The sequence below is a fragment of the Acidovorax sp. CCYZU-2555 genome, assembly GCF_018413525.1.
Lineage (GTDB): Bacteria > Pseudomonadota > Gammaproteobacteria > Burkholderiales > Burkholderiaceae_C > Comamonas.
On sequence record NZ_JAHCDD010000032.1, the window covers coordinates 1 to 56,107 of the forward strand.

The window sequence follows — 56,107 nt, forward strand, 5'->3', positions numbered from 1 at the left end:
GCAGCGTCGAAGCCTATGCGGCCGCCAAGGCGCGGATCTTCGGTGACGGCCTGATGATTCTCAACCGCGAAGACCCGGTCGTGATGCAGATGCTGCCCGCGCCCACGCGCGTCAAGCTGCAGCGCCCGCAGGAACGCGTGCACCTCACCTTTGGCGGCGACATGCCGCGCCGTCCGGGCGACTTCGGCATCGAAGTCGTCGCCGGCATGGCCTGGCTGGTGCGCGCGCTCGAAGCCGATGAAACCGGCAAGCGCGCCAAGGCGGCACAGGACGATCTGCATTTCCAGCGGCTGATGCCCGCCGATGCGCTGCGCATCCGCGGCCGGCACAACGCAATCAATGCGCTGTCGGCGCTGGCCCTGGCCTCGGCCGCGGGCTGCGCGCTGGGCCCCATGCTTTATGGCCTGCGTGAATACCGCGGCGAGCCGCACCGCGTCGAGCCCGTGGGCGTGGTCGGCGAAGTGGAATTCTTCGACGACAGCAAAGGCACGAACGTGGGCGCGACCGTGGCCGCGCTCACCGGCCTGGGCGCCGATCGCCGGCTGGTGGTGATCATGGGCGGCGAAGGCAAGGGCCAGGACTTCTCGCCGCTGGCGTCTCCCGTGGCGCGCTACGCGCGCGCCGTGGTGCTGATCGGCCGCGATGCGCCGCTGATCCGCGCCGCGCTGCAAGCCACGGGCGTGCCGCTGCTGGACGCCGAATCGATGCCGCAGGCCGTCGCGCTGGCCCATGCACAGGCGCGGCCCGGCGAAGCCGTGCTGATGTCGCCCGCGTGCGCGAGCTTCGACATGTTCAAGGACTATGAAGACCGCGCGCGCCAGTTCGTGCAGGCGGTGGAAGGCCTGGCGCATGACGCCGGCAATGACCTGGAGGGCTGGGTGTGAGCACCGCTTCCATCTCGCAGCGCATGGCCGCCTGGTTTGGCGGTATCTCGGAGAAGGCCGTCGATGTGCTGCCGGTGCGCGTGGGCGGGCCGCAGTATCGCCGCCCCACGGTCACGCCCGCGAGCGTGCTGGGTCTGGACCAGGCGCTGATCTGGATGGTGATAGGCCTGCTGGCCTGGAGCATCGTGATGGTCTATTCGGCGTCGATCGCGATGCCCGACAACCCGCGCTTCGGCAAGATCGCGCCCACCCATTTCCTGCTGCGCCACAGCATGTCGATAGGCATGGCATTCGTAGGCGCGCTGCTGGCGTTCCAGGTGTCGATGGTCACCTGGGAGCGCATGGCGCGCAAGCTGTTCCTGGTCTCGCTCATCTTGCTGGTCGCGGTGCTGATTCCGCATGTGGGCACCGTGGTCAACGGCGCACGCCGCTGGCTGTCGCTGGGCATCATGAATTTCCAGCCGTCCGAACTGGCGAAGTTCGCGGTGCTGATCTACGCGGCCGATTACATGGTGCGCAAGATGGCCGTGAAGGAGCGCTTCTTCCGCGCGGTGCTGCCCATGGGCGCGGCCGTGGTGGTGGTCGGCGTGCTGCTGCTGGCCGAGCCCGACATGGGCGCGTTCATGGTGATCGTGGTGATCGCCATGGGCATCCTGTTCCTGGGCGGCGTGAACGCGCGCATGTTCTTCCTGATCGCGTTCCTGGTGGTGCTGGCCTTCGTCATCATGATCGGTTTCTCCGAATGGCGGCGCGAGCGCATCTTCGCCTATCTCAACCCCTGGGACGAGAAACACGCGCTGGGCAAGGGCTACCAGCTGTCGCACGCGCTGATCGCGATCGGCCGCGGCGAGATCTTCGGCGTGGGCCTGGGCCGCAGCGTCGAGAAGCTGCACTGGCTGCCTGAAGCGCATACCGACTTTCTGCTCGCCGTGATCGGCGAGGAATTCGGCCTGGTCGGCGTGCTGACGCTGATCATCATGTTCCTCTGGATCACGCGCCGCATCATGCACATCGGCCGCCGCGCCGTGGCGCTGGACCGGGTGTTTTCCGGGCTGGTCGCGCAGGGCGTGGCCATTTGGGTGGGCTTTCAGGCCTTCATCAACATGGGTGTGAATCTGGGGGCGCTGCCGACCAAGGGGCTGACGCTGCCGTTCATGAGTTTCGGCGGGTCGGCGATCTTGATGAATTTAGTGGCGTTGGCCGTGGTGTTGCGCGTGGATTACGAAAACAAGGAACTCATGCGCGGAGGACATCCATGAGCAAGACCGCATTGATCATGGCCGGCGGTACCGGCGGCCACATTTTCCCGGGCCTGGCCGTGGCCCAGGCGCTGCGCGAGCGCGGCTGGCAGGTGCATTGGCTGGGCGCGCCGGGCAGCATGGAGTCGCGCCTCGTACCGGCCCAGGGCTTCACGCTCGAGACCATCGATTTTTCCGGCGTGCGCGGCAAGGGCCTGGTCACGCTCGCGCTGCTGCCGTTGCGCCTGCTCAAGGCCTTCTGGCAGGCGCTGGCCGTGGTGCGCCGCGTCAAGCCCGACGTGGTCGTGGGCCTGGGCGGCTACATCAGCTTCCCCGGCGGCATGATGGCCGTGCTGGCCGGCAAGCCGCTGGTGCTGCATGAACAGAATTCGGTGGCCGGCATGGCCAATCGCGTGCTGGCCGGTGTCGCCGACCGTGTGTTCACCGCGTTTCCCAAGGTCTTCGCCAAAGGCCAGTGGGTAGGCAACCCGCTGCGCCCGGCGTTCACGGCCCAGCCGCTGCCGGCCGCGCGCTTCGCGGGCCGCAGCGGTCCGCTGCGCCTGTTGGTCGTGGGCGGCAGCCTGGGAGCGCGTGCGCTCAACGATGTCGTGCCCCAGGCGCTGGCGCTGATTCCCGCCGCTTTGCGTCCGCAGGTGCTGCACCAGAGCGGCGCCAAGCAGATCGATGCGTTGCGCGCGAACTACGCGGCCGCGGGCGTGGAAGCCACGCTTACACCGTTCATCGACGACACCGCCCAGGCCTTCGCCGACGCCGATGTGATCGTCTGCCGCGCGGGTGCGAGCACCGTGACCGAGATCGCCGCCGTGGGCGCGGCCGCGGTCTATGTGCCATTTCCATCGGCCGTGGACGACCACCAGACCACCAATGCGCGCTTCATAGTTGACGCCGGCGGTGGATGGTTGCTGCCCCAGGGAGAACTGGGCGCGGAAATGTTGTCCAATATGCTACAAAATATGCAGCGCTCCACGCTTTTGGAGCGCGCAGAACAAGCGAAGAACATGCAAAAGATTGAGGCGACCACCGCGGTGGTGCGCGCGTGCGAGGAGTTGGCGAAATGAAACACGCCATCCACCACATCCATTTCGTTGGTCTCGGCGGCTCGGGCATGAGCGGTATCGCCGAAGTGCTGAAGAACCTCGGCTACCGTATTTCGGGCTCCGACCTGGTCGACAGCCCCAGCCTGCAGCGCCTCAAGGGCCTGGGCATCACCACCTGTGTCGGCCATGAGGCCAAGCACATCGAAGGCGCGGACGTCGTCGTCACCTCGACCGCGGTCCAGGCCGACAACCCCGAAGTGCTGGCCGCGCGCGCGAAGAAGATTCCCGTCGTGCCGCGCGCGCTGATGCTCGCCGAGCTGATGCGTTTCAAGCAGGGCATAGCGATTGCCGGCGCCCACGGCAAGACCACCACCACCAGTCTGGTGACTTGCGTGCTGGCCGAAGCCGGGCTGGACCCGACCTTCGTCATCGGCGGCAAGCTCAACAGCGCGGGCGCGAATGCGCAGCTGGGCCAGGGCGACTACATCGTCGTCGAAGCCGACGAGTCGGATGCCTCGTTCCTGAACCTGCTGCCCTGCATGGCCGTGGTCACGAACATCGACGCCGACCACATGGAAACCTACGGCCATGACTTCGGCCGGCTCAAGGGCGCGTTCGTCGAGTTCCTGCACCGCATGCCGTTCTACGGCCGCGCCATCCTGTGCATCGACAGCCCGGCAGTGCGCGACATCCTGACCAGCGTCGCGCGTCCGATGACCACCTATGGTTTCAGCGAAGACGCGCAGGTGCGCGCGATCAACGTGCAGGCGCGCGGCGGTGAAATGCATTTCACCGTGCGCCGCGAAGGCCAGCCGGGCAATGGCGGCTACCCCGATCTGGACGTGGTGCTGAGCCTGCCGGGCGAACACAACGTGCTCAACGCGCTCGCGGCCGTGGCCGTGGCGATGGAGCTCGAGATCGGCGACGACGCGCTGCTGCGCGCGCTGCTCAATTTCAAGGGCGTGGGCCGGCGCTTCCAGCGCTATGGCGAGCTGCCCAGCCGCGACGGCGGCCAGTTCAGCGTGATCGACGACTACGGCCACCACCCGGTCGAAATGGCGGCGACGCTGGCCGCGGCGCGCGGCGCGTTTCCCGGCCAGCGGCTGGTGCTGGCCTTCCAGCCCCACCGCTACAGCCGCACGCGCGACTGCTTCGAAGATTTCGTCAAGGTCATAGGCGGTGCCGACCTGGTGCTGCTGACCGAGGTGTATGCCGCGGGTGAAGCGCCCATCGTCGCCGCCGACGGCCGTTCGCTGGCGCGCGCGCTGCGCGTGGCCGGGCGCGTCGAGCCGGTGTTCGTGGAAAACGTCACCGATCTGCCCCAGGTGATCGTCGACAACGCGCGTGCCGGCGATGTCGTGCTGTGCATGGGCGCGGGCTCGATCGGCGCGGTGCCGGCCAAGGTCGTGCTGATGATGGACCAGATTGCCCAGGCAGTCGAAGAGAAAGTCGGGATATGAGCGGATTGGACGCGAAAGCGAATATGAATATCGATGTGGTCGCACTGGGCAAGGTCGCGGTGCTGATGGGCGGGCGCTCGTCCGAGCGCGAAGTCTCGCTGATGTCGGGCGGCGGCGTGCTCGCCGCGCTGCGCGCGCGCGGCGTCGACGCCCATGCGTTCGATCCCGCCGAGCGCGACCTGTCGGCGCTCAAGACCGAAGGCTTTGCGCGCTGCTTCATCGCGCTGCACGGCCGCTTCGGCGAAGACGGCACGGTGCAGGGCGCGCTCGAGTTGCTCGACATCCCCTACACCGGCCCCGGCGTGATGGCTTCGAGCATCGCCATGGACAAGATCATGACCAAGCGCATCTGGCGCTTCGAAGGTCTGCCCACGCCCGACTGGCGTCTGGTCGCCAGCGCCGAGGAAACCAGCCACGCCCTGGCCGTGCTGGGTGCGCCGATGATCGTCAAGCCCGCGCGCGAAGGCTCGACCATAGGCCTGACCAAGGTCACGAGCGCCGAGGAATGCGCGCAGGCCTATGCGCTGGCGTCGCAGTACGACCCCGAAGTGCTGTGCGAGCAGTTCATCGACGGCGACGAGACCACCTGCCCGGTGCTCGAAGCCGCGGGCCAGCCCGCCGATGCCGGCCGCGCCCAGGCGCTGCCCGTGATCCGCATCGTCGCGCCCGAAGGCAATTACGACTATCAGAACAAGTATTTCACCGACACCACGCAGTACCACTGCCCCAGCGGCCTGCCCCTGGCCGAGGAGCAGGAAATCCAGCGCCTGGTCGAGCGCGCGTTCCGCACGCTGGGCTGCCGCGGCTGGGCGCGGGCCGACATCATGATCCGCGCCAGCGACCGCCAGCCGTTCCTGCTCGAGATCAACACCTCGCCCGGCATGACCAGCCACTCGCTGGTGCCCATGGCCGCACGCGCTTCGGGCATCAGCTACGAAGACCTGTGCCTGCGCATTCTGGCCAGTGCCGCCCTGGATGGAGGCGCTGGCCGACCATGAAGCGCACGCTGCCCGCTCCGCTCGACGTCAAGCTCATGAACGTGACCGCCACGGTCCTGTTCCTGGGCTGCGCCGCGCTGTTGCTGGCGGCGGCGAGCTGGTGGGTCGTGCGCCATCCCGCGTTTTCGATCAGCCGCATCATCGTCGAAGGCGAGCTGGTGCATAACAACGCGGTGACGCTGCGCGCCAACGTGGCGCCCAGCCTCACGGGCAACTTCTTCACCATCGACCTGGGCGCGGCGCGCGAGACGTTCGAGGAAGTGCCCTGGGTGCGCGAAGCCCAGGTGCGGCGCGAATACCCGAACAGCCTGCGCGTCGAGCTGCACGAGCATGTGGCCGAAGCGTTCTGGGGCCCGGACACGGGCGCGGAAATGGTCAACAGCTTCGGCGAAGTGTTCGAGGCGAACATCGGCGAAGTCGAACGCGAAGGCATTCCGCGGCTGCAAGGCCCGGCCGGCACATCGCAGCAGGTGCTGCAGGTCTACCGCATGCTCGCGCCCGCGCTGGCGCCGCTGTCGCTGGAAATCGACGAGCTGACGCTCAACGACCGCGGCAGCTGGAAAGCCCGCCTGGAGCATGGCGCCCAGATAGAGCTCGGCGGGGGCACGGTGGAACAGATGCTGCAACGCGTGCAGCGCTTCACGCGCACGCTGGGCACGGTCACGGCGCAGTACCAGCGCAAGGCCGATGCACTCGAATATGTGGATTTGCGTTATGAAGACGGCTATGCGCTGCGGCTGCATGGCGTGAGCACAGTACAGGGCAAGCTGCCTCCCCCCCGTCCCAAACCCCAGCCCAAGCCGGCTGCGGCCCGGCGCTGAGGATGAAGGCATATGCAACAGAACGACAAGACGGGACCAACTGAGGGCGGACTCTGATATGGCAAGAGAATACAAAGATGTGGTCGTCGGGCTGGACATTGGCACCGCCAAGGTCATGGCCGTGGTGGCGGAAGTGCTGCCCAACGGGGAGCTCAAGCTCGCGGGCCTGGGCGTGGCTCCGAGCAATGGGCTCAAGCGCGGCGTGGTGGTCAACATCGACGCCACGGTGCAAAGCATTCAGCTCGCGCTCAAGGAAGCCGAGCTGATGGCCGACTGCAAGATTCAGCGCGTGTGCACCGGCATCACCGGCAGCCACATCCGCGGGCTCAACTCCAGCGGCATGGTTGCCGTGAAAGACAAGGAAGTCACGCCCACCGATGTGGCGCGCGTGGTCGAGACCGCGAAGGCGATCAATATTTCCTCCGACCAGCGGCTGCTGCTGGTCGAGCCGCAGGAATTCGTGATCGACGGCCAGGACGTGAAGGAGCCCATCGGCATGAGCGGCATACGCCTCGAAGCCAAGATCCACATCGTCACGGGCGCGCAGAGCGCGGCCGAGAACATCATCAAGTGCGTGCGCCGCTGCGGCCTCGAAGTCGAGCAGCTGCTGCTCAACCCGCTGGCCTCGAGCCAGGCGGTGCTGACCGACGATGAACGCGAACTGGGCGTGGCCGTGGTCGATATCGGCGCGGGCACGACCGACGTCGCGATCTTCACCGGCGGCGCGATCCGCCACACGGCCGTGATCCCGATCGCCGGCGACCTGATCACCAGCGACATCGCGATGGCGCTGCGCACCCCGACCAAGGACGCCGAAGACATCAAGGTCGAAAGCGGCTACGCCAAACAGCTGCTGGCCGATCCCGACAGCCAGGTCGAAGTGCCTGGCCTGGGCGACCGCAGCCCGCGCATGATCAGCAAGCAGGCGCTGGCCGGCGTGATCGAGCCGCGCGTCGAGGAGATCTTCTCGCTGGTGCAGCAGGTGATACGCGAATCGGGCTACGAGGAAGTGCTGTCGTCTGGCATCGTGATCACGGGCGGCAGCTCGGTCATGCCCGGCATGGTCGAACTCGCCGAGGACATTTTCCTCAAGCCCGTGCGCCGCGGAATTCCCAAGTATTCCAGCGCTTTGGCTGACATGGTGGCCCAGCCGCGGTCGGCTACAGTCATGGGTTTGCTTGACGAGGCACGCCTGGCGCGCCTGCGCGGTTTCAAGGTGGCACAAAAGAGTGGGTCGATGAAGACCGCTTTTGGTCGTTTCAAAGACTTCATTGTGGGAAACTTCTAGCCATGAGCGCCTATCGACTGCGCATCACCGGCCCGCCCACGGATGTCCGAATACGCGTGATTCCAGGATTTCCCTTTCAAACGGCCGTGACCCCAATTTTCAGAGTTTCAGGAGCAGCAACATGACCATCGAAATGATCGAAGCCGAAGAGTTCAACCAGGGCACACAGATCAAAGTGATCGGTGTCGGTGGCGGCGGCAGCAATGCCGTCGAGCACATGATTGCCCGCAATGTGCAGGGCGTGGAATTCGTCTGCGCGAACACCGATGCCCAGGCATTGATCCGCAGCGCCGCGCACCGCACCATCCAGCTCGGCCAAAGCGGCCTGGGCGCGGGCAGCAAGCCCGAAAAGGGCCGTGAAGCCGCCGAAGCCGCCGTGGAAGACATCCGCGCGGCCATCGACGGCGCGCACATGCTGTTCATCACCGCCGGCATGGGCGGCGGCACCGGCACCGGCGCCGCACCCGTGATCGCGCGCGTCGCCAAGGAAATGGGCATTCTCACGGTGGGCGTGGTGACCAAGCCTTTCGACTGGGAGGGCGGGCGCCGCATGACCAACGCCGACAACGGCCTCAACGAACTCGAAGCCAATGTCGACTCGCTGATCGTGGTGCTCAACGAGAAGCTGCTCGACGTGCTCGGCGACGACATCACGCAGGACGAAGCCTTCGCCCATGCGAATGACGTGCTGAAGAACGCCGTCGGCGGTATCGCTGAAATCATCAACGAATACGGCCAGGTCAACGTCGACTTCGAAGACGTGCGCACCGTGATGGGTGAACCCGGCAAGGCGATGATGGGCACGGCGACGGCTGCCGGCCCCGACCGCGCGCGCATCGCTGCGGAGCAGGCCATTGCCTGCCCGCTGCTCGAAGGCATCGACCTGTCGGGCGCCAAGGGCGTGCTGGTGCTGGTCACCGCGTCGAAGGGCAGCCTCAAGCTGTCCGAGTCGCGCCTGGCGATGAACACCATCAACGCCTACGCTTCGCCCGATGCGCACGTGATCTTCGGCGCCGCCTATGACGACAGCCTGGGCGACGAAATCCGCGTGACCGTGGTCGCGACCGGCCTGGCCCGCCAGAACGCGCGCCGCCAGAACATGGCCGTGCTGCAAGGCGGTCTGCGCACCGGTACCGACAACCTGAGCTACCAGCTGCCCACGGCCAACATGGGCAGCGCCCAGGGCGCGGGCGGTCTGGGCGGCACGGGCCACAGCACCGACTTCGGCAACATGGGCAACATGTCCGTGCCCAGCGTCTGGCGCACCAACCGCACCCAGGCCGCAGCGCGTGTCGACGCACTGGCCTCGGGCGGAATGGAAGACCTGGAAATTCCGGCCTTCCTGCGTAAACAAGCGGATTAACCCCCTGAGCCGCTTAAGCGGCTTCCCCCTTCCATCCTTCGGTGGAAGGGGGACGGCAGCCTCGGTGCGGGGCGGCCCTTCCTCGCTGCCCCCTTGCTGGGGCGCGCCAGTTTCATACGCTGTTACCCGTGTCAAAGGTTTATCGCCTATCGCGAAATTGATCGCGGTCATAGCCAAGTCTGTGTCCCGGCCACGGCCGGGACATGGCTGGCCCACTTAAAATCCAGGTATGTTGAAGCAACGCACCCTCAAGACAATCACCCGTGCTGTGGGCGTGGGCCTGCACAGCGGTCAGCGCGTGGAGTTGACGCTGCGCCCCGCGCCAGCCGACACGGGCATTGTTTTTCGGCGCGTTGACCTGCCCGAGCCCGTCGATATCCCGATTTCGGCCTATGCCATCACGGACACCCGCATGGCCTCGACCATCGGCGTGGGCGGTGCCAAGGTGCACACCGTGGAGCATCTGATGTCGGCCATCGCGGGCCTGGGGCTCGACAACCTGTTCATCGACATCACGGCCGAGGAAGTCCCGATTCTCGATGGCTCGTCGTCGTCGTTCGTGTTCCTGCTGCAAAGCGCGGGCATCGCGCTGCAGGACGCACCCAAGCGCTTCATCCGCGTCAAGCGGCCCGTAGAAGTGCGCGAAGGCGAAGGCAAGAACCTCAAATGGGCGCGCTTCGATCCCTATCACGGCTTCAAGCTGCGCTTTGAAATCGACTTCGCCCACCCGGCGGTCGATTCGACCGGTCAGTGCGTGGAGTTCGATCTGGGCGAAGACAACTATGTGCGCGACATCGCGCGCGCGCGCACTTTCGGCTTCACCAAGGACGTCGAAATGCTGCGTACCAACGGCCTGGCGCTGGGCGGCGGGCTCGACAACGCCATCGTCATGGACGACTACAAGGTGCTCAACAGCGATGGCCTGCGCTATGACGACGAGTTCGCCAAGCACAAGATCCTCGATGCGATCGGCGACCTGTTCGTCATCGGCAAACCGCTGCTTGCGGCCTACAGCGCGTTTCGATCGGGCCACGGCATGAACAACCAGCTGCTGCGCGCGCTGCTAGAGCAGACCGATGCCTGGGAGATCGTGACTTTCGAGAACGAACGCCTGGCCCCCAAGGGCTTTGCCGAACCGGTTCGCGCCTGGTGAGGGCTGTCCCATGCTGATCTTTCGCGCCCTCGTCGGTTTTCTGTTCGTCGCTGCCTTGCTGTGCTTTGCGTTCTACCTGGGCACGGGCCAGGCCGGCTACAAGCGCTGGGCCATGCTGATTCTCAAGTGGACGGTGATTGCCGCATTGGCTTTCTTTGGCGTGCTGATCCTGGGCCGGATTGCCTGAATCCGGCCGTAAATGTTTCATCTGGGAACGTTTGAGCGCCTGCAAATGTGTCGATTCGCTGCCCGTGTGAATCAACGCAAGCATTGCGCAAAACTTGTGTAAAGCGCCGCCGTCCGACCTCACAAGCCCCTGTGGATGGGCCATCATGCAGTCATACCAACCACTTCACAAAGGGGTGACATGACACACAATAAATCGATCCAAGCCGGCATCTGGGCCACCGCCGCCGGCATTGCCTTGACGGTTTTTGCGCCACTGGCTTCGGCCCAACCCCATTCGCAGGAGCCGCAGCGCGGCGGCCCGCAGATGCACCACTCCGAGCCAGGCCGTGGCGGCGCGCAGATGCAGCGCCCCGCGCCGCAGGTCCAGCATCATCCCGCGGCCAAGCCCGGCAAGGGTCCGAACCACGCGCAGGCCAATGGACCGCATCGCGGCGCCGGCCCCGATCGCAACCTGCACCGCGGCGGCAAGCTGCCGCCGAGCTATCGCAGCAAGCACTATGTGGTCGACGACTGGCGCGGCCACGGCCTGCAGCGGCCGGGACGCGGTCAGCATTGGGTGCAGGTCGGCTCCGACTACCTGCTGGTCGCTGCGGCCACCGGTTTGATCGCGCAGATCATCCTGCATTGAGCCACGCGCGCTATTCACGTTTTTGAAAGGGGATCATCATGACCCGTTGGACCACTTCCGTCATGGCCACAGCCGTCGCCCTGACCATGGGCCTGAGCGCCACACTGGCCCAGGCACAGCCCGACAACCGCCGCGGCCCTCCCGGCCATTCGCAAGGCCATGGCAACGGCCATGGAAAGGGACACGGCCATGCCGGACCCGATCGCCATGACCGCCATGATCGTTACGACCGCCGTGACGACCGCCGCCCCGGCCCGCCGCCGCATGCCTATGGCGGTCGCCATGGCGCCGGCCCGCAGCACAATTGGGTGCGCGGCTCGCGCATTCCACCGCAGTACCGCACGCGCCACTATGTCGTCAACGACTGGCGCGGCCACCGCCTGGCGCCGCCGCCGCGCGGCTACCACTGGGTGCAAAACGGTGGCGACTACCTGCTGGTGGCGATTGCCACGGGCGTGATCGCGCAGTTGATACTGAGCCATTGATCTTGCGCTGAACCGTGCGAGAAACCCGTCCTGCGCAAAGTGGGGCGGGTTTTTTTCTTGGGCTGCCGTTCATGGTTCGACAGGCTCACCACGAACGGGGGTGTGGGCGCGGCGCGAATGGCCGAGCACGGCTGGGCAGGCCTTCAGTAGGAGCGCCCGCCCTTGTACATCGCATGCTGGCGGCGCTGCAGCGGAGCGACTTCGGCGATGCGCGCCATGGCGGCGCCCACATGGGCGTGGGTGATGGCAATGCCCAGCGCGTCGGCGGCGTCGGGGCCGGGCAGGCCGGGCAGCTGCAGCAGTCGTTGCACCATTGCCTGGATCTGTTCCTTGCCCGCGCGGCCATGGCCGGCGACGGCTTTCTTCATCTGCAAGGCCGTGTATTCGGCCACGGGCAGCAGGCTGGTGACCAGCGCCGCGAGCGCCGCGCCGCGCGCCTGGCCCAGCAGCAGCGTCGATTGCGGGTTGGTGTTGACGAACACGATTTCCACGGCCGAACTGTCTGGCTGATAGCGTTGCGCGACTTCGGTGATGCCGTCGAACAGCAGCTTGAGCCGGCCGGGCAGGTCGCCGCGGTCCAGCGCCGTGGTGCGTATGGTGCCGCTGGCCACATACGTCAGGCGGTGGCCGTCCACGTCGACCACGCCAAAGCCCGTGGTCTGCAGGCCGGGGTCGATGCCAAGAATGCGCATTTATGCTCTTTTCCGCCGTCAGGGCAGTGCCGCATGGCCCATGCGACGCATGATGATGCGTGCGCGCTGGGCCAGGTAGGTGGATTTCGGTTGCAGCGCAAAGCGCTTGGGCTGTGGCAGCATCACCGCCAGGCGCGCGGCCTCGGCCGCGCTCAGGCGCGACGCGGGCTTGCCGAAATAATAGCCGGCAGCGGCCTCGGCGCCAAAAACGCCAGGACCCCATTCGACATGGTTCAGATAGATCTCGAGAATGCGTTGCTTGGTCAGGAACAGCTCGAGCAGCTTGGCCAGCACCAGTTCCTGGCCCTTGCGCGCGAACTGGCGCTCGCCCGAAAGCAGCAGATTCTTGGCCAGCTGCTGCGTGATGGTCGAGCCGCCATAGATTTTCGTCGGCGCCCGGCCCGCGGCCTGGGCGCGTTCCTCGGCGCGCTGGTTGCGCTCCCAGGCTTTCTCGATCGCATCCCATTCGACGCCGCTGTGGTCGACAAAGCCGTCGTCCTCGGACGCCACCACGGCGCGCTTGAGGTGGTCGGAGATCTGTGCGTAGTCGACCCACTGATGGCGCCAGCGCTGGATGTCGCCGCTGCGCAGCGCCTGCCAGGCTTCGGAGCGCTGTACCGTGGTCGATGCCGGGTCGAGCACGACCATGGCCGCGATGCGCACGACGAAGAACAGCTCCAGCAGCAGTGCCGCACACAGCAGCAGGGCCAGCCAGCGCCAGACAGGCTGCATGCGCATGGCTTATGCCCCGAGGCTGGCGCGCAGCTCGGCCAGCACGGGCGCGCCGGCTGGGCGCACTCCGCGCCATAGAGCGAACGCCTGCGCCGCCTGTTCGACCAGCATGCCCAGGCCGTCACGGCCGCGCGCGCCATGCTGCGCGGCCCAGTCGAGAAAGCCCTGGGCGGCCGGGCCGTACATCATGTCGTAGGCCAGGCAGCCCGGGCGCAGCACGCTTGCCGATACCGGCACGCCGGCGCCGCCGAGGCTGCTGGCCGAGGCGTTGATCACCAGATCGAAGTCCTGCGCGATCTCCAGGCCCTGGGCGCTGAGCTCCACGCCATGGCGCGCAGCCAGCGCCGCGTGGCGTTCGACCAGCGCCTGCGCCTTTTCCACGGTGCGGTTGACGATGACGATGCGCCGCGGCTGCTCGGCGAGCAAGGGGCCGAGCGCGCCGGCCGAAGCGCCGCCCGCGCCGATCAGCAGCACATCGCTGCCCGCGATCGGCTGGCCCGCATTGTCGCGGATATCGGCGACCAGGCCCAGTCCGTCGGTGTTGTCGGCATGGATGCGGCCGCCTTCGAGCACCAGCGTATTGGCCGCGCCCGCGAGCTGCACGCGCTCGCTGCGGCTGTCGGCCAGCTCCGCGGCCTGCAGCTTGAACGGCACGGTGACATTGCAGCCGCGCCCGCCGGCCGCGGCAAAGGCCTGCACGGCCGCGGCAAAGCCGTCGAGCGCGACCAGCTCACGCGTGTAGTGCAGGGATTGCGCGGTCAGTTCGGCAAAGCGTGCATGGATCCAGGGCGAGCGGCTGTGCTCGACGGGATTGCCCATGACGCAGTAGAGATCGACGGTGGATGGCATGGCAGTGTGAAAAAACAGGGGTGGACATCGACGCGGGACGTGACAGCGCCCTTCGGGAGGCTTGTGGCGAACGGCAGGCCGTCAGCGCACGCTGGTCTCCAGCGTCTGCTCGCGCGTGAACTTGAAGCGCGACACCACGGCGATCTGGTCGGCCTTGGCGCGCATGGCGGAGCCGAACTGGCCGAACGGTCCGGCGGCGCGCGCAATCGCCGCGGCGCGGCTGTCGAGCAGCGGATTGCCCGAACTTTGCACGATCTCGGTGTCCAGCACCTGGCCGTCGTGGTTGACGGTGACGATCATGGTCAGCTCGCCGTAGAGCTTCTTGCCGGACTGCTCGGGAAAGTTCTCCGTGCCCTTGTCTTCGACCTTGCGGCGCAGCGCGTCGTAATAGACCGCATACACCTCTTCGCGCGTCGCCGGGCTGATGTAGCGTTTCTTGGGCCGCGCATTCTCTTCGTTGATGCGCTTTTCGATTTCGGCGAGCAGCTTGACGAGCTGCTGGCGCTTTTGCTGCTCGCTGAGCTGCTGCGGGTTGGGAGCGGTCTCGCGCGGATCGAGCGGGGCCATGGTGGCCACGCGCTGGCGCAGCTGGGTCAGCAAAATGGCCTGCTGCTCCTGCATCGCGTCGAGCTTGCGCTGCGCTTCCTCGAAATCTTCGCCCACGGCCGTGAGCGCCGAGTAGGGCAGCGGGCTGGTCGCCCGGCCCTGGGCGGCTTCGCCGCCGCCGGCCAACGAAGCCTGGGCAATGGCCTGGGCCTTCTCGGGGCGTTCCTGGGATTTGGCGTTCACCAGAATGACTTCGAGCGGGGTGTCCTGGAACACGCGCTCGAAGGCCTGGGGATGAACGAAGCGAACCGAAAGCACGGCCGCGTGCAGCGCCAGCGAGATACCGAGCGCGAGCTGCAGGGTGGTCAAGGAGCGGAGCGCGGCGCGAACTTTCACGGTGCGGGAGGCGTCACGCTGTCGGTTTCGTTCATGTCGACCGCGATGGCGATGGGCCCGGCGACTGCGTCGTCTTCACCTTCGTCTTCGGCGGCCTCTTCGCCCGCACCCGTGGCCTGGGCCTCGGGGCTGTCGAGGCGCTCGATCAGCGTGCCGTTGACGTCGAGCGTGATCTCGTCGATCTCGCCCAGGCGCACCTTGAGGCGCGCGCCGCGCGGCAGGCCCTGGGCGCCGAGCACCGGAAGCACCAGCGGCAGGTCGTCGGCACGCACCAGGAAGCTGCCCCCCGGGCCTTCCTTGATGACGCTGGCCTCGATTTCGGTGATGCCGTTCTGCTCGAGGTACTTGAGCGTCCAGAAGCGTTCCATGCCGGCCTGGTAGCCGTTGTAGGCGCTGTAGGCGGTGTCGAAGCTGCTGATGATCGCGAACAGATCGGCGTCCTTGGGCTTGAACGGTGCGACCAGGGCCGCGGTCTTGCCGTTGCGCACGCAGGCGATGATCTGCCACTGGTTGACCAGATCGACATAGCGGCGCAGCGGCGAAGTCGCCCAGGCGTAGCTCTTGACGCCGATGCCGGCGTGCGGCAAGGCCTTGGTGCCCATGCGCACCTTGACGCCGGGCGCCAGGCTGGCCTGGCTGCGGTAGATGCCGGGTACGCCGTGCTCGGCCAGCAGATTGCCCCAGGTGCTGTTGGCGACGATCGCGGCTTCGGCGACGATCAGGTCGAGCGGCGCGCCGCGCTTGCGCGTGGTGATCTGCACGGTTTCGTTGCCCACGGGCTCGCCGCCGGCATTGCCCGTGAGGCGGAAGTTGTAGTCGGGGCGATTGAAGTTCTCGGGCTTGCCGCGCACGACTTCACGCTGCGCCTTGAGGTGCTTGGCCAGGCGGTGCAGGAACGTGAACTCGCTGCGCTTTTCCTGCAGCGCGGCGGGCGTGCCTTCGATTTCGATCGACGGGTCGTTGAGCCATTCCTCGGTCACGATGTGATCGAGCTGGTCGTGGCGGAAATTGGTCTGCACCGGCACGCGCTCCAGGCGCGTTTCGTTGCTGATGAACTCGAGCGTCTCTTCATTGATCTGTACGTACAGCGAGACCGCGGGGTTGGCCCGGCCTTCGTCGAGCGTGTAGACCTGCACCACTTCGTCGGGCAGCATGGTGATCTTGTAGCCGGGCATGTAGACCGTCGACAGACGGTTGCGGCCCAGCTGGTCGAGCGGCGTGCCGGGCACGATGGCCAGGCCCGGCGCGGCGATGTGCACGCCCAGCGTCACGACTCCCGTGCCCAGGCCCTGCACCGACAGCGCATCGTCGATTTCTGTCGTTTGCGAATCGTCGATCGAGTAGGCCTGCACATTGGCCAGCGGCAGCTCCTGCGGCGGCTGGGGTGCGGCCAGCGCGGGAAAGCCCGTGCCCTTGGGGAAGTTGTCGAACAGGAACCGCTTCCAGTGGAACTCGTAGGCCGAGTCGATCGCGCCCGCGCGCTGCAGCAGATCGAGCGGCGCGAGGTGCGTGGCGCGGCTGGCTTCGACCACGGCCTTGTATTCGGGGGCATTCTTGTCGGGGCGGAACAGGATCTTGTAGAGCTGCTCGCGCACCGGCGCCGGGCATTCGCCCTGGCCCAGCTGCGCCGCCCATTCGTCGATCTGCGCCAGCACCTGCTTTTTCTTCTCGATGGCGGCCAGTGCCTGCTGCAGGATTTCGGCCGAAGCCTTGCGAAAACGCCCCTTGCCCGCGCGGCGGAAGTAATGCGGCGCGTCGAACAGCGCGAGCAGCGTGCCCGCCTGCTGGGCCAGCGTGGCGTTTTCCGAGAAATAGTCGCGTGCGAGGTCGGCGAAGCCGAATTCGTCTTCGGGAGCGAATTCCCAGGCCAGGTCCAGCTCCATGCCGTCGGCCTGGGCTTGCGCCTGGGCCATCAGTTCGGCCGGCGACGGCTTGTCGAACTTGATCAGGATATGGGCGGCCTTGACCTTGACCCGCTTGCCAGTATCGAGCTCGATCTGGGCGGAAGTGTCGGTTTCGGACAGGATGCGACCGGCGAGGAATTTGCCGGCTTCTTCAAACAATGCGTGCATGGTTGCAATTGTCCCATGAGGTCCGGGGTGGTTGCAGGGCTTTTCCTTGCGCTGTTGCGGGCCGCCTGGGCCTCAGGCCAGCGCCAGAAAGCGGCTGATGCGGGGAATATGGGTGGCGAAGTCGCTGAGCGCATGCTCGCCGCCCTCCTGCAGCGCGATCTGCGCCTGCGGGTAGCGCGCGACCATTTCGCGCCAGTCGAGCACTTCGTCGCCCTTGGCGATGAACGCCAGCTCGGGCCCGGCCGCGGGCAGGGCGCGCGTGTCGAGCGCCTGCAGCTCGGCGATGTACTCGGGCCGGAAGAAGAACTGCACGTCGGCATCGTGCCAGGCAGTCTGCGCGCCGATATGCTTTTCGAGGTCGCGCGCCGGAAACACCGCGGGGTTGAGCAATACGCTGGCGCAGCCACGCTGCTGCGCGAACCAGCTCGCGTAGAAGCCGCCCAGCGACGAGCCCATCACGGCCGTAGCCGCGCGCGGCCAGTCGGCCGTGCCTTCCAGCAGCAGCTGCGCGGCTGCGCGTGGCGACGGCGGCAGCTGCGGGCACCACCAGTGCACGCCCGGGTGGTGGGCCGCGACATGCGCGGCCATCTGCTGCGCCTTGAGCGATTGGGGCGAAGAGCGAAAACCGTGCAGATAGAGCAGATGGGTCGTGGTCATGGGATCAGGGGATCAGCAGCAGTGCGACACACGCCATTGTGTCGCCTGCTGGCCCGCGGCAAACGCTGGATTTGCCGGGCAACGGATAATCGCGGCCATATGTCCGCAGCAGAATTCGACAAGCCTTCGCTTCTTCAACGCATCATGCCGCTGTTTCGCGGTTTTGACGGCCCCCTCGTGCTGCTGGTGCTGCTGTTGGTGAGCATCGGGCTGACCGCCATGTATTCCTCGGGCTATGACCACGGCTCGCGCTTCATCGACCATGGTCGCAACATGCTGATTGCCGCGGCGCTGCTGTTCGTCGTCGCCCAGGTGCCGCCGCAGCACATCATGAAAGTCGCCGTGCCGCTATATCTGCTGGGCGTGGCGCTGCTGATCGCGGTCGCGGTGTTCGGCATCACCAAGAAAGGCGCGCAGCGCTGGGTCAACGTGGGCGTGGTGATACAGCCCAGCGAGCTGCTCAAGATCGCGACGCCGCTGATGCTGGCCTGGTGGTTCCAGCGGCGCGAAGGGCAGATACGGCGCACCGACTTCGTGCTGGCGCTGGTGCTGTTGATGGTGCCCGTGGGTCTCATCATGAAACAGCCCGACCTGGGCACTTCGCTGTTGGTCATGGCTGCGGGCCTGTCGGTGATCTTCTTTGCGGGCCTGCCGTGGAAGCTGGTGCTGCCGCCGGTGGTGCTCGGGGCGATAGGCATCGTGCTGATCGTCTGGTTCGAGCCCCAGCTGTGCGCCGAAGGCGTGCGCTGGCCGGTGCTGCATGAATACCAGCAGACGCGCATCTGCACGCTGCTGGACCCCACGCGCGATCCGCTGGGCAAGGGCTTTCACATTCTCCAGGGCATGATTGCCATCGGCTCGGGCGGCGTCTGGGGCAAGGGCTTCATGGCCGGCACGCAGACCCATCTCGAGTTCATTCCCGAACGCACCACCGATTTCATTTTCGCGGCGTTCTCCGAAGAGTTCGGCCTGGTCGGCAATCTGCTGCTGATCACCGCCTTCTTGCTGCTGGTGTGGCGCGGCCTGGTGATCGCCACGCGCGCCCAGCAGCTGTTCGCGCGGCTGATGGCGTCGGCGGTGGCGATGATTTTCTTCACCTATGCGTTCGTCAACATGGGCATGGTCAGCGGCATCCTGCCCGTGGTGGGCGTGCCCTTGCCGTTCGTCAGCTATGGCGGCACGGCCATGGTCACGCTGGGGCTGGCGCTGGGCGTGCTGATGTCGGTCGCGCGCTCGCAGCGCCAGTTGCCGCAGGACGCGACGCTGGGCCGGGGCGCGCTGGCCAATGCGCGCCTGGGCTGAAGTCGGGCGAATTTCCGCCAGTGCAGGGAGAGGGCATGGGGTGGTGCCTACAATGTACCCATGATCTCCCGCGAACCCACCATCGAACGCCTGGCCACGGCCCGCAGCTTGCTGCTCGAGCCTTTCGGCCTGGATGAATCCCACCTCGCACGCGCCCTGGCCGAGATCCGCTCGCACCAGGTCGATGACGCCGACCTGTACTTCCAATACACCCGCGCCGAAGGCTGGAGCCTGGAGGAAGGCATCGTCAAGACCGGTTCCTTCAGCATCGACCAGGGCGTGGGCGTGCGCGCGGTCAGCGGCGAGAAGACCGCCTTCGCCTATTCCGACGACATTTCCGAAGCCTCGCTGCTGGACGCAGCGCGCACCGTGCGCAGCATTTCGAATGCCGCCAAGAGCCAGCGCGCGAAAGTCGTGCGCCCGAAGATCGCGGGCAGCCGCTCGCTCTATCCCGCGATCGACCCGATTGCCTCGCTCGACAGCACGGCCAAGGTCGAGCTGCTGGGCCGCGTCGAAAAACTCGGCCGCGCCAAGGACCCGCGCGTCAAGCAGGTCATGGCCGGCCTGGCCAGTGAATACGATGTGGTGCTGGTGGCGCGTGCCGACGGCACGCTGGCCGCCGACGTGCGCCCGCTGGTGCGGCTGTCGGTCACGGTGATCGCCGAGCACAAGGGCCGGCGCGAAGTCGGTTCGGCCGGCGGCGGTGGCCGCTTCGGCCTGGCCTATTTCAGCGATGAACAGATCAGCCAGTATGTCGACGAAGCCGTGCATGCGGCGCTGGTCAACCTCGATTCGCGCCCCGCGCCCGCCGGTGAGATGACCGTGGTGCTGGGCTCGGGCTGGCCCGGCATCCTGTTCCACGAAGCCGTGGGCCATGGCCTCGAAGGCGATTTCAACCGCAAGGGTTCGAGCGCGTTCAGCGGCCGCATAGGCCAGCGCGTCGCCGCCAAGGGCGTCAACGTGCTAGACGACGGCACCATCGCCGACCGCCGCGGCTCGCTCAACGTCGACGACGAAGGCTGCCCCAGCCAGCGCAACGTGCTGATCGAAGACGGCATCCTCAAGGGCTATATCCAGGACTCGATGAATGCGCGCCTGATGGGCGTCGCGCCCACGGGCAACGGCCGGCGCGAAAGCTATGCGCACATTCCCATGCCGCGGATGACCAACACCTATATGACGGGCGGCGATCTTGCGCCCGAGGAAATCGTCGCCAGCATCAAGAAGGGTCTGTACGCGACCAACTTCGGCGGCGGTCAGGTCGACATCACCAGCGGCAAGTTCGTGTTCTCCGCGAGCGAAGCCTACTGGGTCGAGAACGGCAAGATCCAGTACCCGGTCAAGGGCGCAACCATCGTCGGCAGCGGCCCCGAGTCGCTCAAGAAGATCAGCATGATAGGCAACGACATGCGCCTGGATCCCGGCGTCGGCACCTGCGGCAAGGAAGGCCAGAGCGTGCCCGTGGGCGTGGGTCAGCCCACGCTGCGCATCGACGGCCTCACGGTCGGCGGCACGGCCTGATCCGGCGCGCCGCCTGGCTTGCCAGGCAAAAGAGACAAAGAGGGCCCAGGCCCTCTTTTTTTCGTTTGCATGGCGCTCAACGGCATGCGCGGCACATGGATTTCGACGTTTTGCGTGCTTTTTTGTTTGCAAATTAACGCTGAATAAATGCAAAAAAATGATTTTTCACGCAGTTAAATTGCGTGTATGGCGTTTTTGAATGGCCTGTTGCAGGTTTATTGAATTGGGTGTTGCCTGTTGGCAACGTCGCCCGAGGGTGCGGGGCGGCAGGACTGTGCTACATTTTGTGCCTATGAATGCAGCACGCGCTTACTTTGCCTATTTTTGGTTCTCGGTCCCCGGCGGATGAGAGGCGAGCGCACAAGCACCCGAAACAAACTCTCTAAAAACCGCCGAAGCTGAAAAGCCCGGCGGTTTTTTTTTTGGTCCTTTATTTCCCACGCATTCCACGAAAGCAAACGATGACCGCTCCTACCGCATCCGCCAGCGATTCCTGGTATCGCAGCTCTGTCCACAAGACCGGCCAGACTGACGACGAACGTATCAAGGACATCACTGTGTTACCCCCTCCAGAGCATCTCATCCGTTTCTTCCCCATCTGCGGGACGCCCGTGGAGGCGCTGATCGGCAATACGCGCCACACGATCCACCGCATCATGGCGCGCGAAGACGACCGGCTGCTGATCATCATCGGCCCCTGCTCGATCCATGATCCGGCCGCGGCGCTGGAATACGCGCGCCGCCTGGCCGTGGTGCGCGAGCAGTACAAGGACACGCTGGAGATCGTGATGCGCGTGTACTTCGAGAAGCCGCGCACGACCGTGGGCTGGAAGGGCCTGATCAACGACCCCTACCTCGACCAGAGCTACCGCATCGACGAAGGCCTGCGCATCGCACGCCAGCTGCTGATCGACATCAACCGCCTGGGCGTGCCCGCGGCCAGCGAGTTCCTCGACGTGATCTCGCCCCAGTACATCGCCGACCTGATCAGCTGGGGCGCCATTGGCGCGCGCACCACCGAAAGCCAGGTGCACCGCGAGCTGGCCTCGGGCATCTCGGCGCCCATCGGCTTCAAGAACGGCACCGACGGCAACATCCGCATCGCCACCGACGCCATCCAGTCGGCCGGCCGCGGCCACCACTTCCTGTCGGTGCACAAGAACGGCCAGGTCGCCATCGTCAACACCACGGGCAATCAAGACTGCCACGTGATCCTGCGCGGCGGCAAGACCCCCAACTATGACGCCGAAAGCGTGGCCTCGGCCTGCGCCGACCTGCGCGCCGCGGGCCTGCCCGACACGCTGATGGTCGATTGCAGCCATGCCAACAGCTCCAAGCAGCACGAGCGCCAGAAGGACGTGGCGCGCGACATCGCGGGCCAGGTCGCCGGTGGTTCGGACTCGGTGTTCGGCCTGATGATCGAAAGCCACCTGCAAGGCGGCGCGCAGAAGTTCACGCCGGGCAAGGACGATGTCGCCGCGCTCAAGTACGGCCAGAGCATCACCGATGCCTGCATCGACTGGGACGATTCGCTGGCGACGCTGGCCGTGCTGTCGCAGGCCGTGCAGGCGCGCCGCGTGCGCCAGGAAACGCCGGCCGAAGCCGCGGCTCCCGCGCTGGCTTGAGGTTGAAGGCCGGCTTGCTGCCGGCCTGGCCGCTCAGTGCTGGCTGGTCGCGCCCGTGTTGAGCGCGTGGTCCAGCCGCTGCAGCACCGCCAGCAGGCGGCTGCAGTCGCGCGGCGCGAGCCGCGCGAACTCATGCTCGCCCAGTGCATGGGTGTGGCAATTGCCGGGCAGCTGGCCGCGCGCGTCGATCAAGGCGTTGAGCCGCGGCACCAGCACCCATTGCAGCCACTGGTGGAATTCGAGCGTGTCGTACATGAACGGCATGGTCGACGCCAGCGCCTCGGCGCTGGGCGGCAGCGCCGACCACAGATCGAGGGCGCTCATTTCCGCTTGCAGCGCCTGGAGCTGCTCCTGTATTTCGGCGTGCTGGGCAGTAAGAGACATCGGTAGACCTGTGGTAAGAACGGGGAGGGCGATTTTAGCCAGCCTGGGCGGAAACTGCTCGCAGTCCCGCTGGCGCCCGCGTGGCGATTGTGTTTAAGCTGCTTGCCTGGGCGCATCGTGCGCTCCCGCAGAAAGGCTTTTCATGCACAGCGAAGTGACCGTGACCCTGGCTCCCGAACAGGAATTCCATGTAGACCTGCGTGGCGTAGAGCCGCTGGACCACGAAGCCGCGCGCAAGTGGCTGGACGAACAATTCATCGCCTTCGATTGCGAACCCCTGCGCCCCAGCGGCAAGGTGCTGCTGGCTGACAAGCTGCTCACGGTGGCGCATGCCGCGGGCGCTTCGCGACTGTCCGACCCCGAATGGCTGCGCGCCTATGGCCGCGCGGCAACGGGCGTCACGGCGCGGCCCGTGGTGCGGGTAGATATTCCGGCGATGACGGTGGGGTATTGACGTCGCGCATGGCGGGGTCGCGATGGGGCGCCAGGATGTTTTTTGGCGCGAGGGCAGGCCGTTCATGGTTCGACCGGGCCGCGCAGGTAAGCTCACCACGAACGGGTTTTCCGTTCGCCCTGAGCTTGTCGAAGGGTGAACGGCCTGCCCTCAAAAAGAGCGCAGAAGTCCGAATCGCGCGTCTGACATCAGAACTGTGCGCCATTCAATTGCGCTAGTAACTTGGCGTGAATCCCGCCAAACCCCCCATTGCTCATGCACACCACCTGATCGCCGGGCCGCGCCGCGGCCACCACCTGGGCGACCAGCGTGTCGATGTCGGCCGCGGTCTGGGCGCGCTTGCCCGGGCCCACGCCCAGCGGGGCGAGCGCGGCGGCCGCGTCCCAGTCGAGGCCGGCCGTGTGGCAGAACACCAGGTCGGCGCTTTCGAGCGACCAGGGCAGCAGCGCTTTCATCGCGCCGAGCTTCATGGTGTTGCTGCGCGGCTCGAACACCGCGAGGATGCGTTGGTCGGCGGAAGTCGTGCGGCGCAGGCCGTCGAGCGTGGTGCGTATGGCCGTGGGGTGGTGGGCGAAATCGTCGAAGACCGCAATGCCGCGCACCGTGCCGCGCAGCTCCATGCGGCGCTTGACGTTCTGAAAACGCGCCAGTGCCGCGCAGGCCTGGGCCGGCGTCACGCCCACATGCTGGGCCGCGGCGATCGCGGCCAGCGCGTTGAGCTGGTTGTGCACGCCGTTCAGCGACCATTCGAGCCGCGCGACGTTCTTGCCGCGCTGCAGCACGTCGAACGCATGGGGCTCGCCCTGGGCGCTGAAGTCGCTCACGGCCGAGCCGAAGTCGCAGACGTCGCTCCAGCAGCCCTGGTGCAGCACGCGCGTGAGGCTTTCTTCCAGCGCGTTGCTGACGATGCGGCCCGATGACGGCACGGTGCGCACCAGATGGTGGAATTGACGTTCGATGGCGGCGAGATCATCGAAGATGTCGGCGTGGTCGAACTCAAGATTGTTCAGGATCGCGGTGCGTGGGCGGTAATGGACGAACTTGCTGCGCTTGTCGAAGAACGCGGTGTCGTATTCGTCGGCTTCGATCACGAACAGCGGTTCGGCGCCCGCGGGCCCTGGGCCCGAGGTCGGGCGCCTGGCGGCGCCCAGCCGCGCGGAGACGCCGAAGTCCAGCGGCACGCCACCGACCAGAAAGCCGGGTTGCAGGCCGGCGCATTCGAGGATCCAGGCCAGCATAGAGGTGGTCGTGGTCTTGCCGTGCGTGCCGGCCACGGCCAGCACATGGCGCCCGCGCAGCACATGCTCGCTGAGCCATTGCGGGCCGCTGGTATAGGGCACGCCGGCGTCGAGGATGGCTTCCATCAGCGGGTACTTCGCGCGCCCGTCGGGCAGGCGCGCGCGGCTCACGACGTTGCCGATGACGAACATATCGGGCCTGAGGCTGATCTGGTCGGCGTCATAGCCTTCGATCAGCTCTATGCCCAAGGCGCGCAGCTGGTCGCTCATCGGGGGGTAGACGCCGGCATCGCAGCCGGTGACGCGGTGGCCCGCTTCGCGCGCGAGTGCGGCGAGTCCGCCCATGAAGGTGCCGCAGATCCCCAATATATGTATGTGCATGGCACGGGATTCTACGTTTGGCGCGGGGCGCGGCGCGCGTTGGCCGGGCGCTGGTCACAAGGGCTTGCAAAAAATCCGCTGCCGGGCATTTAATGGCTCTAGGGCCCGGCGGCGGCATAGGCAATCACCGCTGACATGCCGGGGCGATGGCATCCCGGTATTCTGTAGCCAGGGGCCTGCAGTCATGCGCTGCAGGTGTTTGTCGGTTTGGCGTTTTTCGGGGGGCTGTATGCAACAAGACTCACTCATGGATGAAATCGCCCACACCGCCGCGCGCCTGGTAGTCGAAGACGGCCTTGACTGGGGCGCGGCCAAGCGGCGTGCGCTGCGTGAGCTGGGCCTGCCGGTGCGCACCGCCTTGCCCGACAACGACCGCGTCGAGGATGCGGTGCGTGAATACATCGCGCTGTTTTGCGCCGACACCCAGCCCGTCGAGCTGCGCGCGCTGCGCCGGCTCGCGCTCGAGTGGATGGAGCGCATGGCGGAGTTCCGCCCCCATCTGGGCGGCGCGGTCTGGCGCGGCACGGCCACCAGGCTGTCCGATGTCTATCTGCAGCTGTTCTGCGATGACTGCAAGTCGGCCGAAATCGCGCTGATCAACCACCATGTCGATTACGACCCGAGCACGGTCACGGGTTTTCATGGCGAGGACGTCGAGGCGCTGAGCATGGGCGTGATGTGCCGCGAGCTCAATGTGGTCGTCGGCGTACACCTGCTGGTCTACGATCTCGATGATCTGCGCGGCGCGCTGCGCCCCGATTCGCACGGCCGCAGTCCGCGCGGCGATACGGCGGCAGTGCGCAAGTTGCTGCGTGAAGATAATGGAACCCATGACGAATCGAAACAACCAGTCTCCTGATTCCTCCCCGGCTGCCGACGCCCCGGGCGCCGCAGCCTCTTCCTCGCGCCGGCTGTGGCTGGGCGCGGGCGTGGCCGGTGTGGCCGCGGTGGCGGGCGCGGGCTTTGCCTGGTGGCGGCTGACGCCGGGTGCGGCCGAGCCCGGCGTCGAAGAAGTGCTTTGGCAGCAGCAGTTCACCACGCCCGATGGCGCGCCCCTGCCCATGGCCGCCTGGCGCGGCCAGCCGTTGATCGTCAATTTCTGGGCCACCTGGTGCCCGCCTTGCGTGCGCGAACTGCCGCTGCTGAGCGAATTTGCGGGCCGCAAGTCCGCACATGGCATTCAGGTGGTAGGCTTGGCGGTCGACAAGCCCGCGCCGGTGCAGAAGTTTCTGCAGCGCCAGCCGCTGGCTTTTCCGGTCGGCATGGCCGCCGAGGGCAGTCAGCTCACACGCGAGCTGGGCAATCTGAACGGAGGCCTTCCGTTCACGGTGTTTCTGGGCGCGGACGGTAAACTGCGGCAACGTAAAATAGGCGAATTGAGCGCGCAGGATCTTGCGCAATGGGCCCAAAGCTAGCTTGGGATCTGCCTTTTTTCCCTAATCTCCCTTGCGATGTTGATGAAAAATGTGCCTCGAAACGCGAAGTAGGGCGAAATTGGAGTAAATTCGCGCCCTTATTAAGTTTTAGTCGCTGGAGCTCCCATGGATTTGCGAAAACTCAAGACCCTGATCGATCTGGTCTCTGAATCCAACGTGTCAGAGTTGGAAATCACCGAGGCCGAAGGCAAAGTGCGTATCGTCAAGAGCGAAGGCAAGGTACTCCAGCAGTATGTCGCCGCGCCCGTGGCCGCACCCGTGGCGCCTGCCCCGGCTGCCGCACCCACGGCCGAGCTGCCTGCTCCCGTGGCTGCAGAGACTGGTCATGTCGTGAAGTCGCCTATGGTGGGTACGTTCTACCGCTCGTCGAGCCCGGGTGCCAAGCCCTTCGTCGAGCTGGGTTCCGAAGTCAAGGAAGGCGAGACCATCTGCATCATCGAAGCGATGAAGATCCTCAACGAGATCGAAGCCGACAAGTCGGGCAAGATCACCCGCATCCTGGGCGAAAACGGCCAGGCGGTGGAATACGGACAACCCCTGTTCGTGATCGAGTGATCGACGAGTCTGTGATGCTGCGTAAAGCAAAAAGTAGCAGCCGCGCCTGTCGCCCGGCTGTGCCCATGACTGTGGCGTGCGCCCATACGCAGGCACTGCGCTGCGAGGACTTCCATGTTTAAGAAAATTTTGGTGGCCAACCGGGGCGAAATCGCCCTGCGCATCCAGCGCGCCTGCCGCGAGCTGGGTGTCAAGGCCGTGATGGTGTACTCCGAAGCCGACCGCGACGCCAAGTACGTCAAGCTCGCCGACGAAGCCGTCTGCATAGGCCCCGCGCCTTCTCCGCTGAGCTATCTCAGCATGCCGGCCATCATTTCCGCGGCCGAAGTGACCGACGCCGAAGCGATCCACCCCGGCTACGGTTTCCTCAGCGAAAACGCTGACTTCGCCGAGCGCGTCGAGAAAAGCGGCTTCCAGTTCATCGGCCCTTCGCCCGAATCGATCCGCATCATGGGCGACAAGGTTTCGGCCAAGCAGGCAATGATCAAGGCCGGCGTGCCTTGCGTGCCCGGCTCCGATGGCGAACTGCCCGATGATCCGGTGCAGATCCGCCGCATCGCCAAGGCCGTGGGCTATCCCGTGATCATCAAGGCCGCAGGCGGCGGCGGTGGCCGCGGCATGCGCGTGGTGCATACCGAAGCCGCGCTGGTCAATGCCGTGCAGATGACCAAGGCCGAAGCCGCAGCGGCGTTCGGCAATCCTGCGGTGTACATGGAAAAGTACCTGCAGAACCCGCGCCATATCGAAATCCAGGTGCTGGCCGACAAGTTCAAGAACGCCGTCTATCTGGGCGAGCGCGACTGTTCCATGCAGCGCCGCCACCAGAAGGTGATCGAAGAGGCGCCCGCGCCCGGCATTCCACGTCGCCTGATCGAACGCATTGGCGAGCGCTGTGTCGCGGCCTGCAAGAAGATCGGCTACCGCGGTGCGGGCACGTTCGAGTTCCTGTTCGAAAACGGCGAGTTCTATTTCATTGAAATGAACACCCGCGTTCAGGTCGAGCACCCCGTGACCGAAATGATTTCGGGCGTTGACATCGTGAAGACGCAGATCATGGTCGCGGCCGACGAGAAGCTGCCGTTCACGCAGCGCCAGATCGAGCTGCGCGGCCATGCGATCGAGTGCCGCATCAACGCCGAAGACGCGTACAAGTTCACGCCGTCTCCCGGCCGCATCACCACCTGGCATGCGCCGGGCGGCCCGGGCGTGCGCGTCGACTCGCACATCTACACGAACTACTTCGTGCCCCCGAACTACGACTCGATGATCGGCAAGCTGATCGTCCACGGCGACACCCGCGAGCAGGCCCTGGCCCGCATGCGCACGGCGCTGCTGGAAACCGTGGTCGAAGGCATCAACACCAACATTCCCCTGCACAAGGATCTGATGGTCGATGCCAAGTTCATGGAAGGCGGCACCAACATCCATTACCTGGAAGAGTGGCTGCAGCTGCGCAATCCCAAGCGATGAGTCAGGCCGCAGGGCTGTGACCGCACATGCTGGCCTCTGGCGACGGAGGCCGGCATTTTCATTTTTACAAGGAACGGCGTCATGTTTGAACTGAGCCTGTTGTGCCCGGAAGACCGGGTGGAAACCATCAGCGATGCGCTGGATGCGCTGGACGCACTGAGCGTGTCGGTCGAAGACGCCGATGCGCAGACCGAGGCCGAGCAAGCCCTGTTCGGCGAACCCGGCATGCCGCCGCCCAAGGATGGCTGGCAGCGCAGCCGCGTGGTCGCGCTGTTTCCCACCGAGGAACTCGCGCAGGAAGCGCGCCAGCTGCTGAGCCTGCAGGACTTCTTCGAAGGCTGCACGATATTGGGCGTCAACAACGTGCCCGAGCAGGACTGGGTGCGCCTGACGCAGTCGCAGTTCACGCCCGTGGACATCACGCCCGAGTTCTGGATCGTGCCGACCTGGCACGACATGCCCGCCCAGGCCAAGGTCAGCATCCGCCTCGACCCGGGTCTGGCGTTCGGCACCGGCACCCATCCCACGACCCGCATGTGCCTGCGCTGGATCGCGCGCCAGCCCGCGGGCTCGCTGGGCCGCGTGCTCGACTACGGCTGCGGCTCGGGCATTCTCGCCATCGGCGCGGCCAAGTTCGGCGCGGTCGACATCGACGCGGTGGACATCGATACCGCAGCCGTCGATTCTACGCTGCTCAATGCCCAGGCCAATGAAGTGCAACTGTCCGCCGGCCTGCCCGACCAGGCACGCGGCGAATACGGCACGGTGCTGGCCAATATCCTGGCCTCGCCGCTGAAGGTGCTCGCGCCGCTGCTGTGCGCGCATGTGGCCGCTGGCGGCAATCTGGTGCTCGCCGGTATCCTGGAGCGCCAGGCCGACGAACTCAAGGAAGCCTATGCGCCCTGGGTCAAGCTCGAAGTCGCGGATGCCCAGGACGGCTGGATCCTGATGACCGCTTCGCGCTGAGCCTTGCGCCCCGGTCGCCCCACTTTTGACAGGAACTGCCGATGAGCCAGACCACGCGCTGCCCTTCTTGTGGAACGAAGTTCAAGGTGGTGGCCGACCAGTTGCGCATCTCAGAGGGCTGGGTGCGCTGCGGCCAGTGCGAGCAGGTCTTCGATGCCACGCTGACGCTGGAGTCGCCGGGCATGGCTGCTGCGGCGCCCGTCGCTGCGGCGCCCGTCGCGGCGGCGCCGGTCGCACCGTCTGACGCGGCTGCGGGCTATGCGCTGCCCACCGCGGTCGAAGACGACGACGACCTGCCGCTGGACGCTGCGCCCATGCGCGCCGCGTCCGAGCCCCAGTCCTGGCCGGAGCTGACTGCCGAGCCCGAGCCTGAACCCGAACCCGAACCCGAACCCGAACCCGAAATTCCCCCGGTCCGCGAGAGCGCGCCCGAAAAACGCTCCGATCCGGACTTCGATTCCGCGGCGCAAGATTTCGCCGCGCGGGAGATCGGCGCGCGGGAGATCGGCGCGCAGCCCGCATCCGAGCCCGAACTGCCGCCGGATTCCGAACTGGAACCCGAACCGCAGTCTGAGCGTGAGCCCGACGCCGCCGAGACCGCTGCCGCCGATCCGTTCGCGCTGCCGCAACTGCCCGAGGCCGAGCCCGGCTTCGTGCGCGCCGCGCGGCGCAAGGCGTTCTGGCATGCCCCGGGCGTGCGGCTGGCGCTGGTGTTGGGCAGTACCGTGCTGCTGTTCGGTCTGGCGCTGCAAATCGCGCAGCAGGAGCGCAATGCGCTGGCCGCCTGGCAGCCGTCGCTGCGTCCCGCACTGCAAGGCCTGTGCACGCTGACCGGCTGCACGCTGTCGGCGCGCCAGGACATCAGCCAGGTGGTGATCGCCAGCTCGGCCTTCACGCGCAGCGCGCAGGCCGACAATTACCTGCTGAGCCTGACCATAGAAAACCAGGCCGGCACCGAACTCGCCATGCCTGCCGTGGAACTCACGCTGACCGATCTGCAGGACCAACCGGTGCTGCGCCGTGTGCTGCTGCCCGCCGACCTGCAGGCACCGGCGACGCTGGGCGCGCAGTCCGAATGGAGTGTGCGCATTCCGCTGGCCGTAGCCGCCACGCCCACGCGCATCGCGGGTTATCGTGCTCTTGTCTTTTATCCCTGATCTTTGGAAAACTCACCGACCATGGCCGCCCTCATTTGTGGATCCCTCGCGTTTGACACCATCATGACCTTCGAGGGTCGTTTCGCGGACCAGATCCTGCCCGATCAGCTGCATATTCTCAATGTGTCGTTCCTGGTGCCCACGCTGCGCCGCGACTTCGGCGGCTGCGCGGGCAACATCGCCTACAGCCTGAAGCTGCTGGGCGGCGAGCCGCTGCCGATGGCGATGCTCGGCAGCGACGGCGCGAGCTACCTGGAGCACATGCGCGAGCAGGGCATCTCGACGCGCCATGTGGGCGAGAGCGGCGAGATCTACACGGCCCAGGCCATGATCATGACCGACAAGGACAACAACCAGATCACGGCCTTCCACCCCGGCGCGATGTCGCATGCCCACCTGCTGCAGATCACGGCCGAGACGCGCGCCGCCGTGGGCATCGTCGCGCCCGACGGCCGTGACGCCATGATCCAGCATGCACGCCAGTTCAAGGAAGCGGGCATTCCTTTCGTCTTCGATCCGGGCCAGGGCCTGCCGATGTTCAACGGCGACGAACTCAAGGTCTTCATCGAACAGGCCGACTGGATCGCCGTCAACGACTACGAAGCCAAGGTGCTTTGCGACCGCACGGGAATGGACCTGGCGACGTTGTCGCAGCAGGTGAAGGGCCTGGTCGTGACGCTGGGCGCCGACGGCTGCGAAGTCTGGGAGCAGGGCGAGAAGACGCTGGTCGCGCCGGTCGTGCCCAAGCAGGTCGTCGATCCCACGGGCTGCGGCGACGCCTGGCGCGGCGCGCTGCTGTTCGGCCTCGAAAAAGGCTGGTCGCTGGTGCGCTGCGCCGAGCTGGGCAACCGCGTGGGCGCGCTGAAGATCGCGAGCAAGGGCCCGCAAAACTACCTGCTCGATTTCGCGGTGGAATAAGCCACGCGTGCGGTCATGGGCGCGTCATGCGTCCATGGCGCAATAGGCCTTTTGAACCTGGACGACCATGGATTCCGTTTCACAGATCGCGCTGGGTTCGGCGCTGGCGATTGCCACCCTCGGGCGCCGCACGGCCGTCTGGAAAGCCGCATTGTGGGGCGCCGTGGCCGGCACCTTGCCCGATCTCGATGTGCTCATCGACCACGGCAATGCGCTGGCCAACATGGTCAACCACCGCGGCAACAGCCATTCATTGCTCTATCTGTTCCTGCTCGCGCCGCTGCTGGGCTGGGGCATAGCGCGGCTGCACGGCGAAGGCGCGCATTGGCGCCGCTGGTGGCTGGCGATGGCGCTGGTACTGGTCACCCATCCGATCCTGGACTGGTTCACGATCTACGGCACCCAGTTGCTGCGGCCGTTCAGCACCGAGGCCTATGGGCTGGGCAGCGTGTTTGTGATCGATCCGCTCTATACGTTGCCGCTACTGATCGGCGTCGGCATCGCGCTGTGCCGCAAGTCGTTTGCGGGTCTGCGCGCGAACCAGATCGGCCTGGCGCTCAGCAGCCTTTATCTGGCCTGGGGCGTGCTGGCGCAGCAGCATGTCATTGGCATCGCCCAGGCCTGCCTGGCGGCGCAGCGTATTGCGGCGCAGCAGCTGTTGGTCACACCCACGCCGCTCAACACGCTGCTGTGGCGTGTCGTCGCGCTGGACGACACGCACTACTGGGAAGGCTATTACTCGGTGTTCGATACAGACCGCGAGATGACATGGACGCGCCACGATCGCGGCACGGATCTGCAGGCGCAGCACCTACCGCAGGCGCCAGCGATCGCGCAACTGGCGCGATTTGCCGATGGCTTCGTCAAGCTCGAGCAGCAGGGCGATGCGCTTTATCTCAGCGATCTGCGCATGGGAAGCGAAGGCCGCTACAGTTTTCGCTTCCGGCTGGGCAGTCTGGCAGAGATTGCCGCGGGCCAGGCCGGTGCCGAGCAGCAAGCCCTGGATTTTCCGGTGCGCGAAGCCCTGGTCGAGCTATGGCACCGTATCTGGCACAAGCCGGGCTGAGGCCGTGCAAGACGCATGCGCCGCTTCGCTGGCGGTAATTACGACAAATGGTCAGGTGATGGAGAGTGCGCGCCAACGATCGCTGGAATGAATTCCTGCGTCTCTGCCCCGTTGCTGTCCTCGGCATTGCTGTCGTCGTTGCGGTTGTCGTCGCCCTGGCTGACAGCATTCAAATCTTCATTTTCCTGTTCCTCTTCAGGACGGTATTCGTCGGGCGTGGTGAGTGTGTTCAGCACCACCTCTGCCGGCTGATCCAGATCGGCACCGATCGCTGCTTTGGCTGATTCCGTGGGGTGCTGCGCATTGTCCTGTTGTTCGCGGGCATCGCCATCGCCGTCAGAGGGTCGGCATTCAGCGGGATTGACTTGCTCGCTGCTGGTTGTTTCAAGGGGGCCGCTTTTCGCGGTTGGCGGATTTTCGGTTCCGGCTTCTGGTTGCTGAGCCTGATCCGATAGTTGCTGTTCCTGCTCGGTTGCAACCTGCCTCAGCTGGCTCTCCAGCTCTTGCTGGCGCTTCGACAGGTGGTCCAGTTGATAGGGCAGCCAGGTGTGCTGCACATAATCCAGGGCGCTCAGCGCCGAGAGGCCATGCTCCTGCTGCGCTTGCCGCATAAGCTGCAACAGATAGGGAAAATACTCACGCAGGTGGTTCAGCGTGTACATCAAATCTGGCTGTTTACGTAAAAACGCCATGTATTGCACGCCGTGCTCCAGCTTAGGGATCAGAGTCTGAACTGCCGATAAATCCTGCTCTATTTCTGCTGTGGTTGGCATAAGTTTTGGATCCTTGAATGAAAAGCTGATTGTATAGTAAATAGCTATTTATCATCAATCATTGAAAGATTCCAACTATCGTGCTGTGAATTTTGCCGCTTCGGCGGCAGACGTTTGTGCCTATGGGGGCGTGGCAGGTGCGGCGTTACGGCGGCAGACGTGGAGATTTCTCAATGCCCGATCTCGAACGCGCAGAGAAATCGGGAAACCATGTTGTAGGCACCAATGGTCGCCACCAGATCGACCTGGGCGCGGGCATCGAAATGCGTGCGCACCTGGGCGAACAGTGCGTCGGAGACGACGATGCTGCGCGTCATCGCATCGGTAAGCTGCAGGGCCATGCGTTCGGCCGCGGTCCATGGGGCGTCTGTCGCCAGCGTTTCGCTGCGTAGGGCTTCGATGGCTGCGGCGCTCTGGCCGGCGCGCTCGGCATGCGGCACATGGGCCTCGAACTCGTAGGGAGCGTTGTTGAGCACGGCGACACGCAGGATCACCAGCTCGCGCAGTCCCGCGTCCAGGCTGTTGCGGTTGCGCACGGCCGACAGCATCTGCTCCCAGCCATGGGCCATGGCCGGGCTGTTGAGCAGCACCTGGTACAGCGGTGAGATGCGGCCGCGCTCGGCAATGATCTGCGCTTCTTGCGCAGCGAGTTCGGGGCGCGTGCCGGGAAGAATGGGGGAGAGTCTCATGAAGCAACGATCTGCGGCAGGCGAAAGGGAAAACCATGTGGCTGCCCGCGGCCTGCCGGCGCGGGTGAACGGGCGCGCCACACGGCGCGGTCGGTTGGCTATCAGTCGGCGCGGATGCCGGCCTTGGCCACGATGTCTTTCCAGCGGTTCTGTTCGGCCTGGATGAAGGCCGCGAACTGCGCGGGCGTTTCGCCGCCGGCCACGGCATCTTCCTCCTTGAAGCGCGCCACCACGTCGGGCGACTTGAGGGCGGTCACGCAGGCTTCCTGCAGGCGCTGTACGACTTCGGGCGGCGTGCCCGCGGGTGCGAGCATGCCGTACCACTGTACCGACTCGAAGCCCGGGTAGCCCGATTCGGCCACGGTGGGCATGTCGGGCAGCGAGGGCAGGCGCTGCTTGGTGCCGGTCGCGATACCGCGCAGCGAACCTTTCTTGATGTGCTTGGCCAGCGCTGGCGTGCCGGCCGAGAACAGGTGAATGCGCCCGGCCAGAAGGTCGTTGAGCGCCGGGCCGGTGCCGCGGTAGGGAATGTGCGTGGCCTTGAGGCCCGTGGTCAGCTTGAGGTATTCAATGGCGAGATGGCCGGCGCTCGCATTGCCGGCCGAAGCGTAGTTCAGCATCGTCGGGTTCTGCTTGCTGTATTCGATCAGTTCCTTGAGGCTCTTGGCGGGCACGCTGGGGTGAGTCACGAACAGGCTGGGCACCTTGACGAACAGCGTCACCGGCACGAAGTCCTTGTTCACGTCGTAGCCCGGGTTGCTGTAGATGAACGGGTTCACGGCCATGGAGCCGACATGGGCCTGGATCAGCGTATAGCCATCGGCTGGCGAGCGCGCGACGTCGAGCATGGCCGGCACGCCGCCGCCGCCGGCCTTGTTCTCGACCATCACCGTGGTGCCGAAAATGCGCGTCAGTTCATGCGCCACCGTTCGACCGACGATGTCGGAGGTGCCGCCGGGCACGAACGGCACGATGAACTTGACGGTGCGGCCCTTGGAAGGCCAGTTCGGGTTCTGGGCGTGAACAATGGTCGCGGGCAGGGCGCAGGCCAGGCCCGCGCCCAGCAGGCTGCGGCGGTTCAGGGATGGAAGGGAATGGCTCATGGTGTCTCCTTGATTTGTTGTATGAGCATGAAGAAAGGGGTGGGGTCGGCTTTTCGGACGTGCGAATTCCCCCAGACCCGTTTTGCGGCGGGCCCGTTCGCGGGCGTCAAAGCGGGTGGCGGTTCAGTCGCAGCGCACGGACATGCCGCCGTCGACGATGATTTCGGTGCCGGTCACGAACCGGGATTCATCGCTGGCCAGGTACAGCGCGGCATTCGCGGTATCGCGGCCGTCGCCCATGAAGGGCAGGGGAATGCGCGACTGGCGCTGCTCAAGCAGTGCCTGCACATCGCCGCCCGCGCGCTGGCCGGCCAGGCGGATTTCCACCATCGGCGTATGCAGCTGGCCGGGCACCACGGTGTTCACGCGTATCGACTGCTTGGCGTATTGCACGGCCAGCACGCGCGACAGCTGGATCACGCCGGCCTTGGTCGCGGCATAGGCGATCTGCGCCGAGCCCGTCCAGCGTATGCCCGAAGTCGAGGCGATGTTGATGATGTTGCCGCTGCCCTGGGCCAGCATCAGGGGCAGCGCATGTTTGCAGGTCAGGAACACGCTCTTGAGGTTGTGGTCGACCTGGGCGTCCCAGACTTCCTCGCTCATTTCGACGGGCCCGCCCTTGGCCGAGCCGCCTACGTTGTTGACCAGTACATCGAGCCGGCCGAAACGTTCGTGGCAGGCGCTGATCGCCTGCTCGATCGAGGCGCTGCTGGTGACATCGCAGGTGCCGGCGACGAAGCTGCCGCCGATCTGTTCGATCATGGCGCGGGTCTCGACCAGGCGTTCGGCGTCGCGGTCGACGCCATAGACGTTGGCGCCCTCCTGCGCAAAGCGCAGCGCCATCGCGCGGCCGTTGCCCCAGCCCGGGCCGACCGAGCCGGCGCCGGTGATGAAGACAGTCTTGCCCGCGAGGCGGCCCTGCGGGTTCATGGGAGTGGAGGTGTCGAAGGTCATCGCGTAAGAAGCTCTGGAAGGGGCGGGAACTGATAAAGACGGGCGGGCGTGTCGACCAGCAGGTCCTGCAAGGCTGCGGCACTCGGCGCAATCTCGTCCAGGCTGCGGATCAGCTGCGCGTCGTCGGGCGTGTGGCTGTGGTTGGGATGGGGCCAGTCGGTGCCCCACAGGCATTGCCCGGAAAACTCGGCGAGCAGCTGGCGCGCCAGCGCAATGCCTGCGGCATATGGCGGTGTTGGATCGATGCGGTCGATGCCGCTGAGCTTCACGAAGACATGGGGCTGGCGCAACAGTGCGCGCAGAGCCTGGAAATGCGGGTGCCCCGCACCCAGTCGCGCGTCGACGCGCCCCATGTGGTCTATCACCACCGGCACGGCGCTGCGCGCCAGTGGCGCGGCCAGCTGCGCCAGCAGATCGCTTTCGCAGTGCAGCTGCAGATGCAGGCCCGCATGGGCCAGGCGCGGCGTCATGGCAATGGCGTCTTCCAGACTCGCGGCTGGCGGCAGATGGTGCATGAAGTTGAAGCGCACGGCGCGAAAGCGCGCATCCGCCAGCTGCGCCAGTTGCGCATCGGGCGCATCGGCGGGGGCCAGCGCCACGCCGACATACTGTCCGTCCGCGGCCTGCAGGGCCTGCGCCACCCAGTGGTTGTCAAAGCCGTAGGCCGTGGACTGCACCACCACGCAGCGGTCCATGCCCCAGTTCCGGTGCAATGCAAACAGCTGGTTGTGATCCTGGCCCGCAAGCGGGTGCATGTGCGATGCATGCCGCGGCTCATACACATGCACATGGCTGTCGCAAGCGCCTGGCGGCAACGGGCGAGCGCCCGAGGCGGTGGTCCGGGGCGAAAGGCGCGGGGCCGATGTAAAGGTGGAATTCATGGTCATGGGCTGCTGCCATTGTGGGTCGCAGGCATGGCATTTTGGTAGAAATGTATTGGATATCAGTTATCAGCAATACTTATGCGATTGCCCGCTACCAATTGGTGAACCCTCGATGGATCTGACGCGTCTTCGCTACTTTTCGGCCGTGGCCCAGGCGGGCAGTTTCAGCCGCGCGGCCGCGGCCTTGCACCTGTCGCAGCCGGCCTTGAGCCGCCAGGTGCTGCTGCTGGAAACCGAGCTGTGCCAGCGCCTGTTCGAGCGTACCGGGCGCGGCGCCCAGCTCACCGAATCGGGCGCGGCGCTGCTCGAGCATGCGAACGGCATCTTCGCGCTGGCCGCGCATGCCCAGTCCGACATGGCCGAGCGCTTGCGCAGCCCGCGCGGGCGCATCAGCATCGGCTTGCCGCCGCGCGTGGCGCATGTGATCGCGGCCGATCTGGTGCTGGCGTTTCGCCAGGAGTTTCCCGATGCGACGTTGTCCATCGAGGAGAACCTGAGCTTTCGCCTGCGCGAATGGCTGCTGGCCGGGCGCGTGGATCTGGCGCTGATGTTCGATCCGCCGCCGTCGCCCCAGCTGATGACCGAAACCCTGCTGCGCGAGCCCATGGTGTTCATCAGCACCCAGCCGCTGCCGGCCAAGATACGTCTGTCCCAGCTGGTGCAGCGCGAGCTGGTGGTGGCGCGCTCACCGAATGCGCTGCGTTCGCTGCTCGAAGCCCATACCGCGCCGCGCGGGCTGTCGCTGCGCCTCGTGGCTGAAGTGGATTCGGTGCAGACCGTGCTGTCGCTGGTGGCGCGCGGCGTGGGCGATACCCTGCTGCCGCTGAGCGGCACGATAGGCTGGAATTACCCGCATCCCCTGCATGTCGCGCATGTCGTGGCGCCGGCCATGCGCAACAACTTCGTGCTGGCCGTGCCGCGTGCCAAGCCGGCCACGCGGCTCACGCGCTTTGTCGAACAGCTGCTCAAGGACATGGTGGCGCGGCATTTCAGCGCCCTGGCCGTGCCGCGCAAGAGCACCTGATTCCGGCCCCATGAAAAAAGCCCGAAACCTTGCGGCTTCGGGCTTTGGTGGTGAGCATCACACCTCAGGGCTTGGTGCCTGTGGGGAAGGGCCATGCGGCTTGTGGGTTCAGTGCGGTCTGTGCCACTGGCGCGGCGGCGACGGCAGCGGGGGCTGCCGCGGCCTTGGCGGGCTTCTTTGCAGCAGCCTTCTTGGCAGGTGCAGCAGCCTTGGCAGGTGCAGCAGCCTTGGCGGGAGCGGCAGCCTTTGCGGGAGCAGCAGCCTTCTTCGCGGGCGCAGCAGCCTTGGCAGGTGCGGCGGCCTTTGCAGGTGCAGCAGCCTTCTTGGCGGGAGCGGCGGCCTTGGCTGGCGCAGCAGCCTTCTTGGCGGGAGCGGCAGCCTTCACAGAGGCGGCCTTTGCCGGAGCAGCAGCCTTCTTGGCAGGTGCAGCGGCCTTGGCAGGAGCAGCAGCCTTCTTCGCGGGTGCGGCAGCCTTGGCAGGAGCAGCAGCCTTCTTCGCTGGTGCGGCAGCCTTTGCCGGAGCAGCAGCCTTCTTGGCGGGCGCGGCAGCCTTGGCGGGAGCAGCAGCCTTCTTGGCGGGCGCGGCGGCCTTTGCCGGAGCAGCAGCCTTCTTCGCGGGCGCGGCAGCCTTGGCAGAGGCGGCCTTTGCCGGAGCAGCAGCCTTCTTTGCGGGCGCGGCGGCCTTTGCCGGTGCAGCAGCCTTCACAGAGGCGGCCTTTGCCGGTGCAGCGGCCTTGGGTGCAGCGGCCTTCTTGGCAGGTGCAGCAGCCTTGGGCGCAGCAGCCTTCTTCGCGGGAGCAGCAGCCTTGGCCGAAGCCGTGGACGGCTTGGTCACCGCGGCTTTGGTAGAGGTTGCGGCCGGCTTGGCGGCAGCGGTCTTAGGCGCTGCTACGGGCTTGGCCGCAACAGCTTTCTTCGCCGTTGCTGCCGGCTTGGCTGCGGCCTTGGGCGCAGCAGCTTTCTTGGGTGCCGCGGCCTTGGTCACGGTCGTGGCCTTGGCCGCCACTTTCGTGGCGGGTGCTGCCGCTTTTTTCACGGACTCTGCCTGGGTAGCAGTCGAGGCCTTTTTGTCGGCCGTTTTTTTCGCAGTTGCCATCATCTTCTCCTTGGTCGATTTGCACAAAACACTTCGACTGCACATGGGCAGGAAGCGATCCATAGCGATGTGGAGTGACGCATCGCAATGAACACGGAATCGCCCCGCGCAGCACCTTGACTCAAAGTGATTTGTTCGGGACGGTATATGTGTGCCATTGTGCCTGCTGGAGAGCGATTAATCCCAGGAAAGTGCGCCGCCGGTCTGATACTCGATCACTCGTGTCTCAAAGAAGTTACGTTCCTTCTTCAAATCGATCATCTCGCTCATCCAAGGGAACGGATTTTCTTCGCCGGGGAACAGTTCTTCCAGGCCGATTTGCGTGGCCCGGCGGTTGGCGATGTAGCGCAGGTAGCCCTTGAACATCGACGCGTTCATGCCCAGCACGCCGCGCGGCATGGTGTCTTCGGCATAGGCGTATTCGAGTTCGACGGCCTTGGTGAACAGCGCCTTGATTTCTTCCTTGAACTCGTTGGTCCAGAGGTGGGGATTTTCAAGCTTGAGCTGGTTGATCAGGTCGATGCCGAAGTTGCAGTGCATGGACTCGTCGCGCAGGATGTACTGGTACTGCTCGGCGGCGCCGGTCATCTTGTTCTGGCGGCCCAGCGCGAGGATCTGCGTGAAGCCGACGTAGAAGAACAGACCTTCCATCAGGCAGGCGAAAACGATCAGCGACTTGAGCAGCGTCTGGTCGGTTTCGGGCGTGCCGGTGTGGAAGTTGGGGTCCATGATCGCCTCGATGTACGGGATCAGGAACTCGTCCTTGTCGCGGATCGACTTGACTTCGTTATAGGCGTTGAAGATCTCGCCTTCTTCCAGGCCCAGCGACTCGACGATGTACTGGTAGGCGTGGGTGTGGATCGCTTCCTCGAAGGCCTGGCGCAGCAGGAACTGGCGGCATTCGGGCGCCGTGATGTGGCGGTAGGTGCCCAGCACGATGTTGTTCGCGGCCAGCGAGTCGGCCGTGACGAAGAAGCCCAGATTGCGCTTGACGATGCGGCGCTCGTCTTCGGTCAGGCCGTTCGGGTCTTTCCACAACGCGATGTCGCGCGTCATGTTCACTTCCTGCGGCATCCAGTGGTTGGCGCAGGTGGCGAGGTACTTTTCCCAGGCCCACTTGTACTTGAACGGCACCAGCTGGTTGACGTCGGTCTTGGCGTTGATGATGCGCTTGTCGGCGGCATTCACGCGCTTGAAGGTGGCGGGCGCGGCGGCCTGTGCTTCGTCGGCCGGGGCGTTGGAGGAGGTGTCGTCGTCGAAAGTCAGCATGGTGTATTCCTGAAAGAGGCTGCGATTGTGGGCAGCGTGGCCGGCATTGCGCGCGGATGTCCGTGGAGCGAGCCTGCGGATTCCGTGGGCCGGCGTTCGTCTTATTTTTGCAGAAAGCGAGCGCGGCCTGGTGCCGCGCTTTGCGCCACCCCACCGGCCGTGGCCGGGTGGGGTCAACGCCCGCAGGCGTTCAAGGGCTCTATAAGCGATGAGCGCTTATTGGCAAGCCTCGCAGCCTGGGTCGTCGATCGCACAGAACTTGATGTCCGTTGCGGGCGTGCTGGCCAGGGCCGCAGCGGCGGCCTTTTCGAGCGCGCTGGGCACCGCGGCAGCGGCAGCCGAAGCCACCGTCACGGCCGCTGTGGCCGCAGCCGCGGTTGCCGAAGACGACACGGCGTTGAGCGTGCGGCTTTGCACGGTCGACTTCTCGACCTGCGTGGCGCTCGTGGTGCGCAGATAGTAGGTGGTCTTCAGACCGCGCAGCCAGGCCAGCTTGTAGGTGTCGTCGAGCTTCTTGCCCGAGGCGCCGGCCATGTAGATGTTCAGGCTCTGGGCCTGGTCGATCCACTTCTGGCGACGCGACGCGGCTTCGACCAGCCATTCGGGCGAGACTTCGAAGGCCGTGGCGTACTGGTCCTTGATCTCCTGGGGAACGCGGTCGATGGGACGCAGCGAACCGTCGAAGTGCTTCAGGTCCATGACCATCACGTCATCCCACAGGCCCAGGCGCTTGAGGTCGCGCACCAGGTAGTTGTTGATGATGGTGAATTCACCCGACAGGTTGGACTTGACCGACAGGTTGCCGAACGAAGGCTCGATCGAGGCGTCCACGCCAACGATGTTGGAAATGGTTGCCGTGGGAGCGATGGCCACGCAGTTGGAGTTGCGCATGCCGTCGGCCGCGATCTTGTTGCGCAGGGCGTCCCAGTCGAGGCGGATCGAACGATCGACTTCGACGTAGCCGCCACGGGCCTTTTCCAGCAGGTCCAGCGTGTCCAGCGGCAGGATGCCACGGTCCCACAGCGAGCCCTTGAAGGTCGAGTAGGCGCCGCGTTCCTTGGACAGCTCGGTCGACGCCCAGTAGGCGTAGTAGCAGATGGCTTCCATCGACTGGTCGGCGAACTCCACGGCCTGCAGCGAGGCGTAGGGCATGCGCATTTCGTACAGCGCATCCTGGAAGCCCATCAGGCCCAGGCCCACGGGGCGGTGGCGCAGGTTCGAATCCTTGGCCTTCTGCACCGCGTAGTAGTTGATGTCGATCACGTTGTCGAGCATGCGCATCGCCGTGGTGATGGTCTTGCGCAGCTTTTCGTGGTCGAGTTGGCCGTTCTTGATGTGGCGCACCAGATTGACCGAGCCGAGGTTGCAGACCGCGGTTTCGGTGTCGCTGGTGTTGAGCGTGATCTCGGTGCACAGGTTGGACGAGTGCACCACGCCCACATGCTGCTGCGGCGAACGGATGTTGCAAGGGTCCTTGAACGTGATCCAGGGGTGGCCGGTTTCGAACAGCATCGACAGCATCTTGCGCCACAGGTCGGTGGCGGGCAGTGTCTTGTGCAGCTTGATTTCGCCGTTGGCGGCCTTGGTTTCGTAGGCGGTGTAGGCCTTCTCGAAATCGGTGCCGAACAGGTCATGCAGGTCGGGCACATCGGCGGGCGAGAACAGCGTCCAGGTGCCCTTTTCGATCACGCGGCGCATGAACAGATCGGGGATCCAGTTGGCGGTGTTCATGTCGTGCGTGCGGCGGCGGTCGTCGCCGGTGTTCTTGCGCAGTTCCAGGAACTCTTCGATGTCGAGGTGCCAGGTTTCCAGGTAGGTGCAGACCGCGCCCTTGCGCTTGCCGCCCTGGTTCACGGCCACGGCCGTGTCGTTGACCACCTTGAGGAAAGGCACGACGCCTTGCGATTCGCCGTTCGTGCCCTTGATGCGCGAACCCAGGGCGCGCACGCGCGTCCAGTCGTTGCCCAGGCCGCCCGCGAACTTCGACAGCAGTGCGTTTTCCTTGATCGCGTCGTAGATGCCTTCGAGGTGGTCGGGCACTGTGGTCAGGTAGCAGCTCGACAGCTGCGAACGCAGCGTGCCGCTGTTGAACAGCGTGGGCGTGCTGCTCATGAAGTCGAACGAGCTCAGCAGCTCATAGAACTCGATGGCGCGCGCATTGCGATCGGCTTCGCCCAGCGCCAGGCCCATGGACACGCGCATGAAGAACGACTGGGGCAGTTCGATGCGCGTCTTCTTGACGTGCAGGAAGTAGCGGTCATAAAGGGTCTGCAGGCCCAGGTAGTCGAACTGCTGGTCGCGTTCGGCCTTGAGGGCCTTGGCCAGGCGTGGCAGGTCGTAGTTGAGCAGCTCGGGGTTGAGCAGTTCGTTGTCGACGCCGTTTTGCACGAAGCCGGGGAAGTAGTCGACATAGGCGGCCGACATGTCGGCGGGCGCGACATCGCGGCCCATGACTTCGCGCACGATCGTGTGCAGCAGCAGGCGCGCGGTGGCGTAGGTGTAGTCGGGGTCTTTTTCGATCAGCGTGCGCGCGGCCAGGATGGCGGCCTTGAACACTTCGTCGATGGGCACGCCGTCATACAGGTTGCGCAGCGTTTCCTGAACGATGGGATCGGGCTTGATGTCGGCGTTCAGGCCCTTGCAGGCGGCTTCGATCAGCGCCAGCAGGGCTTCACGGTCGAGCGGCACGCGCTGGCCCTTGTCGGTCACGTGCAGGACGGGCGCGGGAGCGGCCGTGGCCTGGCCGGCCTTCTTCTGCTCGGCGCGTTCCTGGTTGCGGCGTTCGCGGTACAGCACGTAGGCGCGCGCGACTTCATGGTGGCCGCCGCGCATCAGGCCGAGTTCGACCTGGTCCTGGATGTCTTCGATGTGGAAGGTGCCGCCGCCCGGACGCGAGCGCACCAGCGCGCGCACCACGCCTTGCGTGAGCTCGTCCACCATTTCGCGCACGCTGGACGAGGCCGCGCCCTGGGCGCCGCGCACGGCCAGGAAGGCCTTGGTCACGGCGATGGCGATTTTCTGCGGCGTGAAGTCCACGACGTCGCCGCTGCGGCGCATGACGTGGTACTGCTCGGTGGCCGAGTGGTTCGCTGCATCGGCGGACGCAGTGGATACGGGGTTCAACGCTTCTTGCATGGATTCCTCTTGGGCGTTTAAGTGATGGCGCTGTAGTGGCGTATGGCCGGCAGCGCGGTGGCTTGTCCACAAGCCATGCACACGCTGTGCACAACTTTTTAACACTAAATGTAGTGCTTGTGGGTGGTGTCGACCACTACAGGTAGTGTCTTTGGTTCGGGTGCTAGTGTAGCGCGGAGCATCCGAAGAGGCTACGAATCGGCACGGAAAACCTTGTCCTGGCGCAGGAAAGCGGTGGCTGTCCGAGGCGTTGAGACGGGAGTGCGCAGCGCCAGGGCCAGCGCCCGCGCGGGCTCGCGACGAAGTGCCAGGCTGCCGATTGCGGCGAAATTTTTTTTGCGGGCGTGGCAAAAAACAGGTGGTTGCCAGACACCGATTGACGCTGTCGAAAAAACGCCTTATGCGCTCAAGGGCTACTGCGCTGGCGGCCAGTCCAGCGCGCCGGCCGCGAGCGCGCCGCGCAGCCGCGCCCACTCGAAGCCCGGCCCGGGATCGAGCTTGCGGCCCGGCGCGATATGTTCGTGGCCGGCGACATGGCGTATAGGGTAATGGGCCACGAGGTCGGCGCACAGCCGGGCCAGCGCCGCGTATTGCGCGGCTTCGAACGTCAGGCCTTCGAGGCCTTCGAGTTCTATGCCTATCGAGTCGTCGTTGCAGTTGTCGCGCCCGCGCCAGCGCGACGCGCCCGCGTGCCAGGCGCGTTGATCGCAGTCGACGAATTGCCAGATGACGCCCGCGCGCGTGATGAAGAAATGCGCCGAGACTTCGATGCCGCGTATGCCCTGGTAATAGGGATGGGCGTCCCAGTCGAGCTGGTTGGTGAACAGCTGCTGCACCGCGCCCGTGCCGTATTCGCCGGGCGGCAGGCTGATCGAATGCAGCACCAGCAGATCGATGCACGCACCTTCAGGCCGTGGGCCGAAGTTGGGCGAGGGCAGGCGCTGCGCTGGCTGGTACCAGCCGCCTTGCCAGCGGCTGGCGGTCCGGCGATCGCCGGACTCAGTCGGCCGGGGGGAGGGTGTCGGGGCTGTCGGAGGCGTCACTGTCATGGGGAGCGGTAATGTTCAGGCGTGCGATGCGGTAGCGGATCTGGCGCAGGCTGATGCCCAGCCGGGCCGCGGTCGCGGTGCGGTTGAAGCCCATTTCATGCAGGGCGCGCACCAGGATGTCGCGCTCCTGCTGGTCCAGCCAGGCCTGCAGGTCTTGCGGCAAAGGCGTGGCGCCGGGCGCCGCGCCGGCGTCGACGCTGGCCGCAGCCACGGGCGCGGGGGCCTGCGGCTCGGGCGTGTCGAGCGACAGCTGCTGGCCTTCGCTGAGCGTGAGCGCGCGGTGCAGCTGGTTTTCGAGTTCGCGCACATTGCCCGTGAGCGGCAGGCGCGCGAGCTGCTCGAAGAATTGCGGCGACAGCTGCGGCACGGCACAGCCGGTCTCGGCGGCAATGCGTCCGAGCAACACCTCGCACAGCGCCGGCAGGTCTTCGCGGCGTTCGCGCAGCGGCGGCAGGCGCATTTCGATGACGTTGAGCCGGTAGTACAGGTCCTGGCGAAAGCGCCCTTCGGGCACTTCCAGCGCCAGGTCGCGATGCGTGGCGCTGACGATCCGCACATCGACGCTCTCTTCCTGGGTCGAGCCCAGCGGGCGCACGCGCCGCTCCTGGATGGCGCGCAGCAGCTTGGCCTGCATGGCCAGCGGCAGATCGCCGATTTCGTCGAGGAACAGCGTGCCGCCGCGCGCGGCCTGGAAGTAGCCGTTGCGGTCGTGCGTGGCGCCGGTGTACGAGCCCTTGCGCGCGCCGAAGAACTCGGCTTCGAGCAGGTTGTCGGGAATCGCGCCGCAGTTGACCGCGATCAGCGGGCCGTCGGCGCGGTGGCTGCAGGCGTGCAGCGCGCGCGCGACCAGCTCCTTGCCCGTGCCCGATTCGCCCTGGACCAACACTGGCGCCATGCCTTTGGCGACCTTGAGAATGTTCTGCTTGACCGCGCGCATCGCGGGCGATTCACCGACCAGCTGGGCGAGCGTGCTCGCCGGGTCGGCCAGGCGTGTCTCGGCTTCGCGCCCGCCGCTGCCGCGCGCGCTGCGCCCGGGCGAGCCGCTGGCGGACGGCGCGGGCCGGTGCACGGCCGAGGCCACGACGGCGCGGAACTGCTTGAGGTCCACGGGCTTGCTCAGATAGTCGAAAGCACCGGCGCGCAGCGCTTCGACCGCGTTCTCGGCCGAGCTGTGGGCGGTGATGACCACGCAGCGCTCGGGGCGCTGCTGGGCGCGCAGCTCGTGCAGCAGGTCCAGGCCCAGGCCGTCGGGCAGGCGCATGTCGGTGAGCACGGCGTCGAAGCGCTGGGCCTGCAGCGCCGCGCGCGCTTCCTGCACGCTTTCGGCGGTTTCGACGCGGTAGCCTTCGCGCAGCAGCGTCAGCTCGTAGAGCGTGCGCAGGTCGGGCTCGTCATCGATGACCAGGATGGAGGCGGCTATGTCAGGCATGGGGCGGTCATACAACGATGGTGTCAAGGCGGGACGAAGGCGTGCCCAGCACGGCGGTGGGATAGAACACCAGAGTGAAGGCATTGCCTTCGATGCGGCCGCGCGCGGTGTGCCGCGCCAGCCGCTGGTAGCCCAGGCGCGCGCCATAGCGTTCGCACAGTTCCCTGCATATATAGAGGCCCAGGCCGGAGGACCGGCTCTGGGAAGAGAAGAACGGCTCGAACAGGTGGCGCTGCACCGACGCATCGAGCGGTGCGCCGTCGCTCCAGACCTGCAGCCAGACCTGGGTGCCGACAGGCGGTGCGATGCCGGGCAGGGGGGCCGTGCCCGCATGGCCGGTGTGCAACTGCAGGCCGTCGGCGGCGCCGCTGCGAAAACGCTGGGCGTTGTCCAGCAGGTTGACGAGCACGCGCCGCAGATGTTCGGCATCGAAGGCGACCAGCGCCTGGTCGGCCTGCAGCGTCACCACGGCCTGGCGCAGGCTGGCCTCGGCGCCTGGCGCGGCGACGGCCGGGCCCTGGGCACTCCACTCCTGCCAGATCGACTCGACCTGTTCGTCGAGCGGCAGCGCGCTGGCCTCGGCTGCATGGATCTGCTGCTGCACGCGCGCGATGTCGAGCACTTCCTCGGCGATGCGCGCCAGGCGCTGGGCGTTGTGCGCGACCATCTGGCTCAGGCGCTGCTGGCCCGGGTCGGTCAGGTCTTCGGCGAGCAGGGCGTTCGCCTGGCTGATGGCGGCCAGCGGATTGCGGATCTCATGCGCCACGGCGGCCGACATGCGGCCCATGGCCGCGAGTTTCTCGGTGCGCAGCCGCGCCTGCATCTCGCGCAGGTCGTGCAGGAACACCACGCACCACTGTGCCGACAGGTCGTCGTCGTCGAGCAGCGCCGCCGCGTCCAGCGGGCTGGTGAGCCAGGTGCGCACATGCAGGCCCAGGGGATTGTGGTCGGCATGCACCAGGTCCATGTCGGCGCTCAGCGCCGAGCCGCTGGCGAAAGTCTGTTCCACCAGCGTGGCCAGCGGGGCGTTGCCGGCGCTGGCCGTGAGCGCGAACGGCGGCTGCAGGCCCGCGGCGCAGTCGAGCAGCAGCCGGGCCGCGGGGTTGGCGGTATGCACCTGGCCCTGGCGATCGATGGCCAGCACGCCGTCGTCGAGGTGGTGGATGATGAGGTGATTGACCTGCTCCTGCAGATGGGCCGCCTGGCGGCTTTGCAATGAAAGCTGTTGTTCACGCTGCAGGCGCTGCGCCAGCTGGTGCGTGAGGTAGGCCATCAGAAAGTAGCCCGCACAGGTCAGCGCCGTCTGGAAGTACTGCTGCGTGAGGTCGGCCATGCCTTGGCGGCCGGTCCAGCCTGTCCAGCCGGTCCAGCCCAGCAGCAGCAAGGTGACGCCGGCGGTGGTGGCGAAGGCCAGCAGCAGCGTGCCCAGCGCGGAAGCCATCAGAATCGGCAGCGCGAGCAGCGGCGCGTAGTTCATCGGGCTGGTCTGCTGCAGCTGCAGCAGGCAGACCACGGCGATGTCGACGCCGATCAGCGGCAGCCAGTGCCAGCCGATCTGGGGCGGCGGCGGCGCGCGCCGCCCGGCGATGCGCGTGAACACGGTCAGCGCCAGATAAATCGCGCATACCGACCACAGCAGCGGCGATATCTGGCTCTGGACCGTGAGGCTCAGCCCCTGCAGCGCGAGCAGCACCACGGCCACCACCACGCGGCCGTTGAGAAAACCGTTCCACAGGCGCACGACCTGTGGCTCGGCCAGGAAGGGAGGGGGTGGGGCGATCGGGTGGGTCGAAACCATGGCCAGGGCGCAGCGCCGGCTCAGGCCGGGCCTTGCGCGCGGTGTTCGGCGCTGCAGTAGTAGACGGGGTGGGGCGCCGAGCCCAGCACCAGCGCATCGCTGCGCGGCAGGTGCAGCCCGCAATGCGCGCAGGCGACCATGTCCTGGGGCGGTTGCAGGCGGTTGTCAGCGCGCGCGGCGGGGCGCCGTGCTTCGAGGTTTTCGGCGCGGCGACGGCTGCGCCAGACGCCCACGGCGATCACGATCACCAGCAGGACCAATAGATACTTCATGCGAAACGTTCCAGCAGAACTTCCATTACAAAACGTGAGCCTGCATATGACAACAGCAGCAGCAGCGCGCCGGCGTACAGCACATGCACCGCATGGCGGCCGCGCCAGCCAAAGCGCGCGCGGCCTATCAGCAGCGTGGCAAAGGTGAGCCAGGCCAGCAGCGAGAAAATGGTCTTGTGGTCCCAGCGCCAGTCGCGGCCGTACAGCGTCTCGCCGAACAGCCAGCCCGCGAGCAGCGTCGCGGTGAGCAGCCAGAAGCCCGCGGCGACGAAGCGGAATGTGAGGCGTTCGAGCGTCAGCAGCGGAATGCCGCTGTCCTGGTCGGCCGCGAGACGTATGCGCTTTTCCGCATGGTTCATCAGCGTGGCGTGCACGACGGCGGCGGTGAACAGGCCGTAGGAGGCAATGCCCAGCGCCAGGTGCAGCGGCAGCCAGGCCGAGGCGTTGACCTGCAGCGGCTTGCCGGGAAACAGTGCGGCGAGCACCACCGAGGCCGCACCCAGCAGCCCGAGCAGCGCGCGCGTGCGCAGCTGTGGATACATCTGCTGTTCGACGCCGTAGACAGTGAGCATCAGCCAGGCGGTGATCGACAGCGCCGTGGCAAAGCCGAAATGCGGCGTCGCGCCCAATTGTCCCCAGGCGAGAAACGCCGCGTGCAGCGCCCAGGCAATGCCCAGCGCCGTGCGCGCGGCGGCTTCCCCGATGCGCAAGGCGGGAATCGCATAGGCGCAGGCCGCGGCCAGCGCCAGGAACCAGGTCAGGACCGGGGAAGGAGTATGCATGGAGGCAAAGGAAACCATCGTTCAATGATAGACCGGCGCAGGCCGAATCCGCGCCGCCACGCATTGCACTTGTGCGCGCACGGTGAAATCGCGCGCTGGCGGCATGCGCATCTCAGGATTGCGTCCAGGCGACCGTGCGGTTGCGGCCCTGGGATTTGGCGGTGTAGAGCAGGGCGTCGGCTTTTTGCAGCAGGCCGGTGGGCGTGATGTGCTCGAGCTGGCGCGCCACGACCAGGCCGCAGCTCACGGTGAGCGTGGGCCCGACCGATGAGTCGGCGTGGGCAATCGCCTGGGCGACGACCGCCTGGCGGAAATCCTCGATGCGCTGCACCAGCGATTCATCGCCGGGCATCAGCAACGTGAACTCTTCGCCGCCGATGCGCGCCGCGAGGTCGTCGGGGCGGCGCGCGTGGGCCTGCAGCGTCTGCGCCACGGCGCGCAGGGCTTCATCGCCCTGCACATGGCCGTAGCGGTCGTTGTATTGCTTGAAGTGGTCTATGTCCACCAGCGCCAGGCCCAGCGGGCAGCCCGTGCGCTCGCAGCGGCGCCAGGCGCGCTCGAACTGGGCGTCGAAATGGCGGCGATTGGCCAGCCCCGTGAGCCCGTCGATCTGTGCGAGCCGTTCGAGCGCGCGCCTTTGCAGCGCGAGATGGATCTGGTTGCGCACGCGCACCCGCACGATGGCCGGGCGTATGGGCTTGGAAACATAGTCGGCCGCGCCCAGGTTCAGCCCGTACTCTTCGGCCGCATCGTCGCTCTGGCCGGTGATGAAGATCACCGCAATGCCCGCGGTGCGTTCATCGGCGCGCAGCGCGCCCAGCACCTCATAGCCGCTCATGCCGGGCATGCTGACATCGAGCAGGATGAGCTGCAGCTGCGCGGCTTCGCGCTGCGCATGGACCAGCGCGCCCGGTCCGTCCTTGGCCAGCAGCACGCGGTATTCGAGGCCCAGCATCGCGGCCAGCGCGTTGCGGTTGAGGCGTTCATCGTCGACCACCAGAATGGTCGGACGGTCATCGTGGGGCAAATTCATGGCGCGCAATCCTGATCGGGAGAAGCCAGCCGTTGGGTGAGCGCATCGAGCGCGGCCAGGGCGGGGTCGGTTTCGAGGTCGTCCACATGATCCTGAATGGACGCGAGCAGCGCACGGTGGCGGGGCTGCAGCAGCTGCGAAAGCTGCTCGAGCTGGCCCACGGCCGCATAGTCGCCATGGGCGATCAAGCTGCGCAGCGCCGTGCAAAGCGCGGCAATGTCGGCGTCGCTGCTGCCGGCGCAGGCGTTGTCGGGCGGCGGCGCGCCGCGGGCCGCGGTCTGCGCGACTTCCGCAAGCAGCTGCCGCAGCGCGCTGTTGAACGCGGGCAGCGCGCGCAGCAGCGTCTCGTGCTGGCGATCGTTGACCAGGTCTTCGAGCTCGCCGGCCTGGGCGAGCATCGCCTGGGCGCCCAGATAGCCCACCGCGCCCTTGAGCTGGTGGGCCAGCGCGCCGAGCGCGGCCCAGTCAGCCGATTGCGCCGCCTGCGCGAGCGCATCGGGCGCGCTGCCGAAGTCGCGCACGAAGCCCAGCAGCAGGCGCTGTATGCGCTCGGCGCTGCCCGCGAAGCGGGTGTGCACGGCCTGCCAGTCGAGCAGCGCGGTGTCGTCCTGTGGCGGCGCGGCGCGCGTGCCCGGCTGCAGCAACTGATCGAGCGTCGCATACAGCAGGTGCTCGTCGATGGGCTTGGTCAGGTGCGCATTCATGCCGGCGGCGGCGATTTCGCGCCGGTCTTCCTCACGCGCCTGCGCTGTCAGGGCGATGACCGGAAGGTGCCGCCAGCCAGGCTGGGCGCGGATCGCGCGCGTGGCCGCGAAGCCGTCCATGTCGGGCATGTGCACATCCATCAGCACGGCGTCGAAAGTCTCGCTGTGCAGCAGCTCGAGCGCGTGTCGGCCATTGTGGGCGCAGGTCACCTGCATGTTGACCAGCTGCAGAAAGTCGGCGGCCACCTCACGGTTGAGCGCGTTGTCATCGACCACCAGCACGCGCTTGCCGCCCAGCCGGCGCGCGAGGTCCGAGACCCGCAGCGCGGGCGCTGCGCAGGTGCGCGCGGGGGCTGTTGTGTCGTGCGTGTTGGCGGGCAGCGGCTGGAAGATGTGCTGGATGGTGTTGAACAGCACCGATTCGGTCACGGGCTTGATCAGCAGGCCCTGCACGCCCAGGGCCTCGGCGCGCTGCAGCACTTCCTCGCGCGCATAGGCGGTGACCATGAGCACCGCGGGCGTGGTGCTCAGGGAGGCGTGTTCACGGATGTGGCGCGTGACTTCGAGGCCGTCCATGCCGGGCATGCGCCAGTCGAGCAGCACCAATTGGTAGGGCCGGCCTTCGGCGGATGCCTGTCGCAGCTGCTGCAAGGCGGCTTCGCCCGAGGCCACGGCATCCGCAGTGATGCCGAAGCCGGTGAGCATTTCGGTCAGGATATGGCGCGCGCTGGCGTTGTCGTCGACGACCAGCGTGCGCTCGCACAGGGGCAGGCCATGGGCCGGGCGGTGCGCGGACGTGGCAGTCTGCGCGGCCGACAGGCCGACCGTGAAGCGAAAGCTGCTGCCTTCGCCCAGCGTGCTCTGCACGCTGATGCTGCCGCCCATGAGGGCGACCAGTTGCCGGCAGATGGCCAGCCCCAGGCCCGTGCCGCCATAGCGGCGCGTGGTCTGCGCATCGGCCTGGGAAAACGGACGAAACAGCTGCTGCATCTGCGCGGCTGTCATGCCTATGCCGGTATCGCTGACCTGCACTTCTAGCATCGATGGCTCGGTGTCGGGCGCCAGCCGCACCGAGACGGAGATTTCGCCTTCTTCGGTGAATTTGACGGCGTTGCCTATCAGGTTGGTGAGGATCTGGCCCAGGCGCAGCGGGTCGCCGCGCAGCCGCCGCGGCACGTCGGGGGCGATGCGGTAGATGATTTCCACGCCTTTTTCCTCGGCCCGCAGCGTGCTGATCGCCGAGACCGTTTCCAGGATGGTGTCGAGATCGAAATCGACTTCCTCCAGGCGCAGCATGCCGGCCTCGATCTTCGAGAAGTCGAGGATGTCGTTGATGATCGCCAGCAAGGCCTTGGCCGACAGCTCGACCTTGTCGAGGTAGCTGCGCTGCCGGGGCAGCAGCGGTGTCTGCAGCAGCAGACGGGTCATGCCTATGACGGTGTTCATGGGCGTGCGGATTTCATGGCTCATGGTCGCCAGAAAGTCCGATTTGACGCGCTCGGCCGTCTCGGCCGCGGCCTTGGCCAGCTGCAGCGAGTCGTAGCTGTGCTGCAGTTCCTCCCTGGCGTGCCGAACGTCGGTCATGTCCCGGGAGATGCCCAGCAGACCGATCAACGCGCCGTTTTCGTCGCGAAACGGGCTTTTGATGGTCTGGAAAATGCGCATCTGGCCCAGGTGCATGATGGGCTGGTCGGCCATGTGGGCGATGTTGGTCGTGAGCACCTGCTGGTCGCTGGCTTCGCATTCGGCCACGCCTTCGGGAAAGAATTCGGCATCGGTGCAGCCCAGGATCTGGTGCTTGGGGCGCGCGAAGAAGCGCATCGCGGCATCGTTGCAGAACAGGTAGCGGCCTTCGAGGTCCTTGAGGTAGATGATGTCCGGCGTGTCGCGCAGCACCGCATCGAGCAGGCGCGCCGTGTCTTTCCATTGGCGCGTGCTTTCCTGCACCTGGCGTTCGAGCTTGGTGTTGAGCGCGCGGATTTCGGCTTCGCGCCCGATGCGCTCGCTGGTGTCGCGCGACAGCGTGAAAAACCGCTTCTCCCCGTCCACGTGCTGGCAGGATATCTGCACTTCGACCGGCATCAGCGTGCCGTCACGTCGGCGCAGCTTGTCGAGCCAGCGCGTGGCCCGGCCCGGTTCCATGCGCTCCCAGAGCTGTTCGAGGGCCTGGGGCGCATGCGATGCCGACAGCTCGCTGACGTTCATCCGCAGCAGCTCGGCGTAGCTGTAGCCCAGGCTCAGGCAGGCCTGGGCGCCGACATCCAGGATACGGCCCCGGGCGTCATGCAGGATGAAGTCGTCGGCAATCTGGTCCAGATACTGGCGGTAAGGAATGTCGGACATGACAGCTCCAGAAAGCGTGGGGCGGCGAAGGCAGGGACGCACGGCAAAGCACGGGCTTGCTGTTACAAAGCTCGGCATCCCGCCTGTATCAAATCGTACACGCTTCGTTCGCGGCGGCAATGTCCGCGCGGCGCGTGCCGGCAGGGGCATGGCCCGCGCCGGCGAAGCGGTGCAGCGGGTAAAATTCAGCGCTTCACTCTTGCATGCTGCCGCCTTCGCGCGTCACGCGGCGCGGTCCTGCCCACGACCGGCCGTTCCTGGCCGGCCGCAGCAACCTACCGGAACTTCCTGCTTATGGCCTCCGCTCTTACCGAAAAACTCTCGCGCCTCGTCAAGGAGATGCGTGGCCAGGCCCGCATCACCGAATCCAACGTGCAGGACATGCTGCGCGAAGTGCGCATGGCCTTGCTCGAAGCCGACGTGGCCCTGCCCGTGGTGCGCGACTTCATTGCGCGCGTCAAGGAAAAGGCGCTGGGCCAGGAAGTGCTGTCTTCGCTGCAGCCCGGCCAGGTGCTGGTGTCCATCGTCAACGCCGAACTCTCCGCGACCATGGGCGAGGGCGTCAGCGACATCAATCTCAACGCCCAGCCGCCGGCCGTGATCCTGATGGCCGGCCTGCAGGGCGCGGGCAAGACCACGACCACGGCCAAGCTGGCCAAGCATCTGATCGAAAAGCGCAAGAAGAAGGTGCTCACGGTCTCGGGTGACGTCTACCGCCCCGCGGCCATCGAACAGCTCAAGACCGTGACCGCCCAGGCGGGCGCCGAATGGTTCCCGAGCACGCCCGACCAGAAGCCGCTGGATATCGCGCGCGCCGCGCTCGACTACGCCAAGCGCCACTTCTTCGACGTGCTGCTGGTCGATACCGCCGGCCGCCTGGCGATCGACGAAGTGCTGATGCGCGAAATCCAGGAGTTGCACGCCGCGCTCAAGCCCGTCGAGACGCTGTTCGTCGTCGATGCGATGCAGGGCCAGGATGCGATCAACACAGCCAAGGCCTTCAAGGAAGCGCTGCCGCTCACCGGCATCGTGCTGACCAAGCTCGACGGCGACTCGCGCGGCGGTGCGGCGCTGTCGGTGCGCCAGATCACGGGCGCGCCCATCAAGTTCGCGGGTGTCTCTGAAAAGCTCGACGGCCTCGAAGTGTTCGACGCGCAGCGCCATGCGGGCCGCGTGCTGGGCATGGGCGACATCGTCGCGCTGGTCGAGCAGGTCACGGCCGGTGTCGACATGGAGGCCGCGCAGCGCCTGGCCGCCAAGGTCAAGAGTGGCGACGGCTTCGATCTCAACGACTTCCTGGGCCAGATCCAGCAGATGAAGCAGATGGGCGGGCTGTCCAGCCTGATGGACAAGCTGCCCAGCCAGATGTCGGCCAAGGCCGGTCAGGTCGATATGGACAAGGCCGAGCGCGAAATGCGCCGCAAGGAAGGCATCATCTGCTCGATGACCGCCAAGGAGCGCAGCAAGCCCGAACTGATCAAGGCCACGCGCAAGAAGCGCATCGCCATGGGCGCGGGCGTGCAGGTGCAGGAAGTCAACCGTCTGCTCAAGGAATTCGAGCAGATGCAGGACATGATGAAGAAGATGAAGGGCGGCGGCCTGATGAAGATGATGAAGCGCATGGGCGGCATGAAGGCCATGAAGGGGATGATGGGCGGCGGCGGCGGTGGTGGCGGCATGCCCAAGCTGCCGTTCTGAGTTTTCCCCGACTCACCAAGAAAACCGGCCTGGCTTTATCGCGGGCCGGTTTTTCTTTTTTGAGGACAGGCGGTTCATCCTTCGACGCGGCCGGCCAGGCAGGCTCGCCACGAAAGGGGCAGTCTCTTTGCGCGGGAATTCAAACTGCGCGATTTGGTTCAATCCCGCCCCTTGCCGATAATGGCCGCATGCAAACGATGCCTGAGCCCTCCGCCGCGCAGCAGCGCCGACTCATTCTGTGCGCGGCGCTGGCCGCCGCGGCCGCGCTTGCGGGCTGCAGCTCCGCGCCTGCCAGGCGCAGCGCCGGCAGCGGCCCGCGCGGCACGCCGTCGCTGGCGATCGATGGCGGGCTGCGCGACGCGCTCTACGCGCGCACCATGCTCGTGGTCAACACACCCTATACCTATGGCGGCAATACGCCCGAAGGCGGCTTCGACTGCAGCGGCCTGGTGCAGTACGCGCTGCAGGGCATCACCGAGCAGCGCCTGCCGCGCAGCACCAGCCAATGGGCCACGGTGAGCAGCGCCATTGACCGCAGCGATCTGCGCCGCGGTGATTTCGTGTTCTTCAACACGTCGGGCGGACGCTACTCGCACATGGGCATCTATGTGGGCGGCGAGCGCTTCGTGCACGCGCCGTCGAGCGGCGGCATCGTGCGCGTGGTGGGCATGGACAACGTCTATTTCCGCAAGCGGTTCACCGAGGCGCGCACCGTCTTTGCGGGCTAGGCCCGGCGCTAGCTAGCGCTGTCTTTGGCGCGTGTTCAGTGCCGTACCAGCACTTCGCCGCGCAGCGTATAGGCCTTGGCTTCGGTGATCGTCACATCGATCATCTGGCCGATCAGCCGCTCCTGGCCCGCGAAGTTGACCACGCGGTTGCATTCGGTGCGGCCCATGAGTTCGCTGCCGTCGCGCTTGCTGATGCCTTCGACCAGCAGGCGCTGCACGGTGCCCACGCGCTCTTCGCTGATGTCCTTGATGTTGCGGTTGATCACGGCCTGCAGTTCCTGCAGGCGGCGCAGCTTGACTTCGTGCGGCGTGTCGTCGTGCAGGTTGGCGGCGGGCGTGCCGGGGCGCGGGCTGAAGATGAAGCTGAACGAGTTGTCGAAGCGCACGTCGGCGATCAGCTTCATCATCTTCTGGAAGTCTTCCTCGGTCTCGCCGGGAAAGCCGACGATGAAGTCGCTGCTCATCGCCATCTCGGGGCGGATGGCGCGCAGTTTGCGCACCGTGCTCTTGTATTCCATGGCCGTGTAGCCGCGCTTCATCGCCATCAGGATGCGGTCCGAACCATGCTGCACCGGCAGGTGCAGGTGGCTCACCAGCTTGGGCAGCTTGGCATAGGCTTCGATCAACCGCGGCGTAAACTCGTTGGGGTGGCTGGTGGTGTAGCGGATGCGTTCGATGCCGGGAATTTCGCTCACGTATTCGAGCAGCAGCGCGAAATCGGCGATTTCCTGGGTGTCGCCCATCTTGCCCAGATACGCGTTGACGTTCTGGCCCAGCAGCGTGACTTCCTTCACGCCCTGGTCGGCCAGGCCCGCGACTTCGACCAGCACGTCGTCAAATGGGCGGCTGACTTCCTCGCCGCGCGTATAGGGCACGACGCAGTAGCTGCAGTACTTGGAGCAGCCTTCCATGATCGACACGAAGGCCGAAGCGCCTTCGACGCGCGCCGGCGGCAGGTGGTCGAACTTCTCGATTTCGGGAAAGCTGATGTCGACCTGGGGCTTGGCCTTGGCGGCGCGCGCATTGAGCAGATCGGGCAGGCGGTGCAGCGTCTGCGGGCCGAAGACCACGTCGACATAGGGCGCGCGCTTGATGATTTCCGCGCCTTCCTGGCTCGCGACGCAGCCGCCCACGCCGATCAGCACGCCTTTTTCCTTCAGGTGCTTGATGCGGCCCAGGTCGCTGAACACTTTCTCCTGCGCCTTTTCGCGCACCGAGCAGGTGTTGAACAGGATCAGGTCGGCTTCATCGACGTTCTGCGTGGGCTCATAGCCTTGCGCGGCGTTGAGCACATCGGCCATCTTGTCCGAGTCGTACTCGTTCATCTGGCAGCCGAAGGTTTTGATAAATACTTTTTTGGAC

The 56,107-nt window shown here is 66.0% G+C and carries 51 protein-coding genes (1 of these 51 cut by a window edge); 27 read left to right on the plus strand and 24 right to left on the minus strand.

Annotation, left to right across the window (positions count from 1 at the left end):
- The 12 genes from KHY18_RS12770 to KHY18_RS12825 all read left to right on the plus strand — a co-directional run.
- Positions 1–884: glutamate ligase domain-containing protein (locus KHY18_RS12770; protein WP_283771325.1), on the plus strand; the 884-nt coding region annotated here is incomplete at its 5' end.
- A 23-nt stretch (positions 885–907) separates the two neighbouring features.
- The gene (ftsW, locus tag KHY18_RS12775) at positions 908–2,143 is read left to right on the plus strand and encodes a putative lipid II flippase FtsW (RefSeq protein ID WP_213300361.1); all 1,236 of its coding nucleotides are present in this window, start codon (positions 908–910) and stop codon (positions 2,141–2,143) included.
- Positions 2,140–3,201, plus strand: coding sequence for an undecaprenyldiphospho-muramoylpentapeptide beta-N-acetylglucosaminyltransferase (gene murG, locus KHY18_RS12780; RefSeq protein WP_213300248.1), 1,062 nt, complete (start codon positions 2,140–2,142; stop codon positions 3,199–3,201). The genes ftsW and murG overlap by 4 nt, the downstream gene beginning before the upstream one ends.
- The gene (gene murC / locus KHY18_RS12785) at positions 3,198–4,640 is read left to right on the plus strand and encodes a UDP-N-acetylmuramate--L-alanine ligase (RefSeq protein ID WP_213300250.1); all 1,443 of its coding nucleotides are present in this window, start codon (positions 3,198–3,200) and stop codon (positions 4,638–4,640) included. Before murG ends, murC begins: the two co-directional genes overlap by 4 nt.
- A 23-nt stretch (positions 4,641–4,663) precedes the next feature.
- Positions 4,664–5,638 (plus strand): D-alanine--D-alanine ligase, encoded by a 975-nt coding sequence (locus KHY18_RS12790; protein WP_502768825.1) that lies wholly within the window; start codon positions 4,664–4,666, stop codon positions 5,636–5,638.
- Positions 5,635–6,459, plus strand: a complete 825-nt coding sequence (locus KHY18_RS12795; protein ID WP_213300255.1) for a cell division protein FtsQ/DivIB — start codon at positions 5,635–5,637, stop codon at positions 6,457–6,459. The genes KHY18_RS12790 and KHY18_RS12795 overlap by 4 nt, the downstream gene beginning before the upstream one ends.
- 58 nt (positions 6,460–6,517) lie before the next feature.
- On the plus strand, positions 6,518–7,747 hold the full coding sequence (ftsA, locus tag KHY18_RS12800; RefSeq protein WP_159913287.1) for a cell division protein FtsA: 1,230 nt from the start codon (positions 6,518–6,520) through the stop codon (positions 7,745–7,747).
- A gap of 121 nt (positions 7,748–7,868) precedes the next feature.
- Entirely contained in the window at positions 7,869–9,110 is a 1,242-nt protein-coding gene (gene ftsZ / locus KHY18_RS12805) for a cell division protein FtsZ (RefSeq protein ID WP_213300257.1), read from the plus strand.
- 229 nt (positions 9,111–9,339) lie between these two features.
- Entirely contained in the window at positions 9,340–10,263 is a 924-nt protein-coding gene (gene lpxC / locus KHY18_RS12810; RefSeq protein ID WP_213300259.1) for a UDP-3-O-acyl-N-acetylglucosamine deacetylase, read from the plus strand.
- 10 nt (positions 10,264–10,273) lie between these two features.
- The gene (locus KHY18_RS12815) at positions 10,274–10,450 is read left to right on the plus strand and encodes a hypothetical protein (RefSeq protein WP_213300261.1); all 177 of its coding nucleotides are present in this window, start codon (positions 10,274–10,276) and stop codon (positions 10,448–10,450) included.
- Positions 10,451–10,630: 180 nt separating this feature from the next.
- Complete coding sequence (locus tag KHY18_RS12820) at positions 10,631–11,080, plus strand: RcnB family protein (protein ID WP_249729101.1); 450 nt, start codon at positions 10,631–10,633, stop codon at positions 11,078–11,080.
- 38 nt (positions 11,081–11,118) lie between these two features.
- Complete coding sequence (locus tag KHY18_RS12825; RefSeq protein WP_213300263.1) at positions 11,119–11,565, plus strand: RcnB family protein; 447 nt, start codon at positions 11,119–11,121, stop codon at positions 11,563–11,565.
- 143 nt (positions 11,566–11,708) lie between these two features.
- On the opposite strand, the gene ruvC is transcribed toward KHY18_RS12825, so the two are convergent.
- From ruvC to KHY18_RS12855, 6 genes are all read right to left on the minus strand, one after another.
- A complete protein-coding gene (ruvC, locus tag KHY18_RS12830; RefSeq protein WP_213300264.1) occupies positions 11,709–12,257 on the minus strand; it encodes a crossover junction endodeoxyribonuclease RuvC in 549 nt (182 codons plus the stop codon).
- An 18-nt stretch (positions 12,258–12,275) separates the two neighbouring features.
- Positions 12,276–12,989: a monofunctional biosynthetic peptidoglycan transglycosylase gene (gene mtgA / locus KHY18_RS12835; RefSeq protein ID WP_213300365.1), complete on the minus strand. Its 714-nt coding sequence runs from the start codon at positions 12,987–12,989 to the stop codon at positions 12,276–12,278.
- Positions 12,990–12,998: 9 nt separating this feature from the next.
- Entirely contained in the window at positions 12,999–13,838 is an 840-nt protein-coding gene (gene aroE, locus KHY18_RS12840; protein WP_213300266.1) for a shikimate dehydrogenase, read from the minus strand.
- A gap of 81 nt (positions 13,839–13,919) precedes the next feature.
- Positions 13,920–14,780: an energy transducer TonB gene (locus tag KHY18_RS12845; RefSeq protein ID WP_213300269.1), complete on the minus strand. Its 861-nt coding sequence runs from the start codon at positions 14,778–14,780 to the stop codon at positions 13,920–13,922.
- Positions 14,777–16,852: an RNB domain-containing ribonuclease gene (locus KHY18_RS12850; protein ID WP_213300271.1), complete on the minus strand. Its 2,076-nt coding sequence runs from the start codon at positions 16,850–16,852 to the stop codon at positions 14,777–14,779. Before KHY18_RS12850 ends, KHY18_RS12845 begins: the two co-directional genes overlap by 4 nt.
- A 72-nt stretch (positions 16,853–16,924) precedes the next feature.
- Positions 16,925–17,509, minus strand: a complete 585-nt coding sequence (locus KHY18_RS12855) for a YqiA/YcfP family alpha/beta fold hydrolase (RefSeq protein WP_213300273.1) — start codon at positions 17,507–17,509, stop codon at positions 16,925–16,927.
- Between the two features lie 99 nt (positions 17,510–17,608).
- Here KHY18_RS12855 and rodA point away from each other — a divergent pair, with 99 nt between their 5' ends.
- The 3 genes from rodA to KHY18_RS12870 all read left to right on the plus strand — a co-directional run bounded on the left by rodA (position 17,609) and on the right by KHY18_RS12870 (position 21,957).
- On the plus strand, positions 17,609–18,811 hold the full coding sequence (gene rodA, locus KHY18_RS12860) for a rod shape-determining protein RodA (protein WP_213300275.1): 1,203 nt from the start codon (positions 17,609–17,611) through the stop codon (positions 18,809–18,811).
- A 60-nt stretch (positions 18,812–18,871) separates the two neighbouring features.
- Entirely contained in the window at positions 18,872–20,332 is a 1,461-nt protein-coding gene (gene tldD / locus KHY18_RS12865; RefSeq protein ID WP_213300277.1) for a metalloprotease TldD, read from the plus strand.
- Positions 20,333–20,793: 461 nt separating this feature from the next.
- Positions 20,794–21,957, plus strand: a complete 1,164-nt coding sequence (locus KHY18_RS12870) for a 3-deoxy-7-phosphoheptulonate synthase (protein WP_213300279.1) — start codon at positions 20,794–20,796, stop codon at positions 21,955–21,957.
- Between the two features lie 33 nt (positions 21,958–21,990).
- Here the strand turns inward: KHY18_RS12870 and KHY18_RS12875 are convergent, their stop codons facing one another.
- The gene (locus KHY18_RS12875) at positions 21,991–22,341 is read right to left on the minus strand and encodes a YqcC family protein (protein ID WP_213300281.1); all 351 of its coding nucleotides are present in this window, start codon (positions 22,339–22,341) and stop codon (positions 21,991–21,993) included.
- A 142-nt stretch (positions 22,342–22,483) separates the two neighbouring features.
- On the opposite strand from KHY18_RS12875, the gene KHY18_RS12880 reads away from it, so the two are divergent.
- A complete protein-coding gene (locus KHY18_RS12880; RefSeq protein WP_213300283.1) occupies positions 22,484–22,795 on the plus strand; it encodes a hypothetical protein in 312 nt (103 codons plus the stop codon).
- Between the two features lie 188 nt (positions 22,796–22,983).
- Here KHY18_RS12880 and mpl read toward each other — a convergent pair whose 3' ends face one another.
- A complete protein-coding gene (mpl, locus tag KHY18_RS12885) occupies positions 22,984–24,414 on the minus strand; it encodes a UDP-N-acetylmuramate:L-alanyl-gamma-D-glutamyl-meso-diaminopimelate ligase (protein WP_213300286.1) in 1,431 nt (476 codons plus the stop codon).
- A gap of 247 nt (positions 24,415–24,661) precedes the next feature.
- Here mpl and KHY18_RS12890 point away from each other — a divergent pair, with 247 nt between their 5' ends.
- The 8 genes from KHY18_RS12890 (at position 24,662) to KHY18_RS12925 (ending at position 31,982) form a co-directional block, all read left to right on the plus strand.
- The gene (locus KHY18_RS12890; RefSeq protein WP_502768833.1) at positions 24,662–25,273 is read left to right on the plus strand and encodes a hypothetical protein; all 612 of its coding nucleotides are present in this window, start codon (positions 24,662–24,664) and stop codon (positions 25,271–25,273) included.
- Positions 25,245–25,829, plus strand: coding sequence for a TlpA family protein disulfide reductase (locus tag KHY18_RS12895; RefSeq protein WP_213300292.1), 585 nt, complete (start codon positions 25,245–25,247; stop codon positions 25,827–25,829). Before KHY18_RS12890 ends, KHY18_RS12895 begins: the two co-directional genes overlap by 29 nt.
- Positions 25,830–25,955: 126 nt before the next feature.
- Positions 25,956–26,405 carry an acetyl-CoA carboxylase biotin carboxyl carrier protein gene (accB, locus tag KHY18_RS12900; RefSeq protein ID WP_213300295.1) on the plus strand — a complete coding sequence of 150 codons (450 nt, stop codon included), beginning with the start codon at positions 25,956–25,958 and terminating at the stop codon, positions 26,403–26,405.
- A 114-nt stretch (positions 26,406–26,519) separates the two neighbouring features.
- Positions 26,520–27,875 carry an acetyl-CoA carboxylase biotin carboxylase subunit gene (gene accC / locus KHY18_RS12905; RefSeq protein ID WP_213300298.1) on the plus strand — a complete coding sequence of 452 codons (1,356 nt, stop codon included), beginning with the start codon at positions 26,520–26,522 and terminating at the stop codon, positions 27,873–27,875.
- An 81-nt stretch (positions 27,876–27,956) separates the two neighbouring features.
- Positions 27,957–28,841, plus strand: a complete 885-nt coding sequence (prmA, locus tag KHY18_RS12910; protein WP_213300301.1) for a 50S ribosomal protein L11 methyltransferase — start codon at positions 27,957–27,959, stop codon at positions 28,839–28,841.
- A 41-nt stretch (positions 28,842–28,882) separates the two neighbouring features.
- A complete protein-coding gene (locus KHY18_RS12915; protein ID WP_213300304.1) occupies positions 28,883–29,998 on the plus strand; it encodes a DUF3426 domain-containing protein in 1,116 nt (371 codons plus the stop codon).
- A gap of 21 nt (positions 29,999–30,019) precedes the next feature.
- On the plus strand, positions 30,020–30,916 hold the full coding sequence (locus KHY18_RS12920) for a carbohydrate kinase family protein (RefSeq protein ID WP_213300307.1): 897 nt from the start codon (positions 30,020–30,022) through the stop codon (positions 30,914–30,916).
- A gap of 67 nt (positions 30,917–30,983) precedes the next feature.
- The gene (locus tag KHY18_RS12925) at positions 30,984–31,982 is read left to right on the plus strand and encodes a metal-dependent hydrolase (RefSeq protein ID WP_213300309.1); all 999 of its coding nucleotides are present in this window, start codon (positions 30,984–30,986) and stop codon (positions 31,980–31,982) included.
- 38 nt (positions 31,983–32,020) lie between these two features.
- Here KHY18_RS12925 and KHY18_RS12930 read toward each other — a convergent pair whose 3' ends face one another.
- The 5 genes from KHY18_RS12930 to KHY18_RS12950 form a co-directional block, all read right to left on the minus strand.
- Positions 32,021–32,755, minus strand: a complete 735-nt coding sequence (locus tag KHY18_RS12930; RefSeq protein WP_213300311.1) for a hypothetical protein — start codon at positions 32,753–32,755, stop codon at positions 32,021–32,023.
- Between the two features lie 170 nt (positions 32,756–32,925).
- A complete protein-coding gene (locus tag KHY18_RS12935) occupies positions 32,926–33,444 on the minus strand; it encodes a carboxymuconolactone decarboxylase family protein (protein ID WP_213300313.1) in 519 nt (172 codons plus the stop codon).
- 101 nt (positions 33,445–33,545) lie between these two features.
- On the minus strand, positions 33,546–34,547 hold the full coding sequence (locus KHY18_RS12940) for a Bug family tripartite tricarboxylate transporter substrate binding protein (protein ID WP_213300315.1): 1,002 nt from the start codon (positions 34,545–34,547) through the stop codon (positions 33,546–33,548).
- 123 nt (positions 34,548–34,670) lie between these two features.
- A complete protein-coding gene (locus KHY18_RS12945) occupies positions 34,671–35,501 on the minus strand; it encodes an SDR family NAD(P)-dependent oxidoreductase (protein WP_213300317.1) in 831 nt (276 codons plus the stop codon).
- Positions 35,498–36,256: an amidohydrolase family protein gene (locus KHY18_RS12950; RefSeq protein WP_249729103.1), complete on the minus strand. Its 759-nt coding sequence runs from the start codon at positions 36,254–36,256 to the stop codon at positions 35,498–35,500. The genes KHY18_RS12945 and KHY18_RS12950 overlap by 4 nt, the downstream gene beginning before the upstream one ends.
- A 241-nt stretch (positions 36,257–36,497) precedes the next feature.
- On the opposite strand from KHY18_RS12950, the gene KHY18_RS12955 reads away from it, so the two are divergent.
- Positions 36,498–37,409, plus strand: a complete 912-nt coding sequence (locus KHY18_RS12955) for a LysR family transcriptional regulator (RefSeq protein WP_213300322.1) — start codon at positions 36,498–36,500, stop codon at positions 37,407–37,409.
- Positions 37,410–37,473: 64 nt separating this feature from the next.
- On the opposite strand, the gene KHY18_RS27095 is transcribed toward KHY18_RS12955, so the two are convergent.
- The 10 genes from KHY18_RS27095 to KHY18_RS13005 form a co-directional block, all read right to left on the minus strand.
- The gene (locus KHY18_RS27095; protein ID WP_502768847.1) at positions 37,474–38,115 is read right to left on the minus strand and encodes a histone; all 642 of its coding nucleotides are present in this window, start codon (positions 38,113–38,115) and stop codon (positions 37,474–37,476) included.
- Between the two features lie 567 nt (positions 38,116–38,682).
- Positions 38,683–39,774, minus strand: coding sequence for a ribonucleotide-diphosphate reductase subunit beta (locus KHY18_RS12965; protein WP_213300328.1), 1,092 nt, complete (start codon positions 39,772–39,774; stop codon positions 38,683–38,685).
- 216 nt (positions 39,775–39,990) lie between these two features.
- Positions 39,991–42,909: a ribonucleoside-diphosphate reductase subunit alpha gene (locus KHY18_RS12970; protein ID WP_213300330.1), complete on the minus strand. Its 2,919-nt coding sequence runs from the start codon at positions 42,907–42,909 to the stop codon at positions 39,991–39,993.
- Between the two features lie 413 nt (positions 42,910–43,322).
- Positions 43,323–43,958: a 1,6-anhydro-N-acetylmuramyl-L-alanine amidase AmpD gene (gene ampD / locus KHY18_RS12975; RefSeq protein WP_213300332.1), complete on the minus strand. Its 636-nt coding sequence runs from the start codon at positions 43,956–43,958 to the stop codon at positions 43,323–43,325.
- Positions 43,909–45,387 (minus strand): sigma-54-dependent transcriptional regulator, encoded by a 1,479-nt coding sequence (locus KHY18_RS12980; protein WP_213300334.1) that lies wholly within the window; start codon positions 45,385–45,387, stop codon positions 43,909–43,911. Before KHY18_RS12980 ends, ampD begins: the two co-directional genes overlap by 50 nt.
- Before the next feature lie 7 nt (positions 45,388–45,394).
- Complete coding sequence (locus tag KHY18_RS12985) at positions 45,395–47,185, minus strand: ATP-binding protein (protein WP_213300336.1); 1,791 nt, start codon at positions 47,183–47,185, stop codon at positions 45,395–45,397.
- Positions 47,186–47,205: 20 nt separating this feature from the next.
- Positions 47,206–47,457, minus strand: a complete 252-nt coding sequence (locus tag KHY18_RS12990) for a PP0621 family protein (protein WP_213300338.1) — start codon at positions 47,455–47,457, stop codon at positions 47,206–47,208.
- Complete coding sequence (locus tag KHY18_RS12995) at positions 47,454–48,239, minus strand: cytochrome C assembly family protein (RefSeq protein WP_213300340.1); 786 nt, start codon at positions 48,237–48,239, stop codon at positions 47,454–47,456. Before KHY18_RS12995 ends, KHY18_RS12990 begins: the two co-directional genes overlap by 4 nt.
- Before the next feature lie 112 nt (positions 48,240–48,351).
- Positions 48,352–49,272 carry a GGDEF domain-containing response regulator gene (locus KHY18_RS13000; RefSeq protein WP_213300342.1) on the minus strand — a complete coding sequence of 307 codons (921 nt, stop codon included), beginning with the start codon at positions 49,270–49,272 and terminating at the stop codon, positions 48,352–48,354.
- Positions 49,269–52,319, minus strand: coding sequence for a hybrid sensor histidine kinase/response regulator (locus tag KHY18_RS13005; RefSeq protein ID WP_213300344.1), 3,051 nt, complete (start codon positions 52,317–52,319; stop codon positions 49,269–49,271). The genes KHY18_RS13000 and KHY18_RS13005 overlap by 4 nt, the downstream gene beginning before the upstream one ends.
- Positions 52,320–52,613: 294 nt before the next feature.
- Between KHY18_RS13005 and ffh the strand changes: the two genes are divergently transcribed.
- Positions 52,614–54,017 carry a signal recognition particle protein gene (gene ffh / locus KHY18_RS13010; protein WP_213300347.1) on the plus strand — a complete coding sequence of 468 codons (1,404 nt, stop codon included), beginning with the start codon at positions 52,614–52,616 and terminating at the stop codon, positions 54,015–54,017.
- A 197-nt stretch (positions 54,018–54,214) separates the two neighbouring features.
- Positions 54,215–54,745 (plus strand): C40 family peptidase, encoded by a 531-nt coding sequence (locus KHY18_RS13015; RefSeq protein ID WP_249729104.1) that lies wholly within the window; start codon positions 54,215–54,217, stop codon positions 54,743–54,745.
- A 35-nt stretch (positions 54,746–54,780) separates the two neighbouring features.
- Here the strand turns inward: KHY18_RS13015 and miaB are convergent, their stop codons facing one another.
- Positions 54,781–56,107 carry the 3' portion of a tRNA (N6-isopentenyl adenosine(37)-C2)-methylthiotransferase MiaB gene (gene miaB, locus KHY18_RS13020; protein ID WP_213300353.1) on the minus strand. 2 nt of this gene lie beyond the right edge of the window, so only the last 1,327 of its 1,329 coding nucleotides appear in the window; its start codon straddles the right edge of the window (only 1 of its three bases is visible, at position 56,107); the stop codon is at positions 54,781–54,783.

Coding starts and splice junctions, on each gene's coding strand:
- KHY18_RS12875 (WP_213300281.1), bottom strand. CDS start 22,341: ATGTCTCTTACTGCCCAGCACGCCGAAATACAGGAGCAGCTCCAGGCG.
- KHY18_RS12980 (WP_213300334.1), bottom strand. CDS start 45,387: ATGCCTGACATAGCCGCCTCCATCCTGGTCATCGATGACGAGCCCGAC.
- rodA (WP_213300275.1), top strand. CDS start 17,609: ATGTCCGCAGCAGAATTCGACAAGCCTTCGCTTCTTCAACGCATCATG.
- KHY18_RS12995 (WP_213300340.1), bottom strand. CDS start 48,239: ATGCATACTCCTTCCCCGGTCCTGACCTGGTTCCTGGCGCTGGCCGCG.
- KHY18_RS12915 (WP_213300304.1), top strand. CDS start 28,883: ATGAGCCAGACCACGCGCTGCCCTTCTTGTGGAACGAAGTTCAAGGTG.
- KHY18_RS12795 (WP_213300255.1), top strand. CDS start 5,635: ATGAAGCGCACGCTGCCCGCTCCGCTCGACGTCAAGCTCATGAACGTG.
- KHY18_RS12870 (WP_213300279.1), top strand. CDS start 20,794: ATGACCGCTCCTACCGCATCCGCCAGCGATTCCTGGTATCGCAGCTCT.
- KHY18_RS12820 (WP_249729101.1), top strand. CDS start 10,631: ATGACACACAATAAATCGATCCAAGCCGGCATCTGGGCCACCGCCGCC.
- mpl (WP_213300286.1), bottom strand. CDS start 24,414: ATGCACATACATATATTGGGGATCTGCGGCACCTTCATGGGCGGACTC.
- KHY18_RS12940 (WP_213300315.1), bottom strand. CDS start 34,547: ATGAGCCATTCCCTTCCATCCCTGAACCGCCGCAGCCTGCTGGGCGCG.
- KHY18_RS12930 (WP_213300311.1), bottom strand. CDS start 32,755: ATGCCAACCACAGCAGAAATAGAGCAGGATTTATCGGCAGTTCAGACT.
- KHY18_RS12825 (WP_213300263.1), top strand. CDS start 11,119: ATGACCCGTTGGACCACTTCCGTCATGGCCACAGCCGTCGCCCTGACC.
- KHY18_RS12895 (WP_213300292.1), top strand. CDS start 25,245: ATGACGAATCGAAACAACCAGTCTCCTGATTCCTCCCCGGCTGCCGAC.
- KHY18_RS12945 (WP_213300317.1), bottom strand. CDS start 35,501: ATGACCTTCGACACCTCCACTCCCATGAACCCGCAGGGCCGCCTCGCG.
- KHY18_RS12850 (WP_213300271.1), bottom strand. CDS start 16,852: ATGCACGCATTGTTTGAAGAAGCCGGCAAATTCCTCGCCGGTCGCATC.
- KHY18_RS12790 (WP_502768825.1), top strand. CDS start 4,664: ATGAATATCGATGTGGTCGCACTGGGCAAGGTCGCGGTGCTGATGGGC.
- tldD (WP_213300277.1), top strand. CDS start 18,872: ATGATCTCCCGCGAACCCACCATCGAACGCCTGGCCACGGCCCGCAGC.
- KHY18_RS12985 (WP_213300336.1), bottom strand. CDS start 47,185: ATGGTTTCGACCCACCCGATCGCCCCACCCCCTCCCTTCCTGGCCGAG.
- KHY18_RS12880 (WP_213300283.1), top strand. CDS start 22,484: ATGCACAGCGAAGTGACCGTGACCCTGGCTCCCGAACAGGAATTCCAT.
- KHY18_RS13015 (WP_249729104.1), top strand. CDS start 54,215: ATGCCTGAGCCCTCCGCCGCGCAGCAGCGCCGACTCATTCTGTGCGCG.
- KHY18_RS12855 (WP_213300273.1), bottom strand. CDS start 17,509: ATGACCACGACCCATCTGCTCTATCTGCACGGTTTTCGCTCTTCGCCC.
- accB (WP_213300295.1), top strand. CDS start 25,956: ATGGATTTGCGAAAACTCAAGACCCTGATCGATCTGGTCTCTGAATCC.
- mtgA (WP_213300365.1), bottom strand. CDS start 12,989: ATGCAGCCTGTCTGGCGCTGGCTGGCCCTGCTGCTGTGTGCGGCACTG.
- accC (WP_213300298.1), top strand. CDS start 26,520: ATGTTTAAGAAAATTTTGGTGGCCAACCGGGGCGAAATCGCCCTGCGC.
- ampD (WP_213300332.1), bottom strand. CDS start 43,958: ATGACAGTGACGCCTCCGACAGCCCCGACACCCTCCCCCCGGCCGACT.
- murG (WP_213300248.1), top strand. CDS start 2,140: ATGAGCAAGACCGCATTGATCATGGCCGGCGGTACCGGCGGCCACATT.
- KHY18_RS13000 (WP_213300342.1), bottom strand. CDS start 49,272: ATGAATTTGCCCCACGATGACCGTCCGACCATTCTGGTGGTCGACGAT.
- ffh (WP_213300347.1), top strand. CDS start 52,614: ATGGCCTCCGCTCTTACCGAAAAACTCTCGCGCCTCGTCAAGGAGATG.
- prmA (WP_213300301.1), top strand. CDS start 27,957: ATGTTTGAACTGAGCCTGTTGTGCCCGGAAGACCGGGTGGAAACCATC.
- KHY18_RS12965 (WP_213300328.1), bottom strand. CDS start 39,774: ATGCTGACTTTCGACGACGACACCTCCTCCAACGCCCCGGCCGACGAA.
- KHY18_RS13005 (WP_213300344.1), bottom strand. CDS start 52,319: ATGTCCGACATTCCTTACCGCCAGTATCTGGACCAGATTGCCGACGAC.
- KHY18_RS12935 (WP_213300313.1), bottom strand. CDS start 33,444: ATGAGACTCTCCCCCATTCTTCCCGGCACGCGCCCCGAACTCGCTGCG.
- KHY18_RS12815 (WP_213300261.1), top strand. CDS start 10,274: ATGCTGATCTTTCGCGCCCTCGTCGGTTTTCTGTTCGTCGCTGCCTTG.
- ftsW (WP_213300361.1), top strand. CDS start 908: ATGGCCGCCTGGTTTGGCGGTATCTCGGAGAAGGCCGTCGATGTGCTG.
- lpxC (WP_213300259.1), top strand. CDS start 9,340: ATGTTGAAGCAACGCACCCTCAAGACAATCACCCGTGCTGTGGGCGTG.
- KHY18_RS12955 (WP_213300322.1), top strand. CDS start 36,498: ATGGATCTGACGCGTCTTCGCTACTTTTCGGCCGTGGCCCAGGCGGGC.
- KHY18_RS12920 (WP_213300307.1), top strand. CDS start 30,020: ATGGCCGCCCTCATTTGTGGATCCCTCGCGTTTGACACCATCATGACC.
- ftsZ (WP_213300257.1), top strand. CDS start 7,869: ATGACCATCGAAATGATCGAAGCCGAAGAGTTCAACCAGGGCACACAG.
- murC (WP_213300250.1), top strand. CDS start 3,198: ATGAAACACGCCATCCACCACATCCATTTCGTTGGTCTCGGCGGCTCG.
- KHY18_RS12990 (WP_213300338.1), bottom strand. CDS start 47,457: ATGAAGTATCTATTGGTCCTGCTGGTGATCGTGATCGCCGTGGGCGTC.
- KHY18_RS12950 (WP_249729103.1), bottom strand. CDS start 36,256: ATGCACCCGCTTGCGGGCCAGGATCACAACCAGCTGTTTGCATTGCAC.
- ruvC (WP_213300264.1), bottom strand. CDS start 12,257: ATGCGCATTCTTGGCATCGACCCCGGCCTGCAGACCACGGGCTTTGGC.
- KHY18_RS12925 (WP_213300309.1), top strand. CDS start 30,984: ATGGATTCCGTTTCACAGATCGCGCTGGGTTCGGCGCTGGCGATTGCC.
- KHY18_RS12890 (WP_502768833.1), top strand. CDS start 24,662: ATGGATGAAATCGCCCACACCGCCGCGCGCCTGGTAGTCGAAGACGGC.
- KHY18_RS12970 (WP_213300330.1), bottom strand. CDS start 42,909: ATGCAAGAAGCGTTGAACCCCGTATCCACTGCGTCCGCCGATGCAGCG.
- aroE (WP_213300266.1), bottom strand. CDS start 13,838: ATGCCATCCACCGTCGATCTCTACTGCGTCATGGGCAATCCCGTCGAG.
- ftsA (WP_159913287.1), top strand. CDS start 6,518: ATGGCAAGAGAATACAAAGATGTGGTCGTCGGGCTGGACATTGGCACC.